The organism is Candidatus Aramenus sp. CH1, assembly GCA_022678445.1.
Lineage (GTDB): Archaea > Thermoproteota > Thermoprotei_A > Sulfolobales > Sulfolobaceae > Aramenus.
Map to the genome: position 1 here is coordinate 55895 of JALBWU010000002.1, position 55359 is coordinate 111253.

The following is a 55359-nucleotide window of genomic DNA, read 5'->3' on the forward strand; positions in this document are numbered from 1 at the left end:
GCCTTCGACGTCATATTCGCCATAGCACTTTACGGCTCAGCGACTAGGGCAGAGAACACCGTTCTGAGGGTGTTAGCTGTCCTTGACATCTTCTCTGTGTTAGCTGCGGCGTTTGAGGGGCTCTTCTTCTTCGGAGGCTTTTCCACCCCCGACTACGCGTTGGCTATGGGCACAGGCTTCGTTTTCACGATAGCCTTTACTTCAGCCATCCTGTTCTACTCCTTGAGAAGGTAAGTCACAAAATTTTTTAAAATAGCAAAGTATTAAAGAAATATTTATTTATCCCTCTTATTCAGATTATGTTGATAAATATGACAGAGAGAGTGAGCAGGAACACGCCAGTCCTAATTGCCTCAGCAGTGGAGTCAATCCTACTCATGGGGGCATTTATTGCGGGCACCGCGACCACTCTAAACGACCAGTTTCCCATCCAGGCGTCCTGGATGGCCGCAATACTCTCCTCTCATCTAAGCTTGGCCTTATTGAGCGGGCTAGGGGCTGTACTCCTTTTCGCGCTCACTTATTTGAGCAACAGAAAGGACCTATTTTACCTAGGCCTACTTACCGCGGTGTTCGTGGCATTAGCTGCTGCAGGTGGGCTGGCGTTTTACGCCACGTTTAACTACGACTTCTCCTACCTAATGGCAGTGTCATTCTTGATAGCCATAATAACGTCTATTGGTTCCCTGGTGTACTCTCTATAGGTGCGAGTAATTGGTGCCCATATCCCTCGTGCTAAACGTAATACACGGTTTTTTCTCATTAATTTATTACGGTGCGGTAATAATTTTTGGAGCGGTAGTGGCTCCAAGAATTTCTAAACTTTCAAGCGAGGCAGTTTTCGAGCTCATGACCAGGCTGTTCCCTACTATCCTAAGCTTCATCGAGGTTTCTGGGATGATAACAGTGGTCTTCGGCGCCGGAGAGTTCCTGCACTATATGATAGGCTACTACAAGGACGGGGGAATACAGGAGGTCACGTACGTACTTTTCTCAACGGGTTGGGGGGTCTGCGTGTTTGTTGGGGCGTTGTTTGGCATAGTAGGGTTCACAGTGGGTCTGCTTATAGGCCGCTACTTTGAGACTCTCTTTAAGTTGTACAGGTCCGTAGATCCCGCAACTGTGGATCAGATACACCTAGTAGAAAACAAGTTAAGGTTTTATTCCCTCCTAGGGACTGCCTTGCTCACGATAACGGTGATATTTATGATCCTTGCGGTGTCTTTCCTACCTTTACCTTAGTAAAAAAGGTGGTGGGTTAGGATAAGACTTCCTCTATTGAGCTCAACATTTCCTTGTAAGCGTTGTAGAAGTCGAGTATAGCGTTTTCCAGATGCCACTTGTCCTTCTCGTCCAAAAGGCTCTCGAGCGAGGGCCCTATGTTCCTCCCTACCACTACTGGTACGCTCACGTGGATGACCTCGTCCTTAAATACCCTGGGCGTCGCTACGCTCATGACCTTGTTCTCGTTGAGAGCTATTGCCTTGATTATATCTGCAATGATGGTGCCTGGTCCCCAAGTGGTTCCTCCCATCACCCTGATTATCTCCCCCGGTATCGTCTTTACGTACCTTGAGACCTCCTCCTTGTCGATGTTGAACTGATCAATAGGCTTCCCCTTCACGGTGACGGTACTCCAGAGCACAACGGCGTCCTCGCCGTGCTCCCCTCCTACGAAGCCGTTTACCTCGTAGACTGGGACGCGGAGCTTCTTGGCTATGTACGCCCTCATTCTCATGGTCTCCACTTGGTCCCCGGTGCTTATTACCATTTCCTTAGAGAACTTGGCAAAGACCGACGCCATCATGTCCACTGGGTTGGTGACCATTACGTATATTGCCCCTGGGTTAGCCTTGGGCAACTTCCTGGTTAGGTCGATCATGATCTTGGCATTATCCTTGAACAGATCTCTCCTGCTCATCCCAACTTTCCTCGGCTTCCCCGCTGAGATAACAACTATGTCGTTCCCTGACACGTCGTCGAGGTTGTTGGTCGAGAGTACCTCGGTTCTAATTCCCTTGGTGGCCATGGCATGCCGGAGCTCGTGTTCAAACTTCTCCGGCAACTCGGGTATTATGTCATATACAGTGACTTCGTCGAACACCCCGTTCATTACCGCGGAGTAAGCGATCGTCTGACCTATCTTACCTATTCCTATGAAGGCAATTTTAGTCATGATTCATCATGATTAAATATTGTCAGCTATTTATTTAAATTTTTCTTATAAAGTTTATATTGGATTCTTACACAAATAGATCTTATGGAGCTGGCGGAAATACTCTCAAGCTACTCGGTTTCAATTTCATATGAAGACTTAGACGAGAAGGTGGTGAGGGAGGCGAAAAGGAGGTTGATAGACTCGCTGGCGGTGGCAAAGGCAGCAGTGGACTCAGAGCCGGCTAAAATAGTAGAAGGGCTATTCCCCTCCTTCCAAGGGCAGTACCTAACTCTCTTGGGGAAAGGGAAGGTGACCCCAGACCTTTCCGCTTTTTACAACACCCTGTTAATCAGGTTCTGGGACTTCAATGATACCTACTTGTCGCTGGAGCCCCTCCACCCAAGCGACATGATAGGCGGACTCCTTTCTCTAGGGATAGAGAAAACCGGTAAGGAGTTGATCACCGCGATAGCTGTGGGGTACGAGGTAGGGACTAGGTTGTGCGACTCCGCCTCCCTAAGGAAGAGGGGCTTCGACCACGTTAATTACCTCCAAGTAGCCGCAGCTACGGCTCTGTCAAACCTGCTTGGGTTAAGCGAGGAGGAGACCTACAACGCCATCTCAATCTCGTTAATACCTCACGTAGCCTTGAGACAGACGAGGAGGGGGAAACTGTCAATGTGGAAGGCTGGGGCAGCAGCCGAGGCAGTGAGGAACGCGGTATTCGCGACCCTGTTGGCAAAGCAAGGTTTCACTGGGCCTTCGGACCCGTTCTCTGGAGACATGGGGTTCAAGCTAATAGTTGATCTTGATGTTAAGAACTTCGAGAGGATGGGGGCAAGCAAGATATTGGAGACGTCAATAAAGAAGTACCCAGTAGAGTACCACGCCCAAGCCCTCGTGGAGGCATTGCTCAGCCTTGAGGTGGAGGGAGAGGTAAGGAGAGTGGTTGTGGAGACCTATGAGGCTGGGAAGTCCATCTTGGCGGACCCAGAGAAGTGGAACCCGGACACAAAGGAGACTGCAGACCACAGTATCCCGTTTATTGTGGCCTCAACCTTATTAAGGGGCGACATGTGGCTGGAGAACTACTCAATGCAGACCAACGAGAAAGTGAGGGAACTCATGAAAAAGGTAGAAGTTATCGAGAACGAAGAGTACACAAAGGTATACCCCAGGGAGTTGCCTACTAGGGTAACGGTCTACACAGATAAGGGGACATATTCCAGCGAGGTGAGGTCCCCTAAAGGTTACCTCAACAATCCGATGAGCGACGAAGAAGTGGAAAAGAAGGCGAGGAGGCTGGGGTTAAGCGAAGAGATAATTTCAAAGGTATGGGAAATAGAAGGACACAAGGTGAAGGAAATTGTTGCCTAAGGAGTTCACAGTAGTGCCAGGAGTGTTTAACCCCTTTACAGCATTGTTGGCAGAAAAGGTAGGCTTCAAGGTAGTCTACCTGTCAGGCGGTGCCCTCACTTCCTCCTTTGGCCTCCCAGACATTGGGCTCATTAGCCTCGAGGAGCTGGTGTACATGGTCAAAAAGATAAGGGAGGTGACGAGTATACCTATGATAGTAGACGCGGACACGGGGTTCGGTGAGGCAATCAATGTCTATAGGACCGTCAAGTTGTTGGAGGGGGCGGGAGCGGACGCTATACAAATAGAGGACCAGCAGATGCCGAAGAAGTGTGGACACTTGGACGGGAAGGAAGTGGTGGACAGGAGGACCATGATATCCAAGATAAAAGCTGCGGTGAGGGCTAGGAAGGAAGCGTTAATCATAGCCAGGGTAGACTCAAGGGATGTAATAGGCATAGACGACGCCATTGAGAGGGCGAAGGCGTACCTCGAAGCTGGGGCAGACGTGATCTTCCCTGAAGCGCTGCACTCAAAGGAGGAGTTCGAGAGGTTTGCCAGGGAGGTAAAGGCCCCGCTCTTGGCAAACATGACGGAGTTCGGCAAGACCCCCTTCATAACCGCAGAGGAGTTCAAGGCTATGGGCTACACCTACGTCATCTTTCCCGTGACAATATTTAGGGTAGCGGCCAAAGCCATGAAGGAGGCGCTGGAAGTTTTAATGATGGAAGGGACCCAGAAACCTCTCCTAGAAAAGATGATGACTAGGAAGGAACAGTACGAAATAATTAATTATAACTTCTATGAAAAGTTAGATAAGGAACTTGAGAAACTTTTATAATTTTCGAAATGTATAATATTACATTATGACAAGTAAAGTTAAGTACTTGATAACTAAGCCCCCTGTCACAGTTCAGAAGGGCACTCCTATTAGGGAGGCAGTAAGGTTAATGGCGTCCATAAATATAGGCTCAGTGGTCGTACTCGACGGAGAGAAGTTAATGGGGATAGTCACGGAGAGGGACGTGATAAGGGCTTTGGCCAAAGGTATCTCGTTGGACGAGCCAGTGGAGAAAATAGGGACGACAGGTCGCCTAGTCACGGTCTCTGAGGATGACAGCGTATACCTTGCAGCAGAGAAGTTTTCCGCGTACGGTATAAGGCATCTCATTGTCACGGACTCTGACGGCAAGTTCGTAGGGGTGATCTCGATCAGGGATTTGATCAGAGAGTCCCACGTTCTTAAGGCCCTCTCTACAATCTCAGAGGAGGAGTTTACGGGGAGTGATTGAAGATGAGCGTTGTGAGTAAAGGGCTAGAGAACGTGTTCATAAAGGCTACCTCCCTGACCTACATAGACGGAGAAAGGGGCATCCTGAGGTACAGGGGGTACGACATAGATGACTTAGTGAAGAACTGCAGTTACGAGGAAGTGGTTTACCTAATGCTTTACGGAGACCTCCCAAACGAATCCCAGCTTAAGAGGGTTAGGGAAAAGATCAACAGGAGCTACGACGTACCTCCGCCGGTGATAAGGATCTTGGAGGAGCTACCACAAGACGCTGACGCAATAGGCATGATGGAGACTGCTTTTAGCGCTCTTGCATCCTACTACAACTATGGTTGGAAGAAGGGAGAAAACACTGAGAGGGCCCTTGAGATAATAGCGAAGACTGCGACAGTAGTGGCAAACGTGTACAGACTGAAGGAGGGACTTCCCTCCACGTTGTTGGAACCGTCGGAGAGCTACGCCAAGAGCTTCTTGAGAGCTACATTCTCTAGGGAACCCAGTAAGAAGGAGGTTGAAGCCATGAACGCGGCCTTAATACTGTACACAGACCACGAAGTTCCGGCTTCAACGACTGCGGCCCTAGTTACCTCTTCCACACTATCTGATCTATACTCTTGTATAGTCTCAGCCCTTGCTGCGTTGAAGGGGCCACTTCACGGCGGTGCAGCTGAGGCCGCCTTCCAGCAGTTCCTGGAGATAAAGGAACCGGAAAAGGTAGAGGAGTGGTTCGAAAATAATGTGATCAAGGAGAAGAAGAGGTTGATGGGATTTGGCCACAGGGTTTACAAGACATACGACCCTAGGTGCAGGATATTTAAGGAGTACGCAAGGGAGTTAGCTAAGACCCCTGAGGCGAGAAAGCTATACGAGGTGGCTGAGAAGTTAGAGAAGCTGGGGATAAGGCACTTCTCCGAGAAGAAGATATACCCTAACACGGACTTCTACTCCGGGCTAGTGTTCTACTGCATGGGCTTTCCTGTTTACATGTTCACTTCGCTTTTCGCCTTGTCCAGGGTCCTCGGCTGGTTGGCACACTTGATAGAGTACGTGGAAGAACAGCACAGGCTCATTAGGCCTAGAGCCCTTTACGTGGGGCCAGAAAAGAGAGACTTCGTTCCGATCTATTCAAGGTAATTTTTATTTACTTCTTCTTATACTATTTATTAAAAATAAATAAATTTTTAATTTACTTGATACTTTCAAAGAAAACATTTATAAATAAGAATGTATAAACATGTATATTGATGAGTAATGGGATACGAGAATATACCAGGACTCATAGGTGTGTATAAAATTGTGGGTAGCGGTCTAGAAAAGGTGTACGGGCAAGACCTGAAGGTAGACAAGGACAAGCTAATACAAATCTTGATGGAGAACATGAGGATTGGAGAGGAGGAGGCTAGGAAAATAGGTCTCGGCTCGCTGATGGGGTTTGCGATGATACTGGACGACTTGGGCATTACTTACCTTAACGGGGCCCTAGTTGTGGTGGACGCCGTAAAGACCAACTGGGAGATAGTGGTTAGGGAGCTACAGTCTGGGGTGGTAAGGGTATGAGCAAGGTAAAGGGTTACGTGGGAAGCGTGAAGATAGACGACTCGGGCAACGTAGTTAGGACTGACCTAGACAAGGAAGAGGCGGAGGAAATAGCGAATGCCTTGAAGTTTAACGTGCAGAAGGGAAACGAGGAAGCGAGGGAACTGGGCTTTAGCAAGATGCACGGCTTTGCCATGTTTGGGTCTGAGAAGAGCCTCGCTTTTATGAAGAACAAGGCCCTACTCGTCAGGACCAAGGAGGCGGATTGGCAGGAACTCTTCGTCATGTACACTTACATAAAGAGCTGGCTAGCTGGAGGAATAGCGCTTATAGCGATTTCCATCGTTATGTTCATCTTGGCCATATTTACCTCTGCTCTGGACTACTTCGCGCCGGAACCGAGGTTGTATCTACCGTCTATCCTACTCTTAATAGGGGTATTCATGGTAGGGCTATCCAAAACTAGGTTCAGCTATAGGCTAGAGTAATTTCGTATTTTTGCTCTTCATCAAGTAAATATCTTTTTTGATATTATCATTTTCATAACGTTCATAGCTCCCTCAGCTCCAACTAGGTAGGACGCTATTCCCCTGTAGGCGATCTCGACTAGGGCGTCCTTTGTGTAGCTGTAAGCTCCCATCCACATCATGACAGACTTTATCACGTCAAACGCCGTCTGTGGACCAACCAGCTTGGCCATTGCGGAGTAGGCCGGTATCTGATCTCGGAACTTTTCCTCGTTATCCAACATCCACGCTGCCTTGTAGGTCAATAGCTTCGCCATCTCTAGCCTTGTGTAAAGCTCTGATGCCTCGAAGGCTATCGCCTGGTGGTCCTTCAGCTTCTTCCCAAAGGCTTCCCTCTCTTTCGCGTAATTTAGTCCCATTTCGAGTATTACTTCAGCACTACCTATACAAGCTGCTGAAACCAAAACTCTAGCGTGGTTAAAACCATCCATAGCGTAATAGAATCCCTTGTTTTCCTCTCCCACTAAGTTCTTAACTGGGACTTTGATACCATGATATCTCATGATACCCGTTGAGATCCCCATCCTGCCCGAGTTGGATATTAGGGACGTTTCAACTCCCTCTTGGTCTGTTGGCACGTATATCATTGAGATCCCTCTATGCCCTTCCGGCGAAGTCCTAACTAGCGTTAGGTGGCCTCCTCCCCACTTCTTTGCCTCGCCCACCCCACTAATGTAAGACTTCTCCCCTTCGATTACGTAGTGCTTGCCCTCTTTCCTTGCTGACGTCTTGAGGTTGGCCACGTCGCTCCCGCCCGAAGGCTCAGTAGAGGCTATCCCCAGGAACCAGTCGCCGGAGACCACCTTTGGCAAGACCTCTTCCCTTACCCCCTTTCCGTATTTGTCCAAGACGTAACCCCAGGAGGCCTCCAAAAGGAACATCACCGCCGTGGCCATGCTGAAGTCTGCCCTCGCTATTTCCTCCGCTGCTATCGCAGTTAACGTGAAAGAGGCCTTTTGCCCACCTACGTCCTCTGAGACGGGCATAGCCCACAGTCCAAGTTTGGCCATATCCTTTACTAGATCCCTTGGTATCCCTTCCTCGTCTATCTTCCTGACAATTGGTCTAACCCTCTTAGAGAGGAAATCCCTTAGCTCCTCCCTGAAGAGGGCCTCTTCCTCCGAGAAGGAAAAGTCCATAAAGAGTATTGCATTTTGAGGTTAAATTTCCGGGTTTCTTAAGCTCACGCACTCCGAGATCGTGTATACCTTCGACCTAGTGTCTTGAAGGCAGATCCTTGCTGACACCAATCCCTTTTCCCTTAATATCCTTATCGCCTCCCGAATTGTCCTCTCTGGGAGGCACGTCTCTTCCTTAATTTCCTTAAACGTTGCCGATCCCTTGTATTCTAAGACCTTATAGACAAGCTTTGCCGAGCACGGTAGTTCGCGTATCCTAGGGTCCACAATTAATACTTTGGAAGTGGACTTTAAAATTTAGTTTTGTGTGCAATTTTAGCATCAAACGAACTCCGCATTAAAATCTACTTTATAAGGAAAAATTTATAACTTGCTATAAAAATCATATTATTATGGGAGTAAGGGAGACCGAAAAGGAGATAATAATAGAGGTGCCGTTCTTTGAACCAGTGGTAATACCCAAGGAGAAGGTAGAAAAAGTCGAGGAAGGGGTGCCCCCAGATGAACTTTGCTCCCTCATAAGCGAGGTGGCCAAGAGGGGAGTCCTCATAGCGGGGACAACAATAGACGGCAAGGTATCTTACTATAACATTTCCCCTAACAAGAAGTGTATAAAGATAACGCTAAAGGACGGCAGGGTGTTCTACGTGAACAGGGACTGAACTCTAGGAGAAACGCTCAATCACTAAAGTTTAAAAATTTTTATATTTTTCAATAATTACGCTTTTATATTTTTCCGTGAGAGGTATATTATGGTAGACGTAGGAGAAAGGGCTCCACGACTGGAGCTTGTGGACACGGAGCTAAAGAAAGTCGTGCTACCGGACGATTTTAAGGGAAAGACACTAGTAATAGCTTTCTACCCTGCTGCGTTCACGTCGGTTTGCACCAAGGAGATTTGTACCTTTAGGGACAGCCTTGCCAGGTTCAACGACTTAAACGCGGCAGTGGTTGGGATAAGCGTCGACCCTCCCTTCAGCAACAAGGCCTTTAAAGAGCACAACAAGATAAATTTCCCCTTGTTAAGCGACTTCAACAGAGAAGCAGTAAAAGCTTTCGGAGTAGCCGGAGAGCTCCCCGTGTTAAAGGGCTACGTGCTGGCCAAAAGGTCTGTGTTCGTCGTGGACAGGGAGTTCGTTATAAGGTATAAGTGGATCTCGGAAGATCCAGGGAAGGAGCCCAACTACGAGGAAATAAGGGAAGTGGTGTCAAAACTCTAGTCCACGCAACAGCTCATCTTCGTTACGTCCCTGTAGAACGAAAGTGACGCTATTTTTAACGCCTCCCCCATAGTTGGGAACACATGTACTGTATCTATTACGTCGTCTACGGTGGCCCTAAGCTTTATCGCTAGGGCAGCCTCGTTTATCACTTCGGCGGCGTTCTCTCCTACCATCTGTACTCCTAGAATCCTCTTAGTGGACTCATGTACAACCATCTTTATTAGTCCCTCGCTTCCCAGGATGTTGGCCTTGGTAACGTCCTCCATTCTAACTATCCTACTTACGGACTCGGTGGCCTCGTAGGAGGTCAAGCCAACTCTAGCCGCGTTGGGTTGCGTAAATATTGCTTGCGGTACGCTCAGCATGTCTACGCTCTTCTTGCTACCCGTCAAGGCGTTCTCTGCAGCTATTGCCCCCTGTTTCCCAGCCAAGGCCTCGAGCATCGTTTCGCCTATAACGTCGCCCGCAGCGTAGATGTTGGAGTTTGTGGTAGAGAGGTCTTCGTTTACCTTAATCCCTCCACGTTCGTTTAGCTCTACCCCTGCAGCGCCCAAGTTCAAGTCTACGTTGGGCTTCCTCCCGGTAGCTACGAGTATCTCATCTGCCTCTACCTCCCCCTTGTTAGTGACCACCACTTTTCCAGTTCCCTTTCTTATCTCCTTTATCAATACCCCAGTGGCTACGTGTATGCCGTCTCTGATCAGCACCCTTTCTATTTCTGCTGAGATCTCTGGCTCCCAGTCCGGGATAAGCCTATTGCTCCTCTGCAGCACAGCAACCTCTACGCCCAGCCTTTTGTAAATTTGCGAGAACTCTAGTGCCAAAGCTCTACCTCCAATTACGACTAGAGAGCCTATCTTCCTGTCAGGGTTTAGGGCCTCTACGTTAGTCCAGTACCCCACGTCTTTTAATCCTGGGATTTCAGGTATTGAGGGGGAAGAACCAGTAGCTATGATGAACTTTTTTCCCTCGACGACCTCAGAGCCTACCTTAACTGCGTTTGGCGAAATGAAGTGGGCCTTCCCCTCAATGAGCTTTACGTCGTACGAGCTTAGCACGTTCTCGTATTTCTTCTTCCTCAGCCTCTCCACCAGTTCCCTCGTCTCCTTGAATGCGCTAAAGAAGTCCGACGACGAGTTGCAGGCCTTCAGCGTTTCCCCAATGTGTAACAGCTTTTTACTTGGGACGCATCCTACGTTAACGCACGTACCTCCCAGAGGACCGTAACCTACTAGCGTCGGCTTGTAGCCTAGCTCGTTTGCCCTAATAAGTGCAGCGAAGCCTGCAGCTCCGTAGCCGAGTATTACGAGGTCCTCTGTCATGTCATTTCCCCTCGTACCTATCGGCGCAGTGAGAACAGCAGAAGTAGTGCGTTACACCGTTTATTGATCTAGTGTACGCCGTGTCCTCTGTTACTGGCACTCCACACGTCTCGCACTTCAGCTCTTTTAAGTTCATTCTCAACTTCATGCAAACACACCTACAAATGTATTCTAGTTTACTAGTTTATAAGTTCATATGAACATTTATTCATATAACTTTTAATAACTTTAGCGTGAGAGTATACTTATGGGCAACAAGGAACCTCTACTGAGCGAGCTAGAGAACTTCTTTCAAGCGCTCTCCGATAAGACTAGGCTCGAGATCGTCCTCTCGCTTTTAGAGGGAGAAAAGAACGTTCAGGAACTCTCTGCCTCCCTGGGGAAGTCACAGTCCCTGATTTCACACCACCTCGCCTGCCTTAGGAACTGCGGTGCAGTAAAGGTAAGGAAGGTTGGTAAGTTTGTGTACTACTCAATAGCCGACGACCACGTCAAGGATATACTTAGCCAAGCCATAGATCACGTTAGCGAGTACAGTAAGTCAATACTCTCCTGCGAGATAGTGAGCCAGGAGAAGGGGCAGGGGGTTAAAGCGGAACAGACTGAAACTCGATGATTTTGTATTAACTAACTTTATAACTTGCTAAAATAAGGTTAGCACATGGAAGACGAGTTTAGCAAGGTGGACTTCTCTAAGTGGACCTCCTCCCATTGGTCACTCTTCACTTCCCTAGCCATTGGTTTCTTCATGTGGGGGGTCATAGCTTCCATAGCACCGTTGTTTTACCCTTCGGTGAACCAAGTCTGGTTCTTGATAGTGCCCATTGTAGCTCAGCTGGCAGGGGATCTAGGTATATCGGCACTCTCTGACCTCAAGCTAGGGAGGAAGGGGACTTTCTTCCTCACGATGGTCCTTTATGGTGCTGGGTCCCTCTTGATCTTTGGAGCGTCTACTTTGAGCGTTTACGGCGTGATTCCCTCGTCCTCTCCCCTGTTTCTGGGGCTGGTCACCTTGGGGATTATACTGGGCAACCTAGGGATAGAGGGCGAGGTGCCTACAGCGTTATCTTACGCGTCTGAGACAATGCCCTTGAGGTTGAGGGAGACGATGCTGGTACTCTTGCCGAATTTCGACAACGTAGGGGCAATGATGGCGTCTCTAATAGCCTTGGTGACCTATAACTTGACAGATTCCTCCTTAGTGGAGCTAAGGTTCTTGGGGCTCTTCGCAATTATCTTAGTTGGTGTGGCCATCTTCGTGAGGTATAGGATCCCAGAGAGCGTTAGGTGGCTGGTGAAGGCTAAGAAGGAGGAGAAAGCTGAGGAGGAACTAAAGAAGTTCTCTCCGGAGGCAAGGGAAGAGTACGTAAGGCTGAACAAGAGGACTTCGTTAGCCACTAGGTTCGCCTTCCTTGTGATCATATCCGTGTCCCAGTACTTAACTTACGGACTCATGGCCTACGTAATAGCCGACTACTACTTCTCTGGGACCTCAGTTGACCAAGTAATCTTCGTGGCAAACCTGGGTGCTTCGCTTGCTGGGTTCTTGGCCTCTGCCCTGGCGAACAGGATGGCTTCAAGGATCTTCGCTTTGTTCTCCTACTTAGGTGGTGTCTCCACCATGGGACTAATCGTGGGATACGTGATCATCCCCGGCCTGCTGGCTTACGCTCTCCCAACGCTCTACGTAATGTTTTACGCCCTTCTTTTCCTCAACATGTTCTTCAGCGAGTTCGGCTGGGCCGCGAGGACAATATACGAACCTACCTTGATGCCCATACGGGCAAGGGCCTTTTTCATTGGACTAATAAGGATGTTCCCAATGGTCTCCTACGCCCTCTCCATACAGCTGACCAGTGGGTTCAACGAGCTACAGTTCGTGATGTACAACCTAGCCCTGTGGCTATTGGGGGCAGGCGGCTCGCTGATGTGGCTCTTCAAGGGCTACGACGTAAACATGGTTCCAATAGAGCAGACTTCACAAGAGGACGTCAAAAAAGGCGCTATAACTTAGTGTTCCTCATAGATTCGGCGCACTTGTGGAGGTCCACCTTTACCTTATCCCATAGGTCCGTCTGCAAAGAGTAGACGTACTTCGGTCTCCCTATCCTAGAGCCCTCAAGTTTTTTCCTGACGACCAGCCCAAGGTCTATTAACCTCCTTAAGGACGACTCCACAGTGGTCTTGCTGAACCTCATTATACCTGCAAGTTCTTGGGAGGTCACAGGCTTCCCTAACTCCATTAGTTTTATAAAGCACGCCACTTCTGTCTCCGATAGCTTATAACAGCACTTTATGTTGTGCCACTTTTCGTTCTCGTTCTCGCGATTTAGTAAACGCTCTTCCATATGATAATTGAGGATAATCAAACATAAAAAGTTTTTTAAGTTTTTTAGTGAATCTATTTTTACGAATTTTAACTTTACATTATCCTAAAATTAAGTTACAGTGGCGAAGGGAGAAGGCTCCTGCTGTGGATGGTAAGACCAAAGACGGCTTAGTCTAGGAAACCCTTTTATTTTTATCCATTAAAAAGGTGTTGTGAGCTACGCGGAAATGAGGACTCACACGGCTCTCCACGTGGTCAAGGGGGCCGTGAGGAAGGTCTTGGGGGCAAAGTGGACAGCTAGCACCTACGTTGAAGGGCAACACGGGAGGTTAACTGTCCAGTTTGAGAGGAAGCCAGAGGACAAGGAAATGGAAGAGGTCTTTCTCCTGGCTAACAAGAAGGTCGAGGAAAACTCTCCAGTACTTGTAGAGGAACTTCCCAGAGAGGAGGCTGAGAAAAAATACGGTGACGAGATGTACGACCTCTTTCCAGTTCCACCAGAGGTGAAGGTCCTAAAGGTAGTCGTCATCCCAGACTGGAACGTCAACGCATGCAACAAACCCCACACTAAGACTACAGGCGAAGTCGGGAGGATCTCCCTAGACCACTGGAGGTTTAGAAACTCCAAGAAACTCCTCGAGATCTCATTTAACATAGGGTAGTGAAGTTGGACTGGGTAGACAAGCTCTCCAAGGTAGTCGAAGTCAAGGGAGGCACGTCCTCTGGTAACGTCAATACCAAGGTCGAGGTGTATCCTGCAACTTACGAGGAACTCGCTGAGACAGTGAGGTTGTGCGCGGAGGAGAAGCTGAAGGCGTACGTCCACGGATTCAATGCCCACCACATAGGCAAAAAGGTGTCCGCTGACGTTGGGATATCAACGTTGAGGCTCAACAAGGAAATTGAGATGTCCGAGGAGGACTTGTACGTCAAGGTCCAAGCTGGAGCCTCTTTCAGGGAACTTAAAGAGGAGCTGAAGGCCCACAGCCTCACTGTGCCCTTCAACTACAGCGGGAGCGTAGGGGGTTTCGCGTCAACTAATTTACCTTCAGTGTTCACGTCATTGGGGTATCCAAAGGACTGGTTGTTGGGCGCAATCGTTGTGACTGGCCTCGGCGAGGTGGTGAAAAGCGGCTCTACGACCACGAAGTTCTCCTCAGGCTATAAGATATGGAAGGTGCTCTCTGGCTCTCTGGGGTGGTTGGGGGCATACGCTGAACTCAACGTAAGGCTACTTCCCTATTTCGAGTACCACTTTGAAGAGGTAAGGGACCACGAAAGGGCGTTCAAGGAGAGGGCATTGGGAGTTATCGGCGTGAAGGTTGGGGAAGAAGTGAAGAAGTTTGCAGTGAAGAGGGGTGATGGAGAGAAGTTGGAGATACCGGAGGTGTTCGACTTCTCCGTTCTGTCAATCAGAGGTAAAGAGTTTGAGGAAATTAAAGGCGTCAACGCTGACTTTTGCGTCGCCTATTACGGTCTGGGCATAGTGAGGTGTTTAGGTGGTACTCCACCTAAGGGTAAGAAGTTAGTTAAGGAAAGGGGATGCGAGGGGGACTGCTTTAACGCAAACTACACTTCCCTTAGGCTCTTAAAGAAGTCCCTAGACCCCAGGGGCGTCTTCTTCGACGTTATCTGAGATGTGAAAGTGTCGATTTTTTAAACTGTAAAAACAACTTTGACTAGTGATTGAGGAACTAAGGAAGATAGTGGGGGACAAGTGGGTCATAACTGGGGAGGAGAGGGAGCTATACTCCTTTGACGGGTTCACCGCGGTCTCCGGGGAGCCCTCAGTCGTAGTCCTTCCGGGGGACGAAGAGGAGGCAGTTGAGGTACTGAGGTACTTGTTTTCGAGGAGGGTCAAGGTGGTTATAAGGGGCAGTGGGACTAGCTTGAGCGGAGCTACGATTCCCCTCCAAGGGGAAGTGGTCGTTGCTATGACTAGGCTGAACAAGGTCTACTCCGTGGATGGGTATGAGATTGAGGTTGGCCCCGGGATAGCGAACGCCATGGTCACTAAGAGCGCTCCAAAGGAATTGTTCTACGCCCCAGATCCCTCAAGCTACGTGGTCTCCTCAATAGGCGGTAACGTGTCCCACGACTCCGGAGGGATGAGGGTGGTGAAGTACGGTCCAACATTTAACAGTGTGCTTTCGCTGAAGGTAATCCTGACGAATGGAGAGGTAGAGGAGTTTACCCCTTCCCCTTTCTTCAACCCTACCTCCATTTTTGTGGGGTCTGAGGGTACCCTTGGAGCCATACTGAGGGCAAGGCTTAAGCTAGTGCCAAAACCTAAGGCGAGAAAGACCATAGTGGGCGTCTTTCAGACAGTGGACGACGCGTCCAGGGCAGTAGTGGGCATATTCAAGGTGGGCGTAGTTCCTTCAGCCCTTGAGATGATGGACAAGACATCGGTGTCCATAGTGGAGAGGAGCAGGTACAAAGCTGGCCTTCCCCTCGCCCACGTACTCCTCATAGAGCTAGACGAGGACTTAGAGGAGAGCACAGCCCGCGTCGTCAAGGTAATAAGGGATAACAACGGCGAGTTCTTCGAGCCAGAGGACGATTCACCATACTGGAACGCTAGGAAGGGGGCATTTCCAGCTATGGGCGTAGTGTCAAGGGCATATCTAACGCTTGACTGCAACGTGCCCAGGGGGAAGCTACCCTTGATCCTCTCCAAGGTAGAGGAGATGTCGAGGGCTAAGGGAGTTACAATAGCAAACGTCTTCCACGCGGGGGACGGGAACCTCCACCCCTTAATACCCTTTGACCCCAACGACAAGGCCAGTTTAAGGAAAGCGATTGAGGTGGGTAGCGAGATAACTGAGTTGGCCATCAGCCTCGGTGGTGTACCGTCAGGGGAACACGGCATCGGCGTGGAGAAGGTCAAATTCCTGGAAAGGTACTACAACGCAACTGACCTCGAGGTCATGGAGAGGATAAGGAAGGCCTTTGACCCTCACGGGATCTTAAACCCTTGTAAGTCATTCCTTAAGGAGAAGTGTAAACCCAGGGATGAGGTGTTTAGGTGGCTATGGGAGTGGGACTAGAGCTTGACAAACTAGAGCTGGACAAGTGCGTTCACTGCGGTTTCTGCCTAGAGGTCTGCCCTACCTACGTGATAACTGGGAGCGAAGTCCACTCTCCCAGGGGGAGGATATGGGCGGTCAGGCTAGGGGTAAAGAGCGAGGGTCTTGAAACGTGTGTGTTTTGCAGGAGGTGTGAAGCGGCCTGTCCCAGCGGAGTTGAGTACGGTAAGGCTATCTCTTCTTACAGGAGGGCGGACGCCACTAAGAAGCTGGTACACAAGGTTCTGGAGACCCCTGGCCTACTTTACGCGTCCTTAAAGGTGTACTCTAGGTCTTCCTCCCCCATAGCCCTGAGGATTAAGGAATTCGTGAAGAGCTACCAACCTCCTCTCCAGCACAAAGACGAAAACGCTGAGCTATTGCTCTTCCCAGGGTGCCTTAACTCCGTGGTGTACAGGGGGACAGTGGAGAAGGCCCTCAACTACTTGAGGCGGTTCTACAAGGTGGAGGTGTACAACAGTTGCTGTGGTCTTCCCCATTATGCTGAGGGGGAAAAGGAGAGGGCACTGAAGATAGCTGAGAAGCTAAAGGAGGCGTTTAAAGGGAAAGTGGTAGTCTCGCTGTCATCAAACTGCACCGCCCACATGAGGGAGATGGGCCTTAAGGTCTTCGACTTCGCAGAGTTCGTGGTTAAAAATAACCTCCCATTGTCACAAAGGGAGATAACTGTGACAGTCCACGACCCGTGTCACGCGTCCCTCGTTGGACTAAACAAGTATACCAGGGAGATGCTGAAGAGGATGGGGGCAAAAATAGTGGAGATGGAAGACCCGTCCTTTGAGTGCGGTGCTGGAGGGACTTACTTTATCTTCAACCCTGAGCTCTCCCAAAAGATCGTGGAAGAGAAGGGTAGGAAAGTCAAGGCGACTGGCGTTGAAAACGTGATATCAACCAACCAGTCTTGCAGTTTAGCCCTTTCCTTGCACGGAAAAGTGTTACACGTAGCCGACCTTCTTTAGATCTTCCTTTTTATTCTCTCCAGCCTTACTTCCTCGTTCAAGTTTTTGGCGAAATTCTTTAACCACTTCCTTATAAGGAACGTCCCCGCCAACCTATGCATAAAGCCCTCGAAGTCGAACTTTATGGATCCGCTCTCGCCTAGGGCACTGACGGTGAGCCTACCGCTCCCCTTACCGCCCTTTGCGCTTAGGGTGAAGGCGTAAGTCACTGAGTTCTCTCCGGTGAAGACGTTTCCGCTCATGGTGAAAGGCACACCCATGTATTTCCCGTAGGCCACGAACCTACTCTCGTTCACCTCCACACTGTACACTGGAGGAAACACCTTCGGAATCAAGAACGACGGATCGGAAACTACTTTAAGGAAAGCGTCAGTCTCGTGCATGACCCTAAATACAACTTATATTATCATTAATAGTGCACTTGGAATATAAAAATAAAAATGTTGTTATGAAAGCGTTGTTTACCAGACGGATATTATTTGGGCACCCTCGGTGTCCATGGAGAAGCTCGTTATACCCGCTATCTCGTCAACGAGTTCGTTGTAGTCCTCCTTCGTCAAGTTAAACAGCTTGCTGGCGTAGGAGCAGGCGTATATCTTGACCTTCTTGGTCTTCTTGGCCTTCTTGAACAGACTTATGTAGTCCTCCTCCTTTTTCTCAACCATTGCCTTCGACGCTACGTCCTCTGTCTTGACCTCAGGAGTCTTAGTGAACGCTTTTACGGCGTTCATTGTTAGAAAGACGTATACCTCGTCACCCATGGAGGAGATTATAACTGACGTCATCGCAGCGTAGGCTAGCCTGGAGGCCTCGTTGGAGCCTACGATGATCCCCGCCTTCATCCTTTCTCACTTTTGTAGCACTAGGATGTACTTGTTTCCCTCCTGTTTGTCCTCCACTACAGTTAAGTTCTTCTTCTTTGACCAGGCTAGTATGTCCTTCTTAGTAGCCTCGTCTCCTAGGATCACCTTTACTGCCTCTCCCTTTTCCATCTCGTCTAGCACTCCAGATAGTTCCCCTATGGGTCCCGCACATGACGAGCTCGTTAGATCCAATTCCTTGTATATCTTTACGGCCATGTTTTCCACCTACAGTAGTATACTGGGAACGCCCTTTTAAATGTTTCATTTTTATTAAGAAGATATATAAATTAGTTGAGTTTGATATTTTATTTTAATTTAATATTTATAAACTTTAAGAACGATGAAGTCTTCCTAATGATTTTTTAATATTTCTTTTATTTTGTATAATTTTAGATATATGCCCAAATAATTATAACATAAGTCAGTACATATATTGGCAAAAAATTGATAGAATAGAAATGTTTATAATCTTAGTATCATTTATAATTTTAGGGATTAAGTATGAAAAGGGTAATCGTAGCTGGTGGAAATATAGCCGGGACCATAGTGGCAAACAGGTTAGCCCAAAAACTAGACGAAGAGTTGGACAAGGGGGAGGTTGAGATAGTAGTCCTAAATCCCTCCGACACGCACACGTATTTACCGGGCCAGCTACTGGTGGCGTTTGGGCTGGAGAACCCAGCGGAACTGCACAAGAAAGAAAGGGAATTACTAGACCCTAGGATAAAGTTCCTCCATGGAGAGAAGGGAACAATTACCAAGATCGACCCAGCTAACCACTCAGTAGTTACGGCAGACGGTGTATCTCACTCCTACGACTACCTCGTTACAACTACGGGCGTGGAGTACAGCTGGGACGAGGTGCCTGGGTATAGGTCAGCGTCAGTGACCCCGTACGAAATGGACTCAGCCCTCAAGATGAGGGAAGAGCTGTCCTCCTTCAGCGGGGGCACAATAGTCGTAAACGTAGCCAAGTTACCGCACAGATGTCCAGTGGCACCGCTTGAGATCACCCTTATCCTAGACGACTACTTGAGGAAGAGAGGAATAAGGGACAAGACTAAGATTATCTACACGTACCCAACGCAAGGAGTGTTTGGCAGGCCTATTACTAACAAGTTCATGTTAAAGCTGTTCGAAGAGAGAGGCATCGAAGTACACTCGCCTTTCAATGTGACAAGTGTGAACCCAACAGAGAAGGTAATAGAGTCCCAGGAGGGAGGTAAGCTTAAGTTTGACATGTTAATATCAGTGCCTCCTAACATGGGTGCCAAGGTCGTAGGCGACTCCGGTATTGGAGACAGGAGGAGGTGGATACCAACGGACAAGTTCACGCTGAGGATGAAGGACCACTCCAACGTCTACGTTATGGGGGACGCAACAGACTTACCAGTCTCTAAGGCAGGCTCTACTGCTGACTTCGAGTCCTACATTGTCGCTAACAACGTAACAAACGACATTAAGGGCAACCTAGGCGTCAAGCATTACGGCGGAGACGTGCTGTGCTACATCGCAACAGGCACAGACCAGGCTACCTACATTAGGTTCAGCTACACCATGAACGAGAGCCCACCGCCGCCTTCCTACGTCCACTGGTGGGGCAAAATAATGTACAACAAGATGTACTGGACTGTAACGGCGAAGGCGGTAGTCTAAATGCAGTCCAGTCTAGACAAGCTATTTTCAAAGCTAGACGACAAGAAGATCGATGAAATAGCCAAGCTAGTAGACCTCACCCCCACATTGAACCAGTTGCTGGAAAAGATAAACGAGCTTGAAGCTAGTGGAAGCCTAGACACACTGATAAACTCAGCCTACGTGATAAGGACATTCAAGGACATGCTCAACGACGACGCCATAGAGAGCCTAGGCACCATAGTGTCGTCCCTACTCGAGCTGGGTAGGACGCTCTCTGAGGACAGCGTGAACGCACACGTAAAAGTGTTGCTTGCCAACTCCGGCACTTTAGCCAACCTCACGACGAAGCTGAAGGAGATGATGAACGACGGCTCGCTTAACGCCGTATTGGACATGGCTTATACCATGAAGACCTTGAGGGACATGTTAAACGACGAGGCTATCCAGACCCTCGGTAGTGTGGTCTCGGGCTCACTAGAGCTACTAAAAGAGATAAACAAGCACTCGGAAGCTGTTAAATTGCTAGTAGATAAAATGCCAGCCCTCACTGACTTAATGAATAGGCTGGACGCTATGAGAAGTGACGGTACCTTGGACGTGTTACTCAACTCCGCATATGCATTAAAGACGTTTAAGGACATGCTCAACGACGAGGCACTCGCCAACATAGGTTCGTACGTCTCGAACCTACTAGAAATAATGAAGGAGATGGACTACGACACTATCCACCAAGTAAAGAGGGTCATAAGAAAACTGGACACAATAAACAGCGTGTTAGACAAGGTTGAGGAGCTCAATGCCACGGGTGCTCTCGACGCTGCCATGAACATGGCATACGCGGCAAAGACCTTGAGGGACATGCTAAATGACGAGGCCCTCGAGCACATATCCGGCTATCTGTCGCAGTTCCTGGAGACATATCCCAAGGCTATGAAGTTCTTGGATGTTGCCCTCAGCGAGGTACCCAGTAAATTAGTTAGGGCAATATCGTCTGATGAGGTAAAGAAGGGGTTAGAGTCTCCACCTAAGGTCTCGCTAGGTGGTCTAGTAAAAATGATGAGCGATCCCGAAGTTCAGAAAGGTCTAGGTGTTATATTCGTTTTAGTAAAGGCAATAGGTAAGGAGTTCAGCTAATTTTTTAAGTTTTTCGAAACTATAAAGGCTTACAAGGAAATGTATATATTCTCGTCTCTTAGAATTCTCACTAATGTCCATTTGCGAAATATTTCCCTTAATAGCCGAATACACGTCTCAGGGAAAGGAAGTCGTTATGGTCACGGAGTTGGGCAAAGTCCAGAGGAGGAGCATATTTGTGGACTCGAGGCTAGTCCTAGGTACTAAGGACCACGAAAGATACGTTGCCCTATTGGGAAAGGAGAGAAGGGTAGAGGTAGTTAACGGGGACGAGAAGGTCGTAGTGGAAAGAATCGATCCTAGACCTTCAATAATTCTGGTGGGCTCCGGCGTCATAGCTAAGGAGATATATAGGCTGGCTAAGTCGCTAGGCTTCATAGTCGCGGTAATAGCGGTGGACGCCAGAGAGGACGACTTTCCTGAGGCCAACTTGTTCTCGAACTCAGGGGAGGTATTGGGCCAAATTGCTAAGGACTCCTTCGTCGTAATCGCGAACGAGGGCGGAAAGCCCTACGACATACCCTTTGCCCATATTGCGTTAAAAGGAGAGGCCAAGTACGTGGGCTTCCTCTCCAGCCAAAAGAGGGCAGCCTACACCATTGCCCAGCTCATTAAGATGGGAGTCCCCCTCGAGGAACTAAAGCAAAGGTTTTACGCACCGTTAGGCCTAGACCTCAACGCTAAGACAGCTGAGGAAATAGCTTTGAGCGCCCTCGCTGAGGTGGTCAAGCTCTTCAGAGGGGGCTCTGGGAAGCACCTCAGGGAGGTCAAGGACCCTTATAAGCTAGTCGACGACGCCCTCCAGGGAAAGATAGAGGATAACTGCAACTTCGTACCAAAGAAGGTGGGGAAGGGTTGAACGCTAAAAAGTACTTGGTTATAGGCTTCGTCCTGATGTGCTTTAACTCCCTTTACCAGTACTCCTGGAATGCTCTAGAGCCCCTGCTTAAGTCTGGCTTTGATGTTAGCCTCGTCGAGATTTCCCTGGGCTTCTCGCTCTTCAGCTTGTTCTCCTCAGGCTTCCAGCCCCTGGGTGGGCACTTCGCCGACAAAGAGGGCCCCAGAAGGATAGGCGTAATCTCTAGCCTACTGTCAGCAATGGGTTTCCTGGGCACGTACTTGTCCTCCAACGTCTACGCCTTCTACGTATTTTGGTCCATTGGCAGTATAGGCGAAGGAATACTTTACGGGATAGCCGCAAACCTGGCCATGAAGTGGTTTAAGGACAGGATGGGGTTTGCTACCGGCATGGTCTCAATGGGTTTCGGCCTCGGTTCAGCCATTGCGAATCCCTTCATATCAATGGTAGGCAACTACAAGCTTGTGACCCTAGCCATAGGCCTAACTGAGCTGATGCTCTTGCCCATTCTCCTTCTTAAGGCGGAATACCCAACTATAACTGTTGGAAGACCTCCAGGGCAGGTAATTCTCACGGCCAAGTTTTGGCTCATTTACCTTTCCTTCGTGGGGGCAGTGGTGCCTCTAACGGTTATATCCTCGCAGTTGTCCGTGATAGGGAAGGCGTTGCCCCCAGAAGTCCTCGTAGCGCTAATCTCGATCTTTCCACTCCTGAGCGGGGGACTGAGGCCCTTCTTTGGCTACGTGGCTGACAGGGTCGGGATCGTTAGGTCTACAATACTCTTGAACTCCCTGCTCGCAGTCGGGGCGTTGTTGCTTTTCTTCAACCAGATTGCGGTCTCAACGATACTAGTGGGCTTTGCCGGAGGGTCTATGATTACCCTTTACTTCAACGTGTCTGGAGAGATCTTTGGTACCAGGTTCTCAACGGTTAACAGCGGTATACTCTACACGGGGAAGGCTTTGGGGGGAATACTGGGAAGCACAGTGTTTGCCTTCCTCTATTCAATTAACCTTAGCCTGGCCTACTTGTTCGACGTGGCAAGCGGAGTTGTAGGAGTCCTTGGTCTACTGGCTGTGGCGTTAATGAAGAGGGTGAAGGACTAAGAAGTAGAATCTGCCTCCCTTTTCACCCCTTAAGCTTGAGAATTTTTTCGGTAAACACCTTGCAGAACTCCACTGCGTCACCTGCTACGAAGTAGTCCGCGTTCTCAGCTATGGGCGCGTTCTCGTCCTTGTTTACCGCCACTACTACCTTTGAGTCCCTGATTCCAGCGATGTGTTGTGGTTGCCCTGATACCCCAAGGGCCAAGTACAGCCTAGGCCTTATCCTGAGCCCAGAAAGGCCGACCTGGACGTCCTCCGGCAACCAGCCTAGCTCGGCGCACACCGGCCTAGTGCCCGCAACGGCTCCACCAAGCACCGAGGCCAACTCCTGGGCGTAGCTGACGTTTTCCTTGGATCCTATACCCCTTCCTACTCCCACCACTATCTGTGCAGTAGCTGGGCTTAACCCTCCTGAAGACCTCTTGACCTCTAACACTCTCACCTTGCCCTCCTTTAGCTCTACCCTCACCACTTCAGCCTCAACTTCCTTGGGCTCCCCTGGAAAGCTCGATACAGTTATCACGAGCGGAGTGGAAGACTCAACTTCCGCGGTAGCTATCCCGCTGTACGCCAGCCTAGTCGCACTTACCTTATTTCCTTCCAACTTTATGGAGGTAACGTCTGGTACATACCCAACCTTCAGCCTCCCAGCCACCCTTGAGGCTATTGCCCTATCCCTCCTCACGTTGCCAGTTACCAGGAGGTCGAAGTTCGTCGAGGAGAGGAAGTCCACTAGGCCGTCCTCGTCGACCTTGTCCACTAGGTAGAGCTTCCTCGTGAAGTTGACCTTCTGGGTAAAGACACCGACCGTGTCCTCTGTCAAGGACTGGGCTAACGCAGATGCCATCTTGAAGAACTGGAGTGCCTCCGAAAACACTACTACCTTCATAGCAACCCCTCCGACCTCAGGAGCTCTATTAACTTGTCCACTGCCTTGCCCATATCCCCCTCTTTAATCACTACCCTTTTCCTCTTTACCACTAGGGGCTTCACGTCCTTTATCTTTACCTTTGTCTCCAAGCTAAAGTTGACTTCCTTCACCGGCTTCTTTGAGGACTCCATTATCTGCTTGACGCTGGGTATCCTTGGAGTGTTTATTTCTCCGCCCACCGAGATCACCGCAGGGAGCTCTCCCTCTACCTTCTCCGAGTAGGACACCATGCCCCTCTCTGCAACGAACTTCTTCCCCTCTAGTGAGAAAGACCTCACATTTGACACAAAGGGCATTCCCAGGAGCTCCGCCACGTAGCCGGGGACCCCAGTAGTACCGCTGTCGACTGTCTGCTCCCCGAAAATTATTAAGTCTGGGCTTAGACCTCTGACGTTCTCGGATATGGCCATGGAGGTGCCGTAGACGTCGAGGTCGTTAGACTTTACTACTATGACCTCGTCCAAGCCCATGGCTAGCGCCTCCCTTATGGCCTTCCTGTCTCCAGCTCCTACTGTAATGCCCATAGCCCTCCCACCGTTCCTCTCCTTTAGGCTCACCGCCTCTTCGATGGCGTTCTTGTCGTAGGTGTTGAGCTTTAATGGGACGTCTAAAAGTAACTTGTGCTCTGACACCCTAATGAGGGACTCATCAGGAACTACTTTGAAGCCTACAACTATATTCATAAATTAAGTATATTTTTGGTAAAAAATAAAGATTATCTGTGGACATCCCCTCTTGCCAGTTGGACTTGTCCTTTTTAAAAACGCTTATATGTTCGCTAACGAAACAGTAATTTATGAAGGCTGAGCAGGTAGTATTAGCAGTAGTAGTCCTAGGGGTAATGATGGGCGCCATTGACTCCACTATAGTCATCCTGGCGTTGCCCACCATGGTCCAAGATCTACACTCAGACCTCTTCACCATGATATGGGTCATCCTTATCTACTTACTCGAGATCGCCGTGCTTACCACCCAGTTGGGAAGGATAGGGGACTCCTTCGGTAGGGGGAAGATCTACAACGTGGGGTTTATAATCTTCACAGTAGGTTCGGTCCTCTGTGGGGCCTCCCCATCTGCATACTTTCTCATAGGCTCAAGGGGGATACAAGCCATTGGAGCGTCAATGATGCAGGCCAACAGTGGGGCCATCGTGTCGGACTACTTTCCTCCCAATAGGAGGGGGAGGGCCTTCGGCTTTACCTCCATAGGCTGGAACGTCGGCGCAATGTTGGGCATAGTGCTGGGAGGTATAATAACCACCTTCGTGGGCTGGAGGTACGTATTCTACATTAACGTACCTATAGGCATAGTTGCTGCGTTGATAGGTTTCAGGGTAGTAAAGGACGTGAACAAGGTTAGGAGTAAGGTTGACTATATAGGAATGACTATCTTCGCGCTTTCCTTGGCTTCCATAACTTACGGTGCGGCAGACATAGCAGGAGAGGGGCTTGCGCTCAAGAACGAGATTCTCCTAGCTGTAGGCATAGCTCTTCTAGCAGCGTTCGTCTTAGCTGAGACCAGAACTGAGTTCCCACTTATAGACCTCAAGGTCTTCAGGAACAGGGTACTCACGGCGTCTTTACTTGCCTCGTTCTTTCAGAGCAGTGGCTACTTAGCAACGGCGTTCCTGCTAATAATGTACCTCCAGGGGATTAGGGGGCTTTCCCCCTTCTACGCTTCCCTCCTGTTAGTCCCGGGCTATGTGGTAGCAGGATCCATAGGTCCCTTCGCGGGGAGGCTCTCCGACAAGATAGGGGCCAGGGTTCCCGCAACTTTTGGTATATTCCTCATGGCGGTGGTCTCGTCTTTCTACGCGCTAGAGTTGTCGACCAACACACCTTTGTATTACATCATAATAGCCTCAGTTATTGGAGGGATGGGCTCGTCCCTGTTTTACCCGGCTAACAACAGCGCTGTCATGGCAAACGCCCCAAAGAGCTTGTACGGTGCCTTCTCTGGAATGCTGAGAACTCTGGGAAATACCGGCATCTTGGTGAGCTATGTTTTGGCCATAACCGTTGCCTCACTTTCTGTCCCTAGGTACGTCGCATTTGAGGTTTTCCTTGGAACTTCCAACCTAATAGGGGGCGTTGATGTTAAGTTCCTCGAGGGACTCCACGCGGCTTTCCTGGTATCAATAGCCATACTTTCAGTCTCAGCCTTGTTATCGGTAGTGAGGGGTAAGGAGAATAGGGCAGAGATGGCTAAGTAGTTGGTATTAAGGGCAGCCAGCGAGGAGCCCCGGCCAATGGTAGCCCTGTCCGAGGGGTATTACGTGACTAAAGCCGCCATCACTTCGCCTATAGATAGGCTGGAAGAGATGGGACTTGTGGAGAGAAGGGGAAGCGAGGAAGACAGGAGGACAATACTCGTGGAGATAACGGAGCAGCGTAGAAATCTTCCAAGACCTTGCAAGGGAGGTGCTGAAGGGCGTGGACGAGATAGAGGAGCTGAACGGGAAGCTCAACCTTATCCTAGAAAGGCTCAACAGTTTGGGTTAAATGCGTTGCTCCCTTAGGTCTATTACCTTTTCCCCTTTTACCTCTGTGGCTATTGAAAATATTTATTTAATTCTCAACAGATTGTGAACTTCTGTGGGACATATTAGCTGTTGCCTCAAAAGTAATAAAGAGTATGAAATCGGTGGTGGGCAGTCGTGAACTACGGAGTGCTGAGCCTCTCCCTTCTTGTGACCCTGCTGTTAGCCTTCGTAATGGCTAAGCTAAAGGTAAGCCCGGTCATTGCCTACATGCTTGGGGGGTTTACGGCGGCGACCTTCCTCGGTTTCAGCTTTAGTTCCCCTGAATTTAGTCTGTTGAACTTCCTAGCGTTGAACTTGTTGGCGTTTGAGATAGGGGCTTCCTTCAACATATCCGCCACAAGGGAGTTGTTTCGTAGGGCGCTGGTAATAGCCCTAACGGAGATGATGTTCATCTTACTCCTCTCCTACTTCTTTGGGATCTACTTCCTCCACCTAGACCCCTTCCTCTCGCTCTTCCTGGTCTTAGCGTCGATAGACACCAGCACCGCAATCCTATATAAGCTGACTGAGAAGACCCTCAACTACGATACGAGAGACCTCTTGGTAGCAGTGGCGTCCATAGAGGACATTGAGGTGTTTTTCCTCTATTCCATTATCGTTGCCCTTAACGGGACTTTCAGCCCATTGAGAACCACGTTCACCGTAGTTGAAGTCATCTTGGCTGGGCTAACCGTTTACGTGTTTGCCAAGTACTTTATTTCTGGCCTCTCCAAGGCATTTAGGGGGATAGAGGAGGAAAGCATTTCAATACTCCTCCCGGTGGCCCTTGTCTTCGTTTTCGAGTACGTCTCAGAACTGACCAACATACCGGCTACCTTGACAATGATACTGGCGGGCCTGGCCTTCTCGACCGTCGACGGTAGCGACAGGGTGCTCAAGCTCACTTCCCCCATTAGGGAGTTTGCCCTAATATTTTTCTTCCTGTCAGTGGGGAGCTACTTCCAATTAACCTCCGCGTTTCCGCTTCTCTTTGGCATCTCCCTTGTAGTGTTAGTGGTCAAGTACTTCTCCTTCAGTACCGCGTCCTGGATAACCGGAGAGAACTTCGTCCACGCCTTCAGAAACGGGCTCTACATGTTGCCCATAAGCGAGTTCGGTATAATAGTGTCCCTCCAAGCCCTACAGCAGGGACTAGACGTTACGTCCATATACTACGTGTCGGTGACGGTGGTTCTGGTATCGTCGATATTTGCGTCAGTCATAGCTAATAGGGTTAGGGAAATAACTAAGCTCATAGACAGGGCGTTCTCAAGTTCAGTGTTATTGAAGGAAGTGAACAGTTTGATAATGACCGTAAACCACGCTGTGATTAAGGACGTGGAGCAGATATCTAAAAACAGGATATTTAGGGACTTCATGTGGGCAGTGCTTTACGTGTTTTTGCCCTACGTAGTTTTCCCCATCGTAGTGAAGGTAGAAGAGCTGGTAATTTCCCCACTCCCGCAGAGCCAACTACTGCTTCAAGTAGTTTACGCGTTTGAAACTGCACTAGCGATCCTGTTCTCTTACCAGTTCAGCAGGATAATGTCAAGGATTTTCAAAACCCTGCTGAACTTTGCAGAGCTCTCTGTAATGAGGCTTAGGGCTAGGAGCTCCGTAAAGAAGTTACTAACGTTCTTTACGTCAAGGCTAATAGTTCTCCCCTATTACCTAATCGCCTTGCTTTACATAGTCTTGACGGCCATACCCCTCTCGTATAAGCTTCCCACTATCGCAATACCCGTATTCGTGCTTGTATCCATAGTGGCCTCAGCGGTTGTACAACCGCTGACGTTTGGGTTCTACGACAAGAACAAGAAGCCAGAGATCGTGAGGGAGACCTTGAGGGCGGTCAAGAGGCTTAAAAAACGTGGAATTCCCTTACCCCGCAAGGGAAGCAAAAAAGGGAGGAAAGAAGTCATAGTCTCTCAACAGATCCCCTGACTATTCTTGCCCCCTTTATCGCCAGTTCCTCCTCGATAGTCAACGGAGGGAGTAGCCTAACTACGGACTCTCCTGCACCTATTGGAAGGGCTCCCGCGTGGAAGGACTCCATTAAGGCCTTTTCTAGCCCCTCCTTGAAGGGCCTTTTTCCTTTCCTCAGTTCTAGGCCTATCATGAGGCCCTTGCCCCTGACCTCGTGGACATAGGGAGACCTCGCATCCATCAGCTCCTCCATTACCTCTTTTCCTACGTCGTTTACTCTTCTAAGAAGCTTGGGCACCTCTTCGAGGACTACCTTGGACGCTGAAAGGGCTAAGGGGTTCCCGCCGAAAGTGTTTGCGTGGGAACCAGGGGGGAGGTCCATCACCTCCGACCTACCTACCACTGCTCCTAGGGGTAGGCCTCCGCCCAACGCCTTAGCCAAACACACGAGGTCAGGCTCCACGTTGTGGTGCTCAAAGGCAAACATCTTCCCGGTCCTTCCTATACCGGTCTGTACCTCGTCCACTATGAGCAGGATACCGTGTTTTCTGGTGAGGGCCCTCAACTTGGGTAGGAAGTCGTCTGGAGGGACCACACCCCTCCCTCTCCTTGTATCGGTTCCAGGATGAACGCGGCTACTTCGTTTGGGTCTACGACCTTCTCGAACATCCAGTCCTCTACGAACTCCATCAAGGAATCGACATCCTTAAAGAGCGGGTTCCTCTTGTCTGGGTAGGGTATTAGGAGGGTGGAAGGGAGGAGGGGAGAAAAGAAGCTCCTCTGCACCGACTTGCTTGAAGTAAACGAGAGCGAGCCCATTGTCCTCCCGTGAAAAGAGTTTACGAAACCCACCACGTACTGCCTCTTGGTGTGCCACCTGGCGATCTTTATTGCACCTTCAACGCTCTCCGTCCCGCTGTTTGCGAAGAACACCTTTGCGGGAAATGGCATGAGAGAGGAGAGCTTCTTTGCCACGTCCACTGCAAGCTCGTAGTAGAAGTCGGTCAGGCTGTAGTGGAAGAACTTCTCCATCTGCTCGGCTATGGCCTCTTTGACCTTTGGATAGTTGTGGCCCAGGGCGACTACCCCTATCCCTGCGTTGAGGTCTATGTACTCCCTCCCCTCTACGTCGTATACTAGGGAGCCTATAGCGTGGTCTATGACCAGTGGATACCATCGCCTAAAGGACTGCATGAGGTACTTGGAGTCCTCTTCTATCACTTTGTTGACTTTGTCCATAAAGTAAGGTTTGTTTCAGAACGTATTAAGCGTTAGTCCTTTCCTTCCTTCCTCTTGGTCTTCTTCTTTGCCTTTACCTTCTTTGCCTTCCTCTCCGGGAGCTTAAAGGAGACCAGTTCGTACCTATACCCTATGAGGAGTACAACCACTATGGGGACTAGGAGAATGGCTAGGGCTATTTCGGGGAAGTAGCCTATGTAAACTGGAGGAGGTGGAACGGTCACAGTGGTTGTGTTAGTTACCATCGCATATTTTTAACCCAAGTAGATATTAAGTTTTATGAGGAGAATAGGCGGAACAGCTCCCTCTCGTACACCGTTGCCTTTAGCTCTCCGTTTGACATTACCGCTATTACTATAGCCTCGGTTTCCCTGAACTTCCTAAGCACGTCTAGGACCCTCGCGTCATCGTCAACTATTACCACCTCGCTCAGCGGGACTTCACACGCCCTCAACCTCCCGTAATCCTCTGGGTTTACTTCAAGGAGAGTGGTGACGCTGAGGACGCCCACCGGTCTCCCGTTGCTTACTACCACTATCCCCCTGAGGCCCCTCTCGTTGATCTTCTCGATAGCCTCCCTTAAATAGGACTCACAGCTCACTGTGATAAGGGGTATCTGGTTCAATACGTCCTTAAGCCTGGTGTTTAACCTAGCCCTATCTCGGCTTGCGGTCTTAAAGCCTCCCCTCAGCTTAAACAGGATTGGCACTAGTAGCGCGGAGAACGATATAGCAAGGGTAGAGTAGGAGTACTCTTGGGAAGTTATGGCCCCCGCGTCGAGTGCAGTTATCAACAAGGAGACGTCAACGCCTCCCTTCACCGAAGTACCCAAGCCGTTGAGTACGGGGTCAACGTCGACTAACCTGCTCGATATGAAACCGGACAGGAACTTTGAGGATATCACGGCTGTCATAAGCGCAAGGCTCGAGAGGAGGAGCTGTGGCGTAAGCTTCACGAAGTAGAGCCCGATGCTTACGAAGAACAGGGGCTCGAAGAAACCGTACGTGAACCCCCTGAGCTTTTCCAGTAGATCTGGTCTGTCCTTGAAGTAGTCCCTTAGGAGGAAGCCCAGGAAGAGGGCAGAGATGGCGGAGTTGAACTTTAGGTAGTCCGCCAAGAAGCCCACAATGAGTATAATGGATATTACAGAGGCGAACTCTATCTCCCTGACCTTCACGTAGCTTTCCATCTTTTCCAGGAACTTAGCTATGAATGGGCCAACGGCGAAAATCGCTATTATGAGCCCCAGTATTTCCAGTGTGGTGGAAAGGAGGTTTCCCCTTGACTCGAGGAATATGGAGAAGATTACCACCGACACGATCTCGACCAGGGTAGCCTGGTAGAAGAGTACCGTGCCTACCCTTTCCTTTCCCATGCCGAGGTCCATTAGTAGTCTAGTGAGGGGCCCGGCACTGGTCATTATGAGGGGGACTAGGACTACAAGGGGGCTGGGCAACCCCATCCTTATAACCACTAGCAGGACGATCCCTAGGGGTATAACTACTTGGAGCACAGATGCTGGGATAACCTTCTTAGGTATGCCGTAGTCTACGCTTATCTCTTCTACTCCTGCGAGGAATAACAGGAGGATTATGCCGAGGGACGATATAAACGAGACAATCGGGTTAACTTGAATTACCCCTGTTACCCCTGGGCCCAGCAGTATCCCTAAAAAGATGGAGCCCACAAACGGTATTAGCCCTAGCCGGGAGAACCCCTCTTCAGCCACCTTAGCCAGGATCAGCATTATTCCAAGATAGAGTAAGGTAATTACTAGGACGTTCACAGCGGAAATAGTCAGTTCGGCTTATAAAATTAAACCAACTCCGTGCTCGTCTTGACGTTAAGCGGGTCTCAAGGGAACAAAACCGAATTATACCCCAACGGTAAAGTTAGCCTATGCGCAAAGTGGCAGTGTTGGGGACGGGCAAAATAGGTACAGCGATAATAAGGGCCCTACTTGAGAGCTACCCTTCAGTTAGGGTCATATCCACGGGGAGGAGAGACGAGACGTTAATGAAGGCTAGGAGTCTGGGCGTTGAGGCGACCAAGGACAACGACTACGCAGTAAGGGAGAGCGACCTAGTAATCCTAAGCGTGAAGCCTCAGCACTTCTCCACAGTGCTCTCCCAAGTGAAGTCTTGGGAGGGAAAGAAGGTGGTATCTGTGATGGCCGGGATAAGGACATCCACCCTCTCTTCACTGCTCAAGGGGACTAAGGTGTTCCGGGCAATGCCCAACATTAACGCAATAGTCAAGAGGTCCGTGACTGCCATAGCGGAGAACGGTGGGAGGGACGAGGAGATAGAGGAGGTATTTAGGGCGCTGGGTACTGTCTACTGGGTTCCAGAGGAGATGCTTGACGTCTGGACGGCACTTGTGGGGAGCGGACCTGCGTTTATCTCGGAGATAATAGATGGACTAGTCCTAGGGGCGGTGGAGTGCGGGATGCCCAGGGATTTAGCCTACAGCGCTGTCCTTGACATGATAGCTGGGACTGTGGAGAACTTAAGGCTCAACGGAGATCATCCAGTTATGTTGAGGGACCGAGTGACCACCCCGTCTGGCACTACGATCAGGGGCTTGATGACCATGGAGGAACAGGGGGTCAAATCAGCGCTAATTAAGACCGTCGAGTCTGCGTACCGCAGGGCTAAGGAGATAGGTAACGAAATAGACAGAAAAATAAGGGATTAAGAAGACAGCTTTTTGGTCACTTGCGCTAACCTCTTCCCCTGGAACCTCGCTATCTTCCTTTCGTTCTCGTCCAGCTCTTTCTTTATCCCCAAATGCGACGCCCCATAGGGCGAACCGCCAGTGGTAGTGGTGAAGAGCTCCTGGATGCCGTAACCCACGGGAACTATTACCATGCCGAAGTGATAGGCGTAGGTGCTCATTGTCAATATAGTGCTTTCGTGACCTCCATGTACAGTCGACGCCTCCGTAAAGAACGTTACAGGCTTTCCGTACAGCTCTCCCTTCATCCATAGCTCTGCAGTGGTGTCCAGGAAGGTCTTGAGCGCTCCCGCCATGTTCCCGTACCTAGTGGGGGAACCTATGGCGATACCGTCAGCCCATCTCATGTCGTCCAGGGAGACCTCCGGGATGTCGTCGCTGGGCTGTATGTGCATCCTCTTTACGTATTCTTCTGGAAGAGTCTCCCTGACTCTCCTCAGCCTAGTTTCAGCCCCTTCCTCTTCTGCCCCCTTAGCTATTTCCCTTGCTAACTCCACTATGGAGCCGTACCCGTAGAAGAATACGAGGATTTTTACCATGGGCTTTACACGGTATAGCGGGTTAAAAAAGTGACTCAACTTAACTAATTCAATCTACTATCTTAAAGTACTTGAGCACGTTCTTCCTGTGGATTAGTTTCTCTACTTTCTTGTTGACGGTCACTGCACCCTCCCCCTTTCCTGTTACCTTGCCTATTGCCATGGGCTCTCCTCCCATCTCCCTCAGCTCGTCCATGACCTGGTCAGCGATCTTCTTACTGCAGAACACGAGGATGGCCCCGTTGGTTCCGGCGGTGGAGTTGGGAATTATGAAGTTCTCGGTGGCGAACTCCGCTATGTCCTCGTCGAAAACTGGTATCTCCTCAAGGTACACGTCGACCTTGGCCTTCTCCGCGAACTCCTTGACCACGAATATCCCCGGACCAGTGACGTCCGTTGTCATCTTAATGTGGTCCTCCGGGGAGAATGCCTTGCCGAACTCGGGCAAGTGGTTGTAGATCACTTTTGCGGGGCCCAAGTTTGGAACTCTCATCAGGGATATCACGTCCCTCTTCACCTTCTCTACCCTGCTAAGCTTTATTCCCCTCTTCTCCATCTCCTCTAGGACCTCGGGGACTGCGAGTGCCCATAAGTAGAGGTTAATTGGGGTTAGCTCCCCTATCCTCCTTGAGGTTATTATGACGTCCCCCTCCTTGACTTGGTCGTAGTAGGTGGGTAGCTCGTGGTCCGACTTTGCAATAACAGTAGCGCCTATCATTAGGCCCCCCTTTCTCGGCTGTATTTCCTCTATGAGCTGGAGGCCGTACCTCCTGGCAAAGTCCTCAAAGTTCCTCTTAAGCTCCTCTTTTAGCTCGTCTGGCCCGTCATACACCGGGATTATCTTGATGTCCTTAAAGGCCCCCTTGGTGAACAAGTCGTTCAGCGAGTTGGAGACAGCCACGTCTACCTGCATCTGCGAGCCTGGGTCTTCCAGCGGGTCAACGATCTGGATGGTGTCGTTGTTTGCAAGGGTATAGGAGTTGAGCTTTTCCCCGTCCAACTTGAACATGTCCAGGACTGCCACTTCTGCGGTTGGGATCGTGGTCACTATGGAGTGTCCCTTGCCCACGGTGAGCTTCCTGCAGGTCTTCACAGAAGTGTAGACCTTGAACAAGAAGTCGGAGAACTTCTGGGGAGAGGACGCTGTGTCCTGGTTCACCTGAATCAAGCTCACAGCCCTGTCTGCGTCGTAGTTACCTCCGTCAATTAACCTCTTTACCTCTTCCCTTTCCCTGGAGACAAAGATATCGGCGTCCTCCCTCGGTAAGACGAGTATGTTGTTCTCTAGTAACTTTTCCTTTATCATTTCAAGGGCAGGGTAAACGGTGTCAACTAAGTCCACCTTGACGGCACAGCCTGTAGCCATGGAGAGGGGGTTCAGTCCTAGCCTCTTGTACCTTGCCAGGTTCTCGTTGAAGCGTTTGATTATTTCCTCCATAAGTTAAGTTTGTTTTTAGTATTTTTAAAAGTTTTGTTATATGCGAATATCAAGAGATGAACTAAATCGAGTATATTAACCAAAGTATAGATAGGTCAAGGAAACGCGTTTTTAACGGGGTTAAAGTCACCATAAGTAGAACGTCTTTGGTCTGTCACTGGTCAGTTTAAGGAGAGGAGGGAAAAGGGGACAAGGGAGCACGCGTTTAAGGTCTAAAAAGCCCGATATCTTAGTGCTCACATAAACTTGGGGAACATCTTCCTCGCCTTCATTATCTCCACGTCCTCTTGGAAAGCCAGGTTCTTAGCCAAAGAGGACGCGTAACTCCCCTCGCCGAACTTCCAGTCTACTAGTTCCATAGTCACCTTCCTAGTCTCCCTCTCGTCATATATCCCCAACAAGTGGAAGTACTCGTGGGAAATGACCACGTACAAGTAGTCGTGTACTCTGTCGGAAGGGATTTGGTTAAGGGGAATGGCGTTGACGTTGATGACGTTACTGCTCTGTCTCACAAATCCCAGGACTGATGGATTAAAGGGGATGATTCTAACTTGGGCTTCAGCTACTTTTCCGTACTTCTTGTAGACGTCCTCTTGTACCTCTCTGAGTACTATATTAGGTGAGGTGGTCGGAGGCATAGATATGTATATCACTTCCGCGGGATTTAAACTAGTGTTAACGGACTGCGAAGGAGTGAGCGCTACCTAATAAGGGGGTTGTATAGGCGGGCCGTGGTCTCGCGGTATTAAGGCTTTACCTCTTACCTGTAACACGTAAAGGTTCACTGGGAGGCTCGTGTAAAATTGACTTTATTTTCATAGTTAAAAAAAGAAGATATCCTATTGTATAAAAAGTTTAAATACTCAATCCCAGTTTTAGTAATATGCGCGTTATTCTAAGTTGTATGGACTATAGGCTAACCGAAGAGATAATGAAAAGGATGGATCAAAACACAATAGTCTTAAGGAACGCCGGGGCGAACGTGAACGAGTTTAAGGACATCCTCAAGTCCCTTAACCCCGACGAGGTAGTTTACCTCCCACACACAGACTGTGCAGCCATGAAGCTCGTTCTCTCTTCAGTGAAGCAGGGGGAAGAAGTGACTCCTAAGATCGAGTCCTCCTTGGTGTCCCAGTTTAGGGGAAGGCAGTTCAACGACCTCAAGGAGCTCGAAGAGTTGAACCACAAGCTGGGCTTAGAGGCAGTAAAACAAGTAGTCCCGAAGGCCAAGGTCATCTCCGAGCTCATAGACGTCAATAAGCTGAAGTGGCCGGAGAGGAAGCCAGTGGTCTACTTGCTTAAGTCAACATCCAAGTACACTAACGACATGATAGGTGGGTATGTGATACAGTCAATGAACAAAACGTCTGTTGAAGCCGACCTAGAGATAGCGAGCAAGCTGAACTTGAAAGTGGTTAAGGACGAGTTCTCCAATGCTTAAATCCTAGAAAATCTATAATTATATTTATGAAAGTCGAAGAAGTGATGAACAAAGTAGCGGTAGCGGTAGGCCTAGAGGATTCAGTGTCCGACGTAATTAAGGCGTTAGCCAAGAACAGGGACGGTAGGGTAGTTGTGTTAAACCAGAGGGAGGAGCCAGTCAGCGTCATAACCACCAGGAGCGTTGTAGCCGGTTTCGCGGAGTACGGCGAGAAGGTCTACGAGTTAAAGGCCAAGGACTTAATGAGCGAGGGCTTCATAGCGGTCTCCCCTGGCGAAGACGTAGGGAGGACGATAAGGGTAATGGTCTCCAACAGGATAGGCGGAGTACCCGTGGTGGAGAAGGGCGTTATCCTGGGAATGTTCACGGAAAGGCAAGCCCTCAGCTTAGCGTCTTGTAATGCTTTTGCTGGGGTCGTGGACTCCATAATGACGAGGAACCCCATTACGATAAGGGGCGATACAGACATGCTTGAGGCATCCAAAGTGATGTTCTCCAAGAACATAAGGAGGTTGCCGATAGTGAAGGGCGACAAGCTAATAGGAATAATCACGGCAGGTGACGTAGTTAAGCAGTTGGCACAGGGGAAGCCGAACGGGAAGGTGACGGAGGCGGGTACCCTCAACCCCATCACTGTCACCCCCTATCACAGGATATTTCAAGTCGCGAGGCTCATGCTCGAGAAAAACATAGGAACCCTTCCAGTTGTCAACGAGAGGCTGGAGGGGATAGTGACGGAGAGGGACGTCCTCCTGTCCCTAGTTACCGTTTTTTAACACTCCTCCTCCATGGGAGTTATGTTCATGTTTTTGGGGTAATCAATCACGCAGATGAACTCCAGTTTCCCTTCGCCCACGTTCACTATCGCGTGCTTTACCTTGGAGTTTATGAAGATGAAGTCCCCCTCCCCCAACTCGAGCTTCTCGTTACCAACGCATACCCTAGCCTTACCCTTTAGGATGTATAAGGTCTCTACGTAGTCGTGGTAGTGCATCTGTATGAGCCCCCTTTCCTTGATGGTGAATTTCCTCATTGCGTAAGGTGCCCCGTGGTCCCTAGTGACGAGCCACCTAATATAGGACTCCCTGGACTTGCCTATCTTGACTGGGTCCTGTCTAACCTCGTCTGACTTACCGTAGTAAAACTCCATGAGCGATATCTAGCCTAGACCTTAAAATTGCTTTCGCGCTCAGTCCCCGAGGAGGCTCGACGCTATCCTCTCTGCCTCAAAGACGTCGTCGCCGTACAACTCCGCGGGGGTCCTCAAGTCTCTCACGCCGGAGGCCAACAGCGCGGTGAGCCACACTATCCTATGCAACCTTTCCAGGTCCATGTACTTCCTGAAGACCGACTCTACCACCGTTGTAGGGATGCCCTTGTCCACAACATAGTCGACCACCCTTTCCCTGTGCTTCAATACCATCTTGTCAACCTTGCCGAAGAGCTCCAGTTTAGCGTACTTCTGGACCACCAACCTCCTGAGCTCTTTGGGCAGGTAGAACAAAAGGAACGACATTGAGGAGGCCACGGTTACAGGAGTGATGACCTTGAGGTTCTTCCTTATGCTCCCCCTGAGCTTGTTCTTGAACTTCTTGAGAGCCAAGGACGGCTGTCCCTCTAGCTCCAAGTAGTCAAAGTAGTCCAAAGTCCTCAGCCCCTCTGTTGGAGGGATTAAAAGGAGTTCCTCGTCAGAGAGGTAACAGCTCTCGTTTTCGTAAAACTTCTTAACACAAGTAATTAACTTCCAAGAGGAAATGTCCATGTGTAGTGATTTAAAAACCACATTATCTGTAAGTGAAGATTCCATGATGTACATATACTTTAAAGAAATATAAATCTTTGTAAGCATAAAGATGAGCAAAAATATTTAAGAAACATAATTCTCTAAACGTGAAAATATTTCAATAGATTACGCATCAGTTAGCAACAAAGCAGTGACTCAGCACAAGGGGACGTGAAAGGGGTAGAGACTTTGAGTCTTTCTAAACCTTTTATTCCTCGACTCTTTCTTAACTTGATGAGGGCACTATTTCCAGGGAGATTTCAGCCCTTCCACCTAGGACATCTTAACGTTGTGAGGTGGGCTTTTCAAAACTTTGACGAGGTCGTAATCTTGGTCGGCAGCTCTTCAGAGAGCCATACCCTTTACAATCCGTTCACAGCGGGAGAGAGGATAGAGATGATCTTCAACTCCGTCAAAGATGAGGTCTCCAAGGTGTTTATTGTCCCGTTGATGGAGTCCTTTGAGAACAAGAACTGGATACACGAAGTGGAGCTTATCGCCCCACGCTTCGACGTAGTCATCTCCGGGAACCCGCTAGTGGTAGCAGGGAGCAAGGAGTACAGGGTGATTCCCCCTCCCCAGTTCAACAGGGAGAAGTACAACTCCACGTTGATTAGGTCTCTGATGTTGAAGGGGGAGAACTGGAGGGAACTAGTCCCCCAACAAGTATACGAATACATTAAGGTCATTGGAGGGGAGGAGAGGATCAGGGAGATAGCTAGGACAGACAAGGTAGAAGACTGAACACGTGTTCGTAAGTTAGCTTTAAAAAAAATCCTAACAATATTGAATTTATGAGGTTTGTAAGGGAGTCGTCCGGGCTAATAAAGAACGCGTCACTCCTCGACGCCACCATGTTGAACGTGGCCAACATGGGGGCGGGGCTGGCGATCTTCGTCGGCATTTCCCCATACATTGTCCCTGGGGCCGTGCTCTGGGTCGCGTCCCTGCTCACCTTCCTTGTGACATTGCCTTTGTTGCTACTTTACACGTTCTTCATAAAGGAGATCCACAGGACTGGCGGGGACTACGTCTGGCTCTCCAGGAAGCTGTCGGGTAAGGTGGGTGCAGTGATGGGGATAGCTCTGGCCTTCAACATGCCCCCCTTCTTTGCCCTCTCCGCCTTCTTTTCCGTGACTGCGATCTCGACGACGCTAACCGTCATAGGTACCCTTAACCACCAGCAGTTTTTGGTGGACGCGTCCAACGTCTTCAACAACGAGTGGGTCGACTACGCCATTGCTGCTGTGGCGTTTGCGGTGGTGATAGCGATAAACGTGTTTAGGCCCAAGTGGGGGTTTAGCCTGGTCTCAGCGTTGGGCACATTGGCAGTGGTGGGCACGGTAGTAGCGACGCTAGTGCTCGCAGTTAACGTTCACGACTTCCACTCCAGGATAGCTCCGTTCCTTCAAGCTTTCTCCCTAACACCTAAGCCCTACACTGGGCCGTTATTTAGCTGGCCCGCCACGCTCTACATGTTGCCCTACTTCGCCTCCTTTGCGTACATATGGCTCTACGCAGGCCCAGCGGTCTCCGCGGAGATAAAGACCGAGAGGGGCATCAAGTACAACTTGCTGTTGGGAAGCCTACTTACCCTGTTCCTCATCACAGTGCCCTTCTGGCTGATGGACGTGGCTGGAGGATACGGCTTCAACTTCTCCCTTTACCAGACTGGTACTTATAACTTCTGGAGCGTTGCCATGGCTCTAGCAGGCAACGAGGCACTCCAGTGGTTCATTGGGATAAGCTTGATAGCGTGGGAGTTCTTTGTCATGGCTTTTGGTGTAGTGGTGTTCGCGAGGTATGTGTTTGCGTTCGCCTTCGACAGGCTCTTCCCAGAGGTGTTCGCGAGGCTCAACAGACAGAGCTCCCCCGTGTACGCCCACTTGTTGGACTTTGCCGTTACGCTCGTGTTCCTGCTCTTTCCCATCATCCTGCCGACAGGGTACGAGGCCCTTTACAGCTATACTCCATTGGCTGTGGCGTACTTGTTCCTTATTTCGCTTGCGGGGGTTAGGTTTGCTAGGGAGAAGAGGAGTCTGGCCATCTTGGCGACTTCGGTGCTCTCAGCTACATTCATGGCCTTCATGGGCTATGAGTCCTTCACGAACCCCTACTTCGGGGTGATAACCTCTAATGGACAGCCGTACATGCCGGGGATAGCTTACGTGGTGAGCTTGGTAGGCCTCGGCGTTGTGATATACGTGGCCTCAAAGGTCTATAACTTGAGGAGGGGCATTAACATAGACTTGAACTACAAAGAGATCCCGCCAGAGTAGGCTTTCCTTCTAGGAGAGCTTCTAGACTTTCCGCAAACTACTTGTATTTTAACTTTACGTTATGGGAAGCACCCTTTTCAGCTTAAAAACCCTATTATACCCGCCTCGTCTTTCGTCATTTTCTAACGCACTACGATATTTAGGGAGATTGTCCACTACTAGGGAATGTGTGTAATAAAGATACTAGACAGATGTTAAACATTGGAATGTTTTATTTGTACACTAAATAGATTGACATGTCACCCAAAAGTTGTTATTAACAGTGCGAACTAAGGTTATCTAGTTTATGTTCTGTATTATGATAGTAAAAAAAACTAGATTAAGTAGTAAGATAATAGAGGAAAAATGTCCATAAGGTTAAAAATATCAAGAAATCCTCTAATAAAGAAATCTATATTGTTAATAGCTATGCTAATACCTATGCTAGCAGTTGTAACGTCTTTCGCGATTGAAGGAGGACCAACTTTTAATTGGAGTAGCCTTACCGTGAGTATAGGTAGTTATGCCTAAGGTGAGGGCACCATTACCGTATACCCAGATATTTTCCCAGTTGCGTCAGTAAACTTTGCAGTTTTGACTAACTACACAGTTAACGGCGTGGAAATGCCTAGTTTTACCATCATAGGTACTGAGGGTGGCATACCTCCTGTTCCTGTTCAACTCGTAACGTGGCAGGGGCAGGTATACTGGGGTGCACAGTACCTATGCGTTGTCGCGTTAGTACCTTACCAAACTACTATAGGCTACGCTATCGAACAACCTATACCCATTAACACTGCACTAATAGGACAGTATGATTACGGTATAGCAGGGATGCTGACTCTTAATATAACTCCATGGTGGCTCTCCCCTGTTGATGGGCAGACTTACGCCTATAGTGCAATATGTATAACATCATAGAGGTTCTAAAAATGCAGAAGTTCGTAATTAGACAGCTCTTAACAAGGGGCACAGCAAGGGATCTAACCATTTTTTTAATAGTCTTTGTTCTGTTTTTGTTCGTCCTTAACACCTTCTTGACCTTTACCTTCCTTTCATCGTTAATTCAAACGGTTTCTTCAGGAAACCCTAATATATATGCCGTGGAAATAGCACCAGGTCTTTCACAATATGACGGCCAAGTCGTGGAAGAGCTAGAGCACCTCTTTGGGAAGAATGCCTTGGCTCCCTTCGGGAGCGTCTACGTGGCAACAAGGCATGGGGGAGCCACAGTGGAGGCCGTGGCAGTAAGCAACTTGAGCGTAGCTAGGCAGCTTCTCCCTATTTCAAAGGCCGTGGCACAAGGGAGCTATCCAGAGTACGGGGTTTACTTGGTCGAGGAAGTAATGCAGAAGCAAGGCCTTAGCCTTGGGGATGAGGTAAACGTGTATGTTGGCAACGCAACTGTCCCTATGAAAGTCGTGGGAGTTCTGTACAACTCCTTTTTCGCTGCAGAGGGTTTTGCGATAATCCCACTAAGTAACTTGACCGAGATGGCCATTAACCTTATGAATGTCGCACTCTACTACAACCAGACCGCGTTGCAAGAGTTTAGAGCCTTCCTGTCTTCCCATTATTACGAGGGCCTCCCATTAACTGGATGGTTCTTGGTTTATCACTTTAGCGCGTTACCTAGTAGGTTCTAGTATACTTAAAGCCTCTATGGTGGCCGAGGTCGTCTACGTGTTACTTTCGTTGCTCCTAGTGTTCAGGGTAAGGGGGAAGTTCTCCAACGTCTTGGCGTTGAGTTTGCTCAACGGAATCAGTACGAGGAAGGCGTTTAAAATGCTAATGTTGCCTTTCTTAGTAGTCGGCATAATACCCTTAGTGATGTACTTGGGGAGCTACTACCTTTTTGAATTCTATTGGTACCCACTATACACAGCCTATCCCCTGATCTTGGGCCTAGTTGGGGTAGTCTTCTCTTCCCTGCTGATAGATTACTACACCGTATCCTCAGCCTACAGTGACCAGCAGAAGTTCTTGAAGGTGAGGAGCATTGAGTGACGTTGTGGAAATGAATGCAGTAAAGTCATTTAAGAACTTCACGCTTGAGGTAGACCTAAACGTGAGCGAGGGCGAAAAGGTACTTATTCAGGGGCCCAACGGCTCTGGGAAGACTACCTTGCTTTACCTAATTTACGGTGTTCTCATTCCAGATAAGGGCTACGTTAATGTCTTTGGGAAGAATCCGAGTGTCGAGATGAGAAGGGACGAGATGTACATGCTGGAGGAGCACTTAGTGTTCCTAGAGAACCTCAAGTTAAGGGACAACTTGGAGTTCATTAAGTCCCTCAGGGGCTTCAAGGATGACCTCCTGATGGATCTGTTAAAGACGTTTAATCTACCTATGGACAAGAAGCCTTACCAGCTTAGCTCTGGACAGACGAGGCTGTTCAAGATAGCGTTAGCGTTCTCCTCTGGGGCAAGGCTACTCCTGCTCGACGAGCCCACGTCCAACTTGGACTCGAGGAACTCTGAGGTGGTCAAGGGTCTGATAGAGGCGTATCCTTGGGCTGTGGTGTTCGCGTCCCACGACCCCATGCTAAAGGAGGCGTGCAACAAGGTGTTGTACTTAAGGGTAGGGAAGGTGGAGAAAATCGAGAAGGTCAAGTAATTGACGGCGCGTTTTCCAGTTAACTTGAGGGAGACTTCAATTTTTCTTGACCTCTTTTACTTCACTACTGCCACAGCCCTAGCGGGGCCCCCGTCCCCTCCCTTAATCAACAGGGGGAAACAAAGGAAGTCGACGTACTTATTGAGGAGCTTGTCCAAGTTTGCCAAGTTTTCTACTATCACTCCCCTTGACAGGAGCTCCTTGTGCACTTCCATGGAGCCAACGCTCATGGAGTCCACCCCTATCACCCTGCTCTTCACCTTCTTCGCCTGCTCCAAGCTGAGCTCCCTCCCACCAGTGTAGATCAACAACACGTCAACGTCTACGTTTATGGAGTCGAGCTCCTCTAGCCTAACCACGTAAGCCCTACCGGAGAACAGTTCCACGGGAATCTGATCCAACGTCTTTCCATCCTTAAACACATGGGCCGGGACGTCAACGTGGGTGCCAGCGTGGGAGCTCAGCGTGAGTCTGCTCACGTAGTACCCCTGGTTCTCAAGCCTCTCCACCTTTACTTCTGGATCCCCTGGGTAGACACTCATCCCTCCCTCTATTGGGACAGTGAGGTCAACTATCGTGTTTTCCACCCCTTTACGATTCCTCCTTATCTAAGTTCTTTATTCCGTTTATTATTTCTTCCACGCACTCCTTCCTGTACTTCAGCAGGATCTTCCTCTCCTTCACCTTAACCACGGTAGACCTCCTCTCGAACCCCGCGTGGGAGACCATCCTGACTTTGTCGAACTCGCACTCTGTCTCCTCCTCTACCTCCCTTTTCCTCAGCCAGTCCGAGACCTTCATCTCGCCCAGCTTGAGCAGGTAATCTAGGGATACCTCTGTCTCTTTCTCGAGAAGGCTAGCGAGCTCCTTTATCCTCTCCAGTTCGGCGTTTATTACGACCCTCCTGCCCTCGCCCATCAGCTCCGACACCTCAAGGATTCTGTCTACGTCGAACTCCTCCCCCTCAGCTAGCTTCCTGTAGTTCTGGATGAAGTGGTACCCCATGTAGTAGTAGATGGAGTTCTCGTGCGCCTCTAGTCCTGCCTCCACTAGGTATAGCTTCTCGCTCTTGTTCACCTTTATGGACTCCTTAATCTTCCTCTCCAGCTCCTCCTCTTTGACGAAGTTCTCCAGCTTTGCCTCCCTTACCAAGTACAGGAGGGCCAGGGGTAAGCCGTACTGGATCGCCTTCCCTACCCCGTAGATGTCCGACTTGCCAGTCGCGTTTATCCCCTTCTCTCCTGCCTGCTTTACTAGCTTTATCTCTTGTGTGAAGAAGCCTGCTAGGTCCACTTTCCTCACAACCTCCCTTTTAGTGGCGTAGAGCTTCACCTCCTCGTTCTCTGCAAAGCACGGTGGGGACGCAACCTGCATCACCTCCACCTCCTTCTTCGTGGTGGACGCAAAGTCGTAAACTGCGAGCTCTGTGGCCCTAGAGGAGGCCAAGGACTCAATGCTGGACGCTAGGGAAACGTCGAGCACGACTAGGTCTGGCACCTCCTCTATGAGCGTCTTGTAGAGGTTGAGGTAGAGGAAAAGCTCGTAGTTGCTTATGCCCTCCCTGTGGTCGTGAATTACGCCGTTAGATACGAATACCCCAGAACTGGGTAGCACGAAAGACCTCGTGTCTCCAAAAAACTCCTTTGCCTTTTCCTTGAGCTGTGCCTCAAGCGACGCGTAGTCTGGAGGTGGATCCCTAAGCGTGAAGGAGAGCGTAGACGACTGGAACACTACCTTTGACACCTCGAACTTCTCGTCCTTCAGGAAGTCCTCCTCAGAGAGGAAGGAGGCACTCTCCTTGATGACGACGTCGAGGCTGTTTCCCCTCTCGTCCACTGGGTGGAACGGTATCTTGTTACCCGGAGGTAACTTGCTGACAACAGCTACGATTAGAGCTTTCACATTACTCATTAGGACGGGTCCATAAAAAACCTCACCCAACTTTTTTAGCTACTGCGTCAATTATCAACCGTGAAGAGGTCTGACCTAGAGGGAGTAATTAAAGGCAAGGGCAACTTCGTGGACGACCTTCCCTTCTCTGGATATCACGCAGCGTTCGTCAGGAGTACCTATCCTCACGCTAGGATAAGGGTAGACCCGTCAGACGCTGTGAAGCGGGGCGCGCTAGTCCTAACGGGGGAAGATGTAAGGATAATATCGAGCTCGGTTACCGAAAATGAGGGCTCTGCAACAGTGTTACCCCTCGCCCTCAAGAAGGTCAGGTTTCAAGGGGAGCCTATAGCGCTGGTCCTGGCAGACGACCCTTACAAGGCCGCGGACCTTGCTGAACTAGTGAACGTGGACTACGAACCTTTAGAGCCGGTCTCGAACGTAGAGGAGGCCCTCTCCGGGAAGTCCTTGGTTTTCGAGGAAAAGGGCTCAAACGTCGTGTACAACAGGTTGTACGAGTACGGCAGGATGCCGAGAGAGGACAGGAGTATAGAGCTTGAGCTCTACTGGAGCAGGTCAAGCGGTAACCCCATCGAGACCTACGGCGTGATAGTCTACCCTCAAGGCGACTCGCTAAAGGTGATATCCAACGTGCAAGCCCCCTATTTCCAAGGACAGCTCATCTCCAAGGTATTGGGGAAAGTGAACATGGTCCCTGTGAGGCACGGGGGAAGCTTTGGGGCCAAGTTCTCTGTAGCAGACTACATAATAGCGCTTGGATTGGCGTCGAAGAAGTTCAATGTGCCCATAAAGTGGGTAGAGACGAGGACGGAGCACTTAATGGCGTCAAAGAGCTCCGGGCCCGAGAGGAAGTTCAAGGTAACGGCATACTTTAAGTCAGACGGAACGGTCACCGGGCTTGACTTCAAGGTGTGGGAGGACGTAGGGGCGACGCTGTTCAACGGGCAAGCTTACAAGCCCGAAGGTATACTGGGGGGACCATACAAGGTGAGGAACATAAGGTACGAGGCCTCCTTAGTAGCTACAAATAAGAACCCAGCAGGAGCTTTCAGGGGAGCAGGGACACCTCCCCACACGTGGGCACTTGAGAGGGTAATGGACGCAATAGCGGACGAATTGAGGGCGGACAGATCTGAGGTCAGGGAGAAGAACTTAGTCGACTCCTTCCCCTACGAGGCGCCCTACGCAATGTACGACTCCGGCGACCCAAAGGGGCTGTTGAAGCTGGCTTTGTCGAGGCAGGACGTCTTAGAGCTGAGGAAGAGAGGGTACGGTGTAGGGATAGCTGTCTCCACCGATCCAAGTACCCCTGCGGGACAGGAGGGAGTGAAGATAGTGCTCAAGAAGGGCAAGTTGGTCGTGAAGGTAGGCTACGGACCTGAGGGGCAAGGTAACGAACACGTGGCCAGGCTACTTGTCTCAAAGTTCCTAGGCGTACCAGTGGAAAAAGTGGACGTGGAGCTTGCCGAGAGCAATGAGGGCGTGTCCTCCTTTGGTCCTGGAGGGAGCAGGATGAGCGTGTTCCTCTCTGGCGCAATTAAGGGGGCGACAGAGGAACTGGTAAGCAAGCTCAAGAGGGAGCTGGGAGCGGAGAAGTTTGAGGATGGTTACTTCATTACCAAGAAAGGGGAGAGGGTAAACATACTCGAGCTAGAGGGTGAGGCTACTTACGTTGTGTCGCTCCAAGGTAAAAAAGGTAGGTTCTTGGCATATCCCTTTGCTGTCGACATAGCAGTTGTGAAGGTAGACGAGACTGGTCTAATAAGGCCAGTGAAGCTAATCGTGTACATAGACCCCGGCACTCCCCTTGACGAAGAGGTGGTAAAGGAGCAGGTCATAGGAGGGTCATACATAGGAGTTTCCTTGGCGCTGTACGAGAGGTACGTATATGAGGGAGGCCAACTACTCACTACAAGCTTGTCTGACTACAACATGATCACTGCAGTTGAGGTACCGGAGTTTGAGGTGAACATAGTGCCTACTCCCTCGCCCTATACTCCCCTGGGCTCAAAGGGCATAGGGGAGATACCAGTGGGAGTGGCAGCGGCTGCGGTGACAAGCGCTGTCGAGGACCTCCTAAAGAGGAGGGTCAGCAGGATTCCCGTGGACGTGTCCATCTAGTCATCGACAACTAGTGTCTCACCTATATGTCCTCTTGCCGGCTAAGCGATGCCTTGAAATGAGATGCGCTTTTTCCAAATATTTAAACATAGAACGTTGGACCGATGCTTTCTAAACTCAAGTAAGTACAACTGGATTTATTTAAATTTCTTAAAAAAGATCTATAATTATGGAAGTCAGCTACGATTTTGAGGTAGAGCAGGGTCCTGATATCGTCAAAGGGTACTTGTTGGAGCCGGAAAACTTGATGAAGTACGTACCCGCGTTCAAGGGTATCGAGCGTACCGGAGAAGATGAGTGGGAGCTCAAGGTATCTTGGCTCATTACGCTAAAGCTAAAGGTAATTAGGCAGATGACTAGAGACGAGATAACTTACCTTATCAAGAAGACTGGGGGGATGATAAAGGTAGAGTCTTACCTCAGGTTCGTAATACTACCTACAAAGGGAAGGACTGTCGTAAAACTAATTTTCTTTTACAAGGGGCCATTTGAGGGGATAGCCAAGAGGCAGACGGAGTCCTTTTACAAAAGGGGAATAGAGATCTTCAAGAGGGACATGGAGTCAGCGAGGACTCCCGAGAAAACCACAGAAAGCAAGGTGGTAGTAAGTGGGAACAACCAGTTTCCGTCGATCCTGCAGATGAAGACCGTAGAGGTGAAGATGATATCGGCAAAGGACGTCGAGGACGTTATTGGGGAGGCCATAGCAAAAAGCCTCGATGCACACGTCCTCCTCATCCTCTCAGACGGAGAGAATGTAGTGGAACTTAAGTTCTACGGGGGCGACGTAGTGGAATCCAAGGGAGACCTAAAGTCCCTCAAGGAGCCCATAAAGGTCGTTGTGAAGACTAAGTAGTCTCCTTCTCCCTTCGATTAGATTAATTTCCTTGTAATGCTAGTAGAGGTCATGAACCTGTTTGCTTTCCTACTCGTGCTATCCATTGTACCACAAGCCATTCACGTGGGTCTAGGCCCCGTCAGTATAACGTCTTACAACGACGAACTCTTTGTAGTAAACTACAATTCTAGCACAGTGACAGTGGTACAGAACGACCAACCGGTAACAAATATAAGCGTTGGTAAAGGGCCAACGATAGCCATAGCCTCCAGCAATTACGTCTACGTGGCCGACTTTCTCTCGTCACAAGTGTCGGTCATAGACCCAAGCACCTTTAAGGTGGTCTCCAACGTTACCGTACCCACTCCCTATGCCCTTGTCTACGTGCCACAGTACGGCGAAGTGTTCGCGACAGAGACCTTCAGCGACCAAGTTGCCGTGATAAAGGGAACTACACTCGTAAAGAACATAAGCGTAGGCGGGCAACCGACTTACTTGGCGTACGACCCAAGCGACTCGTTGGTGTATGTCTTGGTCCAGTTCCCAAGCCCGCAAGTCCTGGCGATCTCCCCGGCCAACTATTCCGTCGTTTATTCCGTTCCCCTTGACTACTTCCCTACGACCATGGCGTATGGGGGTAGAGAGGTCTACGTGACCAGCGTGGCCTCGGGCTACCTTATGACCATACAAGGGGACCACGTGTCTTACCAAAAGGTCGCTGAAGGCATCTTTGGAGTAGCATACTACAACGGTTACCTCTACTTGACCGACGTGGAGAACAACTCCGTGTTAGTGTACAGGGGAGGGTCCTTCGTGTCCTCAGTACCTATGGGCAACAAACCGTCTTTTATTTACCCGTTTAACGGTAAGATCTACGTCACCATTGCTGGAGAGGACTACGTCTACTTCTTCGACGCCTATTCTCCCCCAGTAAACCTAGAGTTGCCAGCGTTTATTGTCTGGGTAATACTAGTTGTCGTTGCGGTGGCGTACGTCTCTGTGAGGAGACGTTTATGACTAATTTTTTAGGTTGGTTATTTAAATAACCCCATTTGTCAAATATTACCAATGTCCTCCATTTTCGACAGTTTGAACTCTTGGAACGTAAAGCCGTTTAGGCGTATGGGGGTAACTATTGACGAGGAAATATACTTCGCAAGGTCGTTGCTGAAGGACGTGGAGTCCTCTAGGCTCGTCTTAGAGATAGGAGGAGGCAACTGTCTAGTGTCCGAGATCATCAGGAGGAGCGGTAAGGCAAGGGAAGTCGTGAGCGTAGACACTTGGAACGAGGAGATAACCATTAACGACGTGAAGTCCTACATTAAAGGAGTGGAGCTAGTTAGGAACCTCTTCCCTTTGCCGTTTAGGGACGAGTCGTTGGACATGGTCTACTCAGTCCTCTACTTCTACAACGTTAAGAGGGAGAACAGGAGGGAGCTCGCTAGGGAAGTGTACAGGGTATTGAAGAAGGGAGGTAAGTTTATCTTAGTCGAGCCCGAAATAGTTAGGAACATGAGGAAGGACTTCATCTCGGCAGGGTTTAAGGAGGAGTCCTATCGCTCTGAGCAGGCGGTCTTCTTCTCTAAGATGGTAAAGGGATAAGGATGCCGAAAAAGCCCAAAGGTCAGCGGGAGCGCTCTTTCTTTGCAACGTAACTTCGTAGAGAACCTACCTCAACGACTAAAAACGCGGGCAGCCTTTATGCTTCACTTTACTGCCCTCCTTCCTCCCAGCTGACTGAGCAGTACTCCAGCTAACGCTAGCCCTGAGCCTAGAACCTCCATGGGGGTGGGAACGTTGTCAAGTATCGCAAACGAGAACAAGTAGGCTGCCACGGGGACCATAATGACAAGCGTTGACGAGTTCAAGGGACCAAGGCTCTTCACAGCCGTGAACCAGAAGATGAACCCTAGCGCTTGAGCGAGTAACGCAACTAGAAGGGCGTAGGGCAACCCACTCAAGGAGAACGAATAGGACGCAGGGAGGAATGGGACGACAAAAACCGTGGAGAAAAGCGAGCTGAACGCGTTGAGCTTGATCACGTCGATCCTCATTAGGTTCCTCCGAAAGTATATGGTACCTATCGCCCAAATAATAGCCCCCACTACTGCTACCAGAGAGCCTATGCTAAAGCTCGTGCTGTCCACTGAGATGAAGATCCCCGCAAAAGCTATGACCGTCCCCACGATTTGCAGCAAGCTCAACCTCTCGTGCATCAGCCTCAAGAGCACTATGACGAAAATTGGTTGAGTGTATATCAGCACAGAGGCTAGTGCTGGGTTGGTGGAGAAGTTTATGGCTATGTTGAGAAGGATCACGAAGAGGCCCATGTTCAATATCGCGTTAATCGCCTCCTTAACCCCTACTACCATGCCCCTGGCGTAAGCTAGCAACACCACTCCTCCGACTAAGAACCTTATGAAAGTAAGGACAAAAGGCGACATAAAGTAGAGGGCTAACTTCGAGAGGGGAAACGAAAGCCCCCAGACGACGACCACTCCTAGGATAGATAGGTATCCTTTTAGGGAGCTCACAGTTTACTTAGGGAAGTAAATATATTTAAATCTATTCTAGACCGAAAGGAATAATAAATGTCATTTGAAAGCAAATGATTCCCTTGCCATAACTGTACATTCGATAGCGTTATACACTAAAAAGATTTCACCTAAAAGCTTTAACTAAATGGCGTAAGAATGAAAAAATTTAAAAAGAAACATTTAAGAGTACAGTCTACGATTTAATATTATGCAAAAAGCCCTACTGAAGGAAAAGGAGAAGAAAGAGGAAAGGGTAGAAGAAGAGAGGACGGTGGACCTAACCTCAATAAGGCCTAGGGGTCTAGATTGAATGGAGTATAAAGAGGGCGACTTTCTAAGCGTCCAGCACTACGTGAGGTACTTAATAGCCGAGAAACTTAAGACCAACGTTAGGAAGATAGACGAATACGTATACTACGAGGTAGGGGAACTCGACGAGTTCTTCCCAGTGAACTTCGTGTTAGGAAAGGACTCATCGACCGGGAAACTGTTCGTGATGCCTGTGAGGAGAAGGTGTCACATCCCCGATGGTTTCCCAGAGGAGGCTAAGGCCAGGCTGAGGAGGTGTATGGGCTTTGACTACCACGCCTACGAGGACTTCAAGTTCACCAGAGGAATAGGCATAAGACTACAGGGAGACCTAGTAATGGAAGTAAGGGAGGTATTTGAAGACGAAAGGGAAGTCCTTTCTTTCCTGTCCCCTTCAAATTTTCCAGACCTCTTTAACTCTTACGTGAGGGAGAGGCTAAAGGACAACAAGGAAGTCGCAGAGGTGGAGAGGCTTGGCTCCCTCTACGTGGAGCTCATGGACTACGTTTTAAGGTCGACCTTGCCAAAGGAGAAGGAGAGGGCAGTAATGAGGTTGTTAAGAAAGGTTGAGAAGGAGCTCACTTCCCGCTTCGACTTCGAGGTAGTGAACGTCTACGAGAGGAAAAGGAGCGTTTTCCACAGGAGTGAGAAGTGCATAAGGTTCATAGACGTCCAGGGGGCGCTTGAGAACTTTAGGCGGAGGAAGGTGACAAGGGAGGACTTCGTGGACTATGTTAAGTCGAGGACGCAGGGTCTTGCGATCAAGCTAGGACACTACACGACCCCACACTTAATAAGGCTGAAGGGAGTACTAGTTAACGCTGAGGTGAACTTAGCTGGAGTCATCATGTTTGGCCCTCAAGCAGTTTACTTGAGCCACCCCGAGCATGGAGAAGAGGCGTATTACGTGCCAAAGCCCAGTTACGTCCTCTTTAGGCTAATGGGCATGGAGCCGGAGCTAGAGGCGTTTCTCTGGTGAGGTGCTTCTGATTTTTCGAATTAGTTTATTTTCCCGTTTTTCCCATTGGTCGTATGTCTAGCTCTAGCGAGATAGGAGCTTTACAGAGGTTAAGACAAGGCGTACTTTACTTCATAATAGTTCCACTTTTGTTATTTCTTGCGCTCGTTTTGGACTCCACAGTAGTAGTGCCTATTTTGGCAGGATTAATCTCCTTAGCTTTGATATTCCTAGGTTACGTTAACATCAGGGAAGGCTTCAAGGAGTTACTGAGTTACGGAAAGGACACGAGCCTAGGTGTAAGCGCCACTTCTATACTGCTAGCGGGAGTGATCGTGACTCTGATAGGGGCTATTTTGACCGTAATAGCTATCGGGCTTGTCGTGTTGATACTGGGGGTAATAATGTACTTTATAGGCATGATATTGTTGGGTATAGCCTTCTACAACTTGGGAAAGAGCTACAATAACTCAACGCTCAGCGCTGCCGGTATACTGATGGCGATACCGATAGGGATAGTTCAGTTTATAGGGGAGATACTTGCGTACGTCGAGTTAGGCCACTTGGTAAATACGCTCCAAGTGTACCCTCAACAGCCCGGCCAGTTCCAGCCATTCCCTCCTCAGCCTCCCCAAGGCCAACCTACTCAAGGCTTCTACCAAGTTGGGACTGGGGTCATAAGGAGTAATGGGGCTGTCACCGTCACGGTGTACAGTCCATATTCTGTCAGCGTGTCTTACGCAGAGCTCGTCAACTTTGGCTTAACTACCACTTCTATAACTCCCACTTTCCTTTCCCAAGGCAATAACGTGATAACAATAAACTTTGGCGGCGTGACAAACCTGTCGCCCGGCACGACGTACACGGTGAGGATACATCTAATTAACGGTCAAGCCATTGACGCGATCGTCATGTGCCAGTAGGATAGATTTTATAAAAGTTCGTATATGAAACATTTAACGCCTTTTGAAAGAAACCTTTATTTTTAGATATATCTATGATACCTTATAATGTATGACGCGATTCTCTCGGCAGATAGAGGATCGTTCACCGACTACAACGGCTCTAGCGTACTAGGCTACGTGGCGTGTATGCCCTATAGACTAGTGCCAAGGGTGTTCATGGACAAGTTCTTCACCCCTCCCGTGAAGACCGACAAGGAGGGGAAGGCTATCTACGCTCCGTACGCCTTGAGGAAGATCGAGGCAGTGTTGGTAAATTCGGGGTTCAAGGTCGCCGTGATCCCGCCAGAGAGGCTCCACGCCTTCGCCGGGAAGACGAGGGTAGTTGGCTTCACTGTTCACGATCCCTTTGGCCTCAACCCTGTGAGTGCAAAGCTCTCTTTCCTATTCGGAGGAGGACCAACCTGGACAGCTAAGTTCTTTCAGGAGTTCGGTGAAGAGGTAAAGGGGCTAAAGCAAAGGTATGGCTTTAAGGTGATAGCAGGAGGGCCAGGGGCGTGGGAGCTAAGCCTTGCAAAGCCGGAGTGGATTGACGTCCTCTTCTTGAACGAGGCTGAGTTGGAGCTCCCGAAGGTGGTAAAAGCCTTGTTAGACAACCAAGAAGTGCCGAGGATAGTTCACGGGAAGAGCCCGAAAGCAGATCAAATCCCATCAATAGTTAACCCGGCCAGACTGGGGGAAGTGCAGATAACTAGGGGGTGCCCAAGGGGTTGTAAGTTCTGTTCCATAACCCCGGAGACGTTTAGGTCAATTCCACTGGACGTGATCAAGAAGGAGGTAGAGGTTAATCTAAAGGGCGGGATAAGGAGGGTCGAGTTCATCACCGACGACATCATGCTCTACGGTTCCCAGAAGCTTAGGACCAATCACGACGCCATAGTCAAGCTCTTTACCGAGGTAATGGGGATGGGGGTGGACGGTATATGGTTCCCCCATATCTCGGCCCCAGCAGTGAGGGAAAGCCCCAAGACCGTGAGGGCAATGTCTGAGATAGCGAGGTATGACGTGGACAGGGCTGCGGCCCCTGTAGTTGGACTTGAGACGGGGAGCGTGAAGATCATGGAGAAGTACATGTCTGCAAAGGCGTTCCCTTGGACTCCGAGGGAGTGGAGGGACGTTATCATAGACGCCACTGGCATCATGAACGATAACTACATCTACCCCTGCTACACAATGACAATAGGCTACCCTGAGGAGACTGAAGAGGACTTGAAGCAAAGCATAGACCTCGTCCAGTCCATAATAGACCACAAGTTCACTGCGTGGGTGTTCCCGTTGCCCGTGATACCAATATCTACTACCTACATAGCGAAGAACCCATATCCCAAGCCTGAGACCCTCCCGGAGGACTACTGGGACCTGCTCTACATCTCGTGGAAGTACAACCTCAAGGTTACTAGGGAGCTCGTGCCCATTCTCACTGGTGGGATAAGGAACAAGTTCGTCAAGAGGCTTGTGGTTACTATGATAAACAAGACCTTCTCTAATATCGAGGAGATCTTCAAGGCGCTGAAGGAGACCAAGGGCGAGTACTCTAAGACTTTCTCTAACGTTAACTTGAACAGCATAATAGGGGTGATTAAAGCAATTTATTGGCTAGTTAGGCTAAGCGCGAAGCCCGCATAATTTTTCCCCGTTTTTCTCTATCTAGACACGCAAGTAGTATTAGTAGAAAGGTAAAAAAGGGTTTCACCCCAAGCTACTTCACCATGCTTACAGAGGATCAAGTGATTTCAGCGATAAAGGAGCTGTACAACGGAAGGCCCGTGCCTTATTCCAAGATTAAGAAGAAGCTCAAGGTGGACGGGGAAGAGGTAACGTGGATATTGGAAAAGCTGGAAAGGGAGGGTAAGTTGAGGAAAGTGGAAGTGGGTGGGGGGAAGTCTTTCGAGCCCGTGGAGGGGGTCGACAAGATAGACCTGGTGTTGACAGAGGTAAAGCAACTCCGGGAAGAGGTGAGAAAGCTCCAAGAGCTCTACTCTGACAGGAAGAGGGTTAGCGAGAGCGCCTTTGACGAGATCTACGAGAAGGTCAAGGACAACTTGGGCTACGCCCACCTTTCCGCCATAAGGGTCGAGATGGGGCTCTCAAAGGAGGAGTTCTACTCAAAGATGGGTAAACACGTAGAGGAGCACTACGACCTCATTGCGGGAGGCGATGAGGGCTTCGTCAGGAAGGGCTCGGTGTACGGCATAGTTAGGAGGAGGAGGTCAAGATGATCTGCAAAATACCTAAGGTAACCGTGACCACTTGGAACAGCAACGACGTCATACTCGTCGGCCCTACGTATAGGCAGTTCCTGCAGAAGACGCTTGAGGCAGTGAGGAACAAGGACATCGCGTCCACTATAGGCCAGCCCGGGATGGGGAAGACCACCATCTTGAGGAAGGCCTATAGCTCCTTGAGTTCTCTTGCCTTCTTCCTAGACTTGTCCAGTAAGGGCGAAATAGAGGAGGAGTTTTGGAGCAAGGTGGATAAAGCACAGCTTAGGGCACTGGTGGTCGAGAAGCTGAGGGCCAAGAAGGGGAAGCTCGGCTACTCCTTCTTCAAGAGGCTAATGGGAGTGAAGTTCGAGGACTGGCTCGAGAAGGCCTGCGACAAGTACTCAGACAGGGACTTGAGGATCTACTGTATGTCTTACTCAAGGGACTTCGACGGCATGATAAAGCTCCTCTTAGACTTGAGAGGGATCACAGAACTTTCGCTCTTCATAGACGAGGTAAGGGAGTCCCACCTAGCAAAGATACACAGGCTGATCAACGCAGGGCTCGAAATCCCAGTGATCATGGCAATCCCGACAGACGCCTACAGCAGGGTAACCGACTTGGCAATAAGGAGGAGGTTGGACGAGAGCAGGATATCCCTGGACAACAGCCTTACGGAGCAGGACATCAAGGAGATTGTGGACGCCTACTGCCCCCAGCTCTCAGAAGAGCTCTTCCCTATAGTCCTCTCATTGTGGAAGGGTAGGGAGCTGAACACCGTGAGCTCCATGCTCCAGTTTGTGAAGTCCCAAGTTGACAAGCTGTCTGAGGAGTGCAAGGAGGACGTCTCCTGCTATAAGAAGAAGCTGTTGGAGTCCCACTCACTGAAGAACCCAGAGAGCGACTCCAAGGACCTCGAGAGGATGATCAGGGAGACGCTCAGCTCAATGGCCAGCGAGCTCGGCATAAGCTACGTCCACCCTAGGGGTAAGAGGGTGGAGGTCAAGGGCAAGTACGTTACCGTGGGCATCTTCTTCTTAAAGGACAGCCTCGCCTACTTGGGGATGGTTAAGCTCATGAACGACGACAAGGAAGAGGACGAGGAGGTGAAGCTGTTGTCGTCGGTGGAGAAGGTAGAGCACGAGAAGAAGGAGTACGTGGTCGCAAAGAAGTTCGTGATAACCAACTCCCAGAGCCTAAACGCGTTCGGTAACGTGAAGGTGGAGGTCACGACAATGGAGGCGGTGAGGATCTTGCAAGGGGACAGCTTGATCCTAGAGGAGAAGCTAAAGGAACTCTTCTCGGGCTTTGCCGAAAAGAAGGACGAAGTACAAGTGACCAGCTAAGGTATAGGTAACATTTATGTTAACTCCTTAATTATCAAGGAAGTAGCGTTCTGTCACGCTATTTAAATTTTCTCCTTCTTTAACGGGGGTTATCGTGTTTATATAACAGTTTACGTTCTCTTGGAATACCTTGAAAATTATAATAATAATTTAAGTATTGAAGTTAGCAAAAGAATATTTTTTATTAATAATTTTTATATAAACGAAATAATATG

The 55359-nt window shown here is 49.5% G+C and carries 64 protein-coding genes (1 of these 64 running past the window's edge); 41 read left to right on the forward strand and 23 right to left on the reverse strand.

Going from position 1 to position 55359, the window contains the following annotated elements:
- From MPF33_01905 to MPF33_01915, 3 genes are all read left to right on the forward strand, one after another.
- Positions 1-234, forward strand: the 3' portion of a protein-coding gene (locus MPF33_01905) for a hypothetical protein (protein ID MCI2413998.1). The gene continues 189 nt to the left of window position 1, outside the view; the window shows 234 of its 423 coding nt (coding positions 190-423); its start codon lies off the left edge, out of view; its stop codon occupies positions 232-234.
- A 77-nt stretch (positions 235-311) separates the two neighbouring features.
- Positions 312-704, forward strand: a complete 393-nt coding sequence (locus MPF33_01910; GenBank protein ID MCI2413999.1) for a hypothetical protein — start codon at positions 312-314, stop codon at positions 702-704.
- Between the two features lie 13 nt (positions 705-717).
- Positions 718-1242 (forward strand): hypothetical protein, encoded by a 525-nt coding sequence (locus tag MPF33_01915; protein ID MCI2414000.1) that lies wholly within the window; start codon positions 718-720, stop codon positions 1240-1242.
- A gap of 16 nt (positions 1243-1258) precedes the next feature.
- Here MPF33_01915 and MPF33_01920 read toward each other — a convergent pair whose 3' ends face one another.
- On the reverse strand, positions 1259-2176 hold the full coding sequence (locus MPF33_01920; GenBank protein MCI2414001.1) for an NAD(P)-binding domain-containing protein: 918 nt from the start codon (positions 2174-2176) through the stop codon (positions 1259-1261).
- Positions 2177-2260: 84 nt separating this feature from the next.
- Here MPF33_01920 and MPF33_01925 point away from each other — a divergent pair, with 84 nt between their 5' ends.
- The 6 genes from MPF33_01925 (at position 2261) to MPF33_01950 (ending at position 6829) form a co-directional block, all read left to right on the forward strand.
- Positions 2261-3535: an MmgE/PrpD family protein gene (locus MPF33_01925; GenBank protein ID MCI2414002.1), complete on the forward strand. Its 1275-nt coding sequence runs from the start codon at positions 2261-2263 to the stop codon at positions 3533-3535.
- Positions 3525-4355 carry a methylisocitrate lyase gene (gene prpB / locus MPF33_01930; protein ID MCI2414003.1) on the forward strand — a complete coding sequence of 277 codons (831 nt, stop codon included), beginning with the start codon at positions 3525-3527 and terminating at the stop codon, positions 4353-4355. Before MPF33_01925 ends, prpB begins: the two co-directional genes overlap by 11 nt.
- A 25-nt stretch (positions 4356-4380) precedes the next feature.
- Complete coding sequence (locus tag MPF33_01935) at positions 4381-4806, forward strand: CBS domain-containing protein (GenBank protein MCI2414004.1); 426 nt, start codon at positions 4381-4383, stop codon at positions 4804-4806.
- Between the two features lie 2 nt (positions 4807-4808).
- Positions 4809-5939, forward strand: coding sequence for a citrate synthase (locus MPF33_01940; GenBank protein ID MCI2414005.1), 1131 nt, complete (start codon positions 4809-4811; stop codon positions 5937-5939).
- 150 nt (positions 5940-6089) lie between these two features.
- Positions 6090-6362, forward strand: coding sequence for a hypothetical protein (locus MPF33_01945; GenBank protein MCI2414006.1), 273 nt, complete (start codon positions 6090-6092; stop codon positions 6360-6362).
- Positions 6359-6829: a hypothetical protein gene (locus MPF33_01950; protein MCI2414007.1), complete on the forward strand. Its 471-nt coding sequence runs from the start codon at positions 6359-6361 to the stop codon at positions 6827-6829. Before MPF33_01945 ends, MPF33_01950 begins: the two co-directional genes overlap by 4 nt.
- 20 nt (positions 6830-6849) lie before the next feature.
- Here the strand turns inward: MPF33_01950 and MPF33_01955 are convergent, their stop codons facing one another.
- Positions 6850-8007, reverse strand: a complete 1158-nt coding sequence (locus tag MPF33_01955) for an acyl-CoA dehydrogenase (GenBank protein MCI2414008.1) — start codon at positions 8005-8007, stop codon at positions 6850-6852.
- Positions 8008-8028: 21 nt separating this feature from the next.
- A complete protein-coding gene (locus tag MPF33_01960) occupies positions 8029-8262 on the reverse strand; it encodes a hypothetical protein (protein MCI2414009.1) in 234 nt (77 codons plus the stop codon).
- Positions 8263-8399: 137 nt separating this feature from the next.
- Between MPF33_01960 and MPF33_01965 the strand changes: the two genes are divergently transcribed.
- Together MPF33_01965 and MPF33_01970 are read left to right on the forward strand one after the other, a co-directional pair.
- Positions 8400-8669, forward strand: coding sequence for a hypothetical protein (locus MPF33_01965; protein MCI2414010.1), 270 nt, complete (start codon positions 8400-8402; stop codon positions 8667-8669).
- Between the two features lie 90 nt (positions 8670-8759).
- Positions 8760-9227, forward strand: coding sequence for a redoxin domain-containing protein (locus MPF33_01970; GenBank protein ID MCI2414011.1), 468 nt, complete (start codon positions 8760-8762; stop codon positions 9225-9227).
- Here the strand turns inward: MPF33_01970 and merA are convergent.
- A complete protein-coding gene (merA, locus tag MPF33_01975) occupies positions 9224-10552 on the reverse strand; it encodes a mercury(II) reductase (protein MCI2414012.1) in 1329 nt (442 codons plus the stop codon). The genes MPF33_01970 and merA overlap by 4 nt on opposite strands.
- Before the next feature lies 1 nt (position 10553).
- Positions 10554-10700: a transcriptional regulator gene (locus MPF33_01980; GenBank protein ID MCI2414013.1), complete on the reverse strand. Its 147-nt coding sequence runs from the start codon at positions 10698-10700 to the stop codon at positions 10554-10556.
- Positions 10701-10799: 99 nt separating this feature from the next.
- Here MPF33_01980 and MPF33_01985 point away from each other — a divergent pair, with 99 nt between their 5' ends.
- Both MPF33_01985 and MPF33_01990 read left to right on the forward strand, forming a co-directional pair.
- Positions 10800-11168, forward strand: a complete 369-nt coding sequence (locus MPF33_01985; GenBank protein ID MCI2414014.1) for a metalloregulator ArsR/SmtB family transcription factor — start codon at positions 10800-10802, stop codon at positions 11166-11168.
- Positions 11169-11213: 45 nt separating this feature from the next.
- On the forward strand, positions 11214-12566 hold the full coding sequence (locus tag MPF33_01990; GenBank protein MCI2414015.1) for an MFS transporter: 1353 nt from the start codon (positions 11214-11216) through the stop codon (positions 12564-12566).
- On the opposite strand, the gene MPF33_01995 is transcribed toward MPF33_01990, so the two are convergent.
- Positions 12556-12900, reverse strand: coding sequence for a GntR family transcriptional regulator (locus tag MPF33_01995; GenBank protein MCI2414016.1), 345 nt, complete (start codon positions 12898-12900; stop codon positions 12556-12558). The two genes, MPF33_01990 and MPF33_01995, sit on opposite strands and share 11 nt — an antisense overlap.
- A gap of 193 nt (positions 12901-13093) precedes the next feature.
- Between MPF33_01995 and MPF33_02000 the strand changes: the two genes are divergently transcribed.
- Genes MPF33_02000 through MPF33_02015 form a run of 4 tightly spaced genes read left to right on the forward strand, consistent with a single transcriptional unit; the run spans position 13094 to position 16929 of the window.
- Positions 13094-13543, forward strand: a complete 450-nt coding sequence (locus tag MPF33_02000; protein ID MCI2414017.1) for an alanyl-tRNA editing protein — start codon at positions 13094-13096, stop codon at positions 13541-13543.
- Positions 13544-13548: 5 nt separating this feature from the next.
- Positions 13549-14517: an FAD-binding oxidoreductase gene (locus MPF33_02005; GenBank protein MCI2414018.1), complete on the forward strand. Its 969-nt coding sequence runs from the start codon at positions 13549-13551 to the stop codon at positions 14515-14517.
- Positions 14518-14563: 46 nt separating this feature from the next.
- A complete protein-coding gene (locus MPF33_02010; protein ID MCI2414019.1) occupies positions 14564-15931 on the forward strand; it encodes an FAD-binding protein in 1368 nt (455 codons plus the stop codon).
- The gene (locus MPF33_02015) at positions 15916-16929 is read left to right on the forward strand and encodes a (Fe-S)-binding protein (protein ID MCI2414020.1); all 1014 of its coding nucleotides are present in this window, start codon (positions 15916-15918) and stop codon (positions 16927-16929) included. The genes MPF33_02010 and MPF33_02015 overlap by 16 nt, the downstream gene beginning before the upstream one ends.
- On the opposite strand, the gene MPF33_02020 is transcribed toward MPF33_02015, so the two are convergent.
- The 3 genes from MPF33_02020 to MPF33_02030 all read right to left on the reverse strand — a co-directional run bounded on the left by MPF33_02020 (position 16926) and on the right by MPF33_02030 (position 18008).
- Positions 16926-17312, reverse strand: a complete 387-nt coding sequence (locus MPF33_02020; GenBank protein ID MCI2414021.1) for a DUF3211 domain-containing protein — start codon at positions 17310-17312, stop codon at positions 16926-16928. The two genes, MPF33_02015 and MPF33_02020, sit on opposite strands and share 4 nt — an antisense overlap.
- Before the next feature lie 78 nt (positions 17313-17390).
- On the reverse strand, positions 17391-17771 hold the full coding sequence (locus MPF33_02025; protein ID MCI2414022.1) for a DsrE family protein: 381 nt from the start codon (positions 17769-17771) through the stop codon (positions 17391-17393).
- A gap of 6 nt (positions 17772-17777) precedes the next feature.
- Positions 17778-18008, reverse strand: a complete 231-nt coding sequence (locus MPF33_02030) for a sulfurtransferase TusA family protein (GenBank protein MCI2414023.1) — start codon at positions 18006-18008, stop codon at positions 17778-17780.
- Between the two features lie 285 nt (positions 18009-18293).
- Between MPF33_02030 and MPF33_02035 the strand changes: the two genes are divergently transcribed.
- The 4 genes from MPF33_02035 to MPF33_02050 all read left to right on the forward strand — a co-directional run bounded on the left by MPF33_02035 (position 18294) and on the right by MPF33_02050 (position 22529).
- Positions 18294-19448, forward strand: coding sequence for an NAD(P)/FAD-dependent oxidoreductase (locus MPF33_02035; protein MCI2414024.1), 1155 nt, complete (start codon positions 18294-18296; stop codon positions 19446-19448).
- On the forward strand, positions 19449-20564 hold the full coding sequence (locus MPF33_02040) for a DUF1641 domain-containing protein (GenBank protein ID MCI2414025.1): 1116 nt from the start codon (positions 19449-19451) through the stop codon (positions 20562-20564). It abuts the gene before it with no gap.
- A gap of 73 nt (positions 20565-20637) precedes the next feature.
- Positions 20638-21423: an XdhC family protein gene (locus tag MPF33_02045; GenBank protein MCI2414026.1), complete on the forward strand. Its 786-nt coding sequence runs from the start codon at positions 20638-20640 to the stop codon at positions 21421-21423.
- Entirely contained in the window at positions 21420-22529 is a 1110-nt protein-coding gene (locus tag MPF33_02050; protein MCI2414027.1) for an OFA family MFS transporter, read from the forward strand. Before MPF33_02045 ends, MPF33_02050 begins: the two co-directional genes overlap by 4 nt.
- 22 nt (positions 22530-22551) lie before the next feature.
- Here MPF33_02050 and MPF33_02055 read toward each other — a convergent pair whose 3' ends face one another.
- Together MPF33_02055 and MPF33_02060 are read right to left on the reverse strand one after the other, a co-directional pair.
- Positions 22552-23418 carry an electron transfer flavoprotein subunit alpha/FixB family protein gene (locus MPF33_02055; protein MCI2414028.1) on the reverse strand — a complete coding sequence of 289 codons (867 nt, stop codon included), beginning with the start codon at positions 23416-23418 and terminating at the stop codon, positions 22552-22554.
- Positions 23415-24143, reverse strand: a complete 729-nt coding sequence (locus MPF33_02060) for an electron transfer flavoprotein subunit beta/FixA family protein (protein ID MCI2414029.1) — start codon at positions 24141-24143, stop codon at positions 23415-23417. Before MPF33_02060 ends, MPF33_02055 begins: the two co-directional genes overlap by 4 nt.
- A gap of 113 nt (positions 24144-24256) precedes the next feature.
- Between MPF33_02060 and MPF33_02065 the strand changes: the two genes are divergently transcribed.
- The 3 genes from MPF33_02065 (at position 24257) to MPF33_02075 (ending at position 27925) form a co-directional block, all read left to right on the forward strand.
- The gene (locus tag MPF33_02065) at positions 24257-25672 is read left to right on the forward strand and encodes an MFS transporter (protein ID MCI2414030.1); all 1416 of its coding nucleotides are present in this window, start codon (positions 24257-24259) and stop codon (positions 25670-25672) included.
- The gene (locus MPF33_02070) at positions 25673-25978 is read left to right on the forward strand and encodes a MarR family transcriptional regulator (protein ID MCI2414031.1); all 306 of its coding nucleotides are present in this window, start codon (positions 25673-25675) and stop codon (positions 25976-25978) included.
- Between the two features lie 138 nt (positions 25979-26116).
- Positions 26117-27925, forward strand: a complete 1809-nt coding sequence (locus MPF33_02075; protein MCI2414032.1) for a cation:proton antiporter — start codon at positions 26117-26119, stop codon at positions 27923-27925.
- Here the strand turns inward: MPF33_02075 and MPF33_02080 are convergent.
- The 4 genes from MPF33_02080 to MPF33_02095 are packed head-to-tail and all read right to left on the reverse strand — an operon-like array spanning position 27900 to position 30893.
- The gene (locus tag MPF33_02080; protein MCI2414033.1) at positions 27900-28502 is read right to left on the reverse strand and encodes an aminotransferase class III-fold pyridoxal phosphate-dependent enzyme; all 603 of its coding nucleotides are present in this window, start codon (positions 28500-28502) and stop codon (positions 27900-27902) included. The two genes, MPF33_02075 and MPF33_02080, sit on opposite strands and share 26 nt — an antisense overlap.
- Positions 28469-29146 carry an aminotransferase class III-fold pyridoxal phosphate-dependent enzyme gene (locus MPF33_02085; protein ID MCI2414034.1) on the reverse strand — a complete coding sequence of 226 codons (678 nt, stop codon included), beginning with the start codon at positions 29144-29146 and terminating at the stop codon, positions 28469-28471. Before MPF33_02085 ends, MPF33_02080 begins: the two co-directional genes overlap by 34 nt.
- Positions 29147-29178: 32 nt before the next feature.
- Positions 29179-29391, reverse strand: coding sequence for a hypothetical protein (locus tag MPF33_02090; GenBank protein MCI2414035.1), 213 nt, complete (start codon positions 29389-29391; stop codon positions 29179-29181).
- Between the two features lie 32 nt (positions 29392-29423).
- The gene (locus MPF33_02095; GenBank protein MCI2414036.1) at positions 29424-30893 is read right to left on the reverse strand and encodes a cation:proton antiporter; all 1470 of its coding nucleotides are present in this window, start codon (positions 30891-30893) and stop codon (positions 29424-29426) included.
- Positions 30894-31045: 152 nt separating this feature from the next.
- On the opposite strand from MPF33_02095, the gene proC reads away from it, so the two are divergent.
- Positions 31046-31843, forward strand: coding sequence for a pyrroline-5-carboxylate reductase (gene proC / locus MPF33_02100; GenBank protein MCI2414037.1), 798 nt, complete (start codon positions 31046-31048; stop codon positions 31841-31843).
- Here proC and wrbA read toward each other — a convergent pair.
- The 3 genes from wrbA to MPF33_02115 all read right to left on the reverse strand — a co-directional run bounded on the left by wrbA (position 31840) and on the right by MPF33_02115 (position 34497).
- Positions 31840-32421, reverse strand: a complete 582-nt coding sequence (wrbA, locus tag MPF33_02105; protein ID MCI2414038.1) for an NAD(P)H:quinone oxidoreductase — start codon at positions 32419-32421, stop codon at positions 31840-31842. The genes proC and wrbA overlap by 4 nt on opposite strands.
- 49 nt (positions 32422-32470) lie before the next feature.
- A complete protein-coding gene (locus tag MPF33_02110) occupies positions 32471-33859 on the reverse strand; it encodes a SelD-related putative sulfur metabolism protein (protein ID MCI2414039.1) in 1389 nt (462 codons plus the stop codon).
- A 236-nt stretch (positions 33860-34095) separates the two neighbouring features.
- On the reverse strand, positions 34096-34497 hold the full coding sequence (locus tag MPF33_02115; protein ID MCI2414040.1) for a hypothetical protein: 402 nt from the start codon (positions 34495-34497) through the stop codon (positions 34096-34098).
- A gap of 245 nt (positions 34498-34742) precedes the next feature.
- Between MPF33_02115 and MPF33_02120 the strand changes: the two genes are divergently transcribed.
- Both MPF33_02120 and MPF33_02125 read left to right on the forward strand, forming a co-directional pair.
- On the forward strand, positions 34743-35300 hold the full coding sequence (locus MPF33_02120; protein ID MCI2414041.1) for a carbonic anhydrase: 558 nt from the start codon (positions 34743-34745) through the stop codon (positions 35298-35300).
- A 26-nt stretch (positions 35301-35326) separates the two neighbouring features.
- Complete coding sequence (locus tag MPF33_02125; GenBank protein ID MCI2414042.1) at positions 35327-36076, forward strand: CBS domain-containing protein; 750 nt, start codon at positions 35327-35329, stop codon at positions 36074-36076.
- Here MPF33_02125 and MPF33_02130 read toward each other — a convergent pair.
- Both MPF33_02130 and MPF33_02135 read right to left on the reverse strand, forming a co-directional pair.
- Positions 36073-36450, reverse strand: coding sequence for a cupin domain-containing protein (locus MPF33_02130; GenBank protein ID MCI2414043.1), 378 nt, complete (start codon positions 36448-36450; stop codon positions 36073-36075). The two genes, MPF33_02125 and MPF33_02130, sit on opposite strands and share 4 nt — an antisense overlap.
- Before the next feature lie 39 nt (positions 36451-36489).
- A complete protein-coding gene (locus MPF33_02135; protein ID MCI2414044.1) occupies positions 36490-37062 on the reverse strand; it encodes a hypothetical protein in 573 nt (190 codons plus the stop codon).
- A gap of 255 nt (positions 37063-37317) precedes the next feature.
- Here MPF33_02135 and MPF33_02140 point away from each other — a divergent pair, with 255 nt between their 5' ends.
- From MPF33_02140 to MPF33_02160, 5 genes are all read left to right on the forward strand, one after another.
- Positions 37318-37827, forward strand: coding sequence for a nicotinamide-nucleotide adenylyltransferase (locus MPF33_02140; GenBank protein ID MCI2414045.1), 510 nt, complete (start codon positions 37318-37320; stop codon positions 37825-37827).
- Between the two features lie 50 nt (positions 37828-37877).
- Positions 37878-39362: an amino acid permease gene (locus tag MPF33_02145; GenBank protein ID MCI2414046.1), complete on the forward strand. Its 1485-nt coding sequence runs from the start codon at positions 37878-37880 to the stop codon at positions 39360-39362.
- A 1082-nt stretch (positions 39363-40444) separates the two neighbouring features.
- Positions 40445-40987, forward strand: coding sequence for a hypothetical protein (locus MPF33_02150; protein MCI2414047.1), 543 nt, complete (start codon positions 40445-40447; stop codon positions 40985-40987).
- Positions 40988-41003: 16 nt separating this feature from the next.
- The gene (locus tag MPF33_02155) at positions 41004-41348 is read left to right on the forward strand and encodes a hypothetical protein (protein ID MCI2414048.1); all 345 of its coding nucleotides are present in this window, start codon (positions 41004-41006) and stop codon (positions 41346-41348) included.
- A complete protein-coding gene (locus MPF33_02160) occupies positions 41341-41958 on the forward strand; it encodes an ATP-binding cassette domain-containing protein (GenBank protein ID MCI2414049.1) in 618 nt (205 codons plus the stop codon). The genes MPF33_02155 and MPF33_02160 overlap by 8 nt, the downstream gene beginning before the upstream one ends.
- Positions 41959-42014: 56 nt before the next feature.
- On the opposite strand, the gene MPF33_02165 is transcribed toward MPF33_02160, so the two are convergent.
- Together MPF33_02165 and MPF33_02170 are read right to left on the reverse strand one after the other, a co-directional pair.
- On the reverse strand, positions 42015-42545 hold the full coding sequence (locus MPF33_02165) for a cyclase family protein (protein MCI2414050.1): 531 nt from the start codon (positions 42543-42545) through the stop codon (positions 42015-42017).
- Positions 42546-42549: 4 nt separating this feature from the next.
- Entirely contained in the window at positions 42550-43860 is a 1311-nt protein-coding gene (locus tag MPF33_02170) for a hypothetical protein (GenBank protein MCI2414051.1), read from the reverse strand.
- Positions 43861-43929: 69 nt separating this feature from the next.
- On the opposite strand from MPF33_02170, the gene MPF33_02175 reads away from it, so the two are divergent.
- The 4 genes from MPF33_02175 (at position 43930) to MPF33_02190 (ending at position 48430) form a co-directional block, all read left to right on the forward strand.
- Positions 43930-45990, forward strand: coding sequence for a xanthine dehydrogenase family protein molybdopterin-binding subunit (locus MPF33_02175; GenBank protein MCI2414052.1), 2061 nt, complete (start codon positions 43930-43932; stop codon positions 45988-45990).
- A 169-nt stretch (positions 45991-46159) separates the two neighbouring features.
- The gene (locus MPF33_02180; protein ID MCI2414053.1) at positions 46160-46846 is read left to right on the forward strand and encodes an SRPBCC family protein; all 687 of its coding nucleotides are present in this window, start codon (positions 46160-46162) and stop codon (positions 46844-46846) included.
- A gap of 51 nt (positions 46847-46897) precedes the next feature.
- Positions 46898-47845, forward strand: coding sequence for a hypothetical protein (locus MPF33_02185; GenBank protein MCI2414054.1), 948 nt, complete (start codon positions 46898-46900; stop codon positions 47843-47845).
- A gap of 51 nt (positions 47846-47896) precedes the next feature.
- The gene (locus MPF33_02190; GenBank protein MCI2414055.1) at positions 47897-48430 is read left to right on the forward strand and encodes a class I SAM-dependent methyltransferase; all 534 of its coding nucleotides are present in this window, start codon (positions 47897-47899) and stop codon (positions 48428-48430) included.
- A 104-nt stretch (positions 48431-48534) separates the two neighbouring features.
- Here the strand turns inward: MPF33_02190 and MPF33_02195 are convergent, their stop codons facing one another.
- Positions 48535-49362, reverse strand: coding sequence for a DMT family transporter (locus MPF33_02195; GenBank protein MCI2414056.1), 828 nt, complete (start codon positions 49360-49362; stop codon positions 48535-48537).
- A gap of 313 nt (positions 49363-49675) precedes the next feature.
- Here MPF33_02195 and MPF33_02200 point away from each other — a divergent pair, with 313 nt between their 5' ends.
- The 5 genes from MPF33_02200 (at position 49676) to MPF33_02220 (ending at position 55144) form a co-directional block, all read left to right on the forward strand.
- Positions 49676-50653: a hypothetical protein gene (locus tag MPF33_02200; GenBank protein ID MCI2414057.1), complete on the forward strand. Its 978-nt coding sequence runs from the start codon at positions 49676-49678 to the stop codon at positions 50651-50653.
- A gap of 53 nt (positions 50654-50706) precedes the next feature.
- Entirely contained in the window at positions 50707-51555 is an 849-nt protein-coding gene (locus tag MPF33_02205) for a DUF973 family protein (protein MCI2414058.1), read from the forward strand.
- An 87-nt stretch (positions 51556-51642) separates the two neighbouring features.
- Complete coding sequence (locus tag MPF33_02210; protein ID MCI2414059.1) at positions 51643-53220, forward strand: B12-binding domain-containing radical SAM protein; 1578 nt, start codon at positions 51643-51645, stop codon at positions 53218-53220.
- Positions 53221-53303: 83 nt separating this feature from the next.
- Complete coding sequence (locus MPF33_02215) at positions 53304-53813, forward strand: hypothetical protein (GenBank protein MCI2414060.1); 510 nt, start codon at positions 53304-53306, stop codon at positions 53811-53813.
- Positions 53810-55144: an ATP-binding protein gene (locus MPF33_02220; protein MCI2414061.1), complete on the forward strand. Its 1335-nt coding sequence runs from the start codon at positions 53810-53812 to the stop codon at positions 55142-55144. Before MPF33_02215 ends, MPF33_02220 begins: the two co-directional genes overlap by 4 nt.
- Positions 55145-55359: the final 215 nt, after the last annotated feature.

Bases quoted from the DNA above. Each gene is read 5' to 3' on its own strand.
- MPF33_01910 (MCI2413999.1), top strand. From the start codon at position 312: ATGACAGAGAGAGTGAGCAGGAACACGCCAGTCCTAATTGCCTCAGCA.
- MPF33_01920 (MCI2414001.1), bottom strand. From the start codon at position 2,176: ATGACTAAAATTGCCTTCATAGGAATAGGTAAGATAGGTCAGACGATC.
- MPF33_01925 (MCI2414002.1), top strand. From the start codon at position 2,261: ATGGAGCTGGCGGAAATACTCTCAAGCTACTCGGTTTCAATTTCATAT.
- MPF33_01935 (MCI2414004.1), top strand. From the start codon at position 4,381: ATGACAAGTAAAGTTAAGTACTTGATAACTAAGCCCCCTGTCACAGTT.
- MPF33_01940 (MCI2414005.1), top strand. From the start codon at position 4,809: ATGAGCGTTGTGAGTAAAGGGCTAGAGAACGTGTTCATAAAGGCTACC.
- MPF33_01950 (MCI2414007.1), top strand. From the start codon at position 6,359: ATGAGCAAGGTAAAGGGTTACGTGGGAAGCGTGAAGATAGACGACTCG.
- MPF33_01955 (MCI2414008.1), bottom strand. From the start codon at position 8,007: ATGGACTTTTCCTTCTCGGAGGAAGAGGCCCTCTTCAGGGAGGAGCTA.
- MPF33_01965 (MCI2414010.1), top strand. From the start codon at position 8,400: ATGGGAGTAAGGGAGACCGAAAAGGAGATAATAATAGAGGTGCCGTTC.
- MPF33_01970 (MCI2414011.1), top strand. From the start codon at position 8,760: ATGGTAGACGTAGGAGAAAGGGCTCCACGACTGGAGCTTGTGGACACG.
- merA (MCI2414012.1), bottom strand. From the start codon at position 10,552: ATGACAGAGGACCTCGTAATACTCGGCTACGGAGCTGCAGGCTTCGCT.
- MPF33_01980 (MCI2414013.1), bottom strand. From the start codon at position 10,700: ATGAAGTTGAGAATGAACTTAAAAGAGCTGAAGTGCGAGACGTGTGGA.
- MPF33_01985 (MCI2414014.1), top strand. From the start codon at position 10,800: ATGGGCAACAAGGAACCTCTACTGAGCGAGCTAGAGAACTTCTTTCAA.
- MPF33_01990 (MCI2414015.1), top strand. From the start codon at position 11,214: ATGGAAGACGAGTTTAGCAAGGTGGACTTCTCTAAGTGGACCTCCTCC.
- MPF33_01995 (MCI2414016.1), bottom strand. From the start codon at position 12,900: ATGGAAGAGCGTTTACTAAATCGCGAGAACGAGAACGAAAAGTGGCAC.
- MPF33_02015 (MCI2414020.1), top strand. From the start codon at position 15,916: ATGGGAGTGGGACTAGAGCTTGACAAACTAGAGCTGGACAAGTGCGTT.
- MPF33_02020 (MCI2414021.1), bottom strand. From the start codon at position 17,312: ATGCACGAGACTGACGCTTTCCTTAAAGTAGTTTCCGATCCGTCGTTC.
- MPF33_02025 (MCI2414022.1), bottom strand. From the start codon at position 17,771: ATGAAGGCGGGGATCATCGTAGGCTCCAACGAGGCCTCCAGGCTAGCC.
- MPF33_02030 (MCI2414023.1), bottom strand. From the start codon at position 18,008: ATGGCCGTAAAGATATACAAGGAATTGGATCTAACGAGCTCGTCATGT.
- MPF33_02035 (MCI2414024.1), top strand. From the start codon at position 18,294: ATGAAAAGGGTAATCGTAGCTGGTGGAAATATAGCCGGGACCATAGTG.
- MPF33_02040 (MCI2414025.1), top strand. From the start codon at position 19,449: ATGCAGTCCAGTCTAGACAAGCTATTTTCAAAGCTAGACGACAAGAAG.
- MPF33_02045 (MCI2414026.1), top strand. From the start codon at position 20,638: ATGTCCATTTGCGAAATATTTCCCTTAATAGCCGAATACACGTCTCAG.
- MPF33_02055 (MCI2414028.1), bottom strand. From the start codon at position 23,418: ATGAAGGTAGTAGTGTTTTCGGAGGCACTCCAGTTCTTCAAGATGGCA.
- MPF33_02060 (MCI2414029.1), bottom strand. From the start codon at position 24,143: ATGAATATAGTTGTAGGCTTCAAAGTAGTTCCTGATGAGTCCCTCATT.
- MPF33_02065 (MCI2414030.1), top strand. From the start codon at position 24,257: ATGAAGGCTGAGCAGGTAGTATTAGCAGTAGTAGTCCTAGGGGTAATG.
- MPF33_02085 (MCI2414034.1), bottom strand. From the start codon at position 29,146: ATGGACAAAGTCAACAAAGTGATAGAAGAGGACTCCAAGTACCTCATG.
- MPF33_02090 (MCI2414035.1), bottom strand. From the start codon at position 29,391: ATGGTAACTAACACAACCACTGTGACCGTTCCACCTCCTCCAGTTTAC.
- MPF33_02095 (MCI2414036.1), bottom strand. From the start codon at position 30,893: ATGCTGATCCTGGCTAAGGTGGCTGAAGAGGGGTTCTCCCGGCTAGGG.
- proC (MCI2414037.1), top strand. From the start codon at position 31,046: ATGCGCAAAGTGGCAGTGTTGGGGACGGGCAAAATAGGTACAGCGATA.
- wrbA (MCI2414038.1), bottom strand. From the start codon at position 32,421: ATGGTAAAAATCCTCGTATTCTTCTACGGGTACGGCTCCATAGTGGAG.
- MPF33_02110 (MCI2414039.1), bottom strand. From the start codon at position 33,859: ATGGAGGAAATAATCAAACGCTTCAACGAGAACCTGGCAAGGTACAAG.
- MPF33_02115 (MCI2414040.1), bottom strand. From the start codon at position 34,497: ATGCCTCCGACCACCTCACCTAATATAGTACTCAGAGAGGTACAAGAG.
- MPF33_02120 (MCI2414041.1), top strand. From the start codon at position 34,743: ATGCGCGTTATTCTAAGTTGTATGGACTATAGGCTAACCGAAGAGATA.
- MPF33_02125 (MCI2414042.1), top strand. From the start codon at position 35,327: ATGAAAGTCGAAGAAGTGATGAACAAAGTAGCGGTAGCGGTAGGCCTA.
- MPF33_02130 (MCI2414043.1), bottom strand. From the start codon at position 36,450: ATGGAGTTTTACTACGGTAAGTCAGACGAGGTTAGACAGGACCCAGTC.
- MPF33_02135 (MCI2414044.1), bottom strand. From the start codon at position 37,062: ATGGACATTTCCTCTTGGAAGTTAATTACTTGTGTTAAGAAGTTTTAC.
- MPF33_02140 (MCI2414045.1), top strand. From the start codon at position 37,318: ATGAGGGCACTATTTCCAGGGAGATTTCAGCCCTTCCACCTAGGACAT.
- MPF33_02145 (MCI2414046.1), top strand. From the start codon at position 37,878: ATGAGGTTTGTAAGGGAGTCGTCCGGGCTAATAAAGAACGCGTCACTC.
- MPF33_02155 (MCI2414048.1), top strand. From the start codon at position 41,004: ATGGTGGCCGAGGTCGTCTACGTGTTACTTTCGTTGCTCCTAGTGTTC.
- MPF33_02180 (MCI2414053.1), top strand. From the start codon at position 46,160: ATGGAAGTCAGCTACGATTTTGAGGTAGAGCAGGGTCCTGATATCGTC.
- MPF33_02185 (MCI2414054.1), top strand. From the start codon at position 46,898: ATGAACCTGTTTGCTTTCCTACTCGTGCTATCCATTGTACCACAAGCC.
- MPF33_02190 (MCI2414055.1), top strand. From the start codon at position 47,897: ATGTCCTCCATTTTCGACAGTTTGAACTCTTGGAACGTAAAGCCGTTT.
- MPF33_02200 (MCI2414057.1), top strand. From the start codon at position 49,676: ATGGAGTATAAAGAGGGCGACTTTCTAAGCGTCCAGCACTACGTGAGG.
- MPF33_02205 (MCI2414058.1), top strand. From the start codon at position 50,707: ATGTCTAGCTCTAGCGAGATAGGAGCTTTACAGAGGTTAAGACAAGGC.
- MPF33_02210 (MCI2414059.1), top strand. From the start codon at position 51,643: ATGTATGACGCGATTCTCTCGGCAGATAGAGGATCGTTCACCGACTAC.
- MPF33_02215 (MCI2414060.1), top strand. From the start codon at position 53,304: ATGCTTACAGAGGATCAAGTGATTTCAGCGATAAAGGAGCTGTACAAC.
- MPF33_02220 (MCI2414061.1), top strand. From the start codon at position 53,810: ATGATCTGCAAAATACCTAAGGTAACCGTGACCACTTGGAACAGCAAC.